This is a genomic window from Albirhodobacter sp. R86504 (genome assembly GCF_042466415.1).
Classification (GTDB): domain Bacteria; phylum Pseudomonadota; class Alphaproteobacteria; order Rhodobacterales; family Rhodobacteraceae; genus Albirhodobacter.
The window spans coordinates 2224857-2281861 of the sequence record NZ_JAXHCH010000002.1 but is presented as its reverse complement, the minus strand read 5'-3'; the positions used below and the strand labels follow the sequence as shown (position 1 = coordinate 2281861).

Annotated in this window: 56 protein-coding genes and 2 tRNA genes (2 of these 58 cut by a window edge); 24 read left to right on the top strand and 34 right to left on the bottom strand. The window is 57.0% G+C overall.

The window, feature by feature from the left end; all coding sequences use genetic code 11:
* The 4 genes in view from mnmG to SJY32_RS13025 are tightly spaced (at most 1 nt apart) and all read left to right on the top strand, a layout consistent with a single transcriptional unit that may run on beyond the window.
* Window positions 1–975, top strand: the 3' portion of a protein-coding gene (mnmG, locus tag SJY32_RS13040; RefSeq protein ID WP_376876063.1) for a tRNA uridine-5-carboxymethylaminomethyl(34) synthesis enzyme MnmG. It extends 888 nt beyond the left edge of the window; only the last 975 of its 1863 coding nucleotides appear in the window; its start codon lies beyond the left edge, outside the window; its stop codon occupies window positions 973–975.
* Window positions 972–1598: a 16S rRNA (guanine(527)-N(7))-methyltransferase RsmG gene (gene rsmG / locus SJY32_RS13035; protein ID WP_376876060.1), complete on the top strand. Its 627-nt coding sequence runs from the start codon at window positions 972–974 to the stop codon at window positions 1596–1598. The genes mnmG and rsmG overlap by 4 nt, the downstream gene beginning before the upstream one ends.
* The gene (locus tag SJY32_RS13030; RefSeq protein ID WP_376876057.1) at window positions 1591–2409 is read left to right on the top strand and encodes a ParA family protein; all 819 of its coding nucleotides are present in this window, start codon (window positions 1591–1593) and stop codon (window positions 2407–2409) included. Before rsmG ends, SJY32_RS13030 begins: the two co-directional genes overlap by 8 nt.
* A gap of 1 nt (window position 2410) precedes the next feature.
* Window positions 2411–3313, top strand: coding sequence for a ParB/RepB/Spo0J family partition protein (locus SJY32_RS13025; RefSeq protein WP_376876054.1), 903 nt, complete (start codon window positions 2411–2413; stop codon window positions 3311–3313).
* Here the strand turns inward: SJY32_RS13025 and SJY32_RS13020 are convergent, their stop codons facing one another.
* From SJY32_RS13020 to rph, 5 genes are read right to left on the bottom strand one after another with little or no spacing between them, the layout of a single operon-like run.
* Window positions 3314–3667 (bottom strand): YbaN family protein, encoded by a 354-nt coding sequence (locus SJY32_RS13020; RefSeq protein ID WP_376877735.1) that lies wholly within the window; start codon window positions 3665–3667, stop codon window positions 3314–3316. It abuts the gene before it with no gap.
* Window positions 3667–4824: a radical SAM family heme chaperone HemW gene (gene hemW / locus SJY32_RS13015; protein WP_376876052.1), complete on the bottom strand. Its 1158-nt coding sequence runs from the start codon at window positions 4822–4824 to the stop codon at window positions 3667–3669. The genes SJY32_RS13020 and hemW overlap by 1 nt, the downstream gene beginning before the upstream one ends.
* Complete coding sequence (locus tag SJY32_RS13010) at window positions 4821–5192, bottom strand: RidA family protein (RefSeq protein WP_376876049.1); 372 nt, start codon at window positions 5190–5192, stop codon at window positions 4821–4823. The genes hemW and SJY32_RS13010 overlap by 4 nt, the downstream gene beginning before the upstream one ends.
* Before the next feature lies 1 nt (window position 5193).
* Window positions 5194–5802, bottom strand: coding sequence for an RdgB/HAM1 family non-canonical purine NTP pyrophosphatase (gene rdgB / locus SJY32_RS13005; protein ID WP_376876047.1), 609 nt, complete (start codon window positions 5800–5802; stop codon window positions 5194–5196).
* Complete coding sequence (gene rph / locus SJY32_RS13000; protein WP_376876044.1) at window positions 5799–6512, bottom strand: ribonuclease PH; 714 nt, start codon at window positions 6510–6512, stop codon at window positions 5799–5801. Before rph ends, rdgB begins: the two co-directional genes overlap by 4 nt.
* A 150-nt stretch (window positions 6513–6662) precedes the next feature.
* Between rph and hrcA the strand changes: the two genes are divergently transcribed.
* Both hrcA and SJY32_RS12990 read left to right on the top strand, forming a co-directional pair.
* The gene (gene hrcA / locus SJY32_RS12995) at window positions 6663–7724 is read left to right on the top strand and encodes a heat-inducible transcriptional repressor HrcA (protein ID WP_376876041.1); all 1062 of its coding nucleotides are present in this window, start codon (window positions 6663–6665) and stop codon (window positions 7722–7724) included.
* A 47-nt stretch (window positions 7725–7771) separates the two neighbouring features.
* Complete coding sequence (locus SJY32_RS12990) at window positions 7772–8293, top strand: nucleotide exchange factor GrpE (RefSeq protein WP_376877732.1); 522 nt, start codon at window positions 7772–7774, stop codon at window positions 8291–8293.
* Between the two features lie 59 nt (window positions 8294–8352).
* On the opposite strand, the gene mutS is transcribed toward SJY32_RS12990, so the two are convergent.
* On the bottom strand, window positions 8353–11001 hold the full coding sequence (mutS, locus tag SJY32_RS12985) for a DNA mismatch repair protein MutS (RefSeq protein ID WP_376876038.1): 2649 nt from the start codon (window positions 10999–11001) through the stop codon (window positions 8353–8355).
* Between the two features lie 120 nt (window positions 11002–11121).
* On the opposite strand from mutS, the gene SJY32_RS12980 reads away from it, so the two are divergent.
* Together SJY32_RS12980 and SJY32_RS12975 are read left to right on the top strand one after the other, a co-directional pair.
* Complete coding sequence (locus SJY32_RS12980; RefSeq protein ID WP_376876035.1) at window positions 11122–13389, top strand: NADP-dependent malic enzyme; 2268 nt, start codon at window positions 11122–11124, stop codon at window positions 13387–13389.
* A 68-nt stretch (window positions 13390–13457) separates the two neighbouring features.
* Window positions 13458–14348, top strand: coding sequence for a ribokinase (locus tag SJY32_RS12975; RefSeq protein WP_376876032.1), 891 nt, complete (start codon window positions 13458–13460; stop codon window positions 14346–14348).
* Here the strand turns inward: SJY32_RS12975 and phoB are convergent.
* The 11 genes from phoB to tsaD all read right to left on the bottom strand — a co-directional run bounded on the left by phoB (window position 14333) and on the right by tsaD (window position 24382).
* On the bottom strand, window positions 14333–15025 hold the full coding sequence (phoB, locus tag SJY32_RS12970; RefSeq protein ID WP_376876029.1) for a phosphate regulon transcriptional regulator PhoB: 693 nt from the start codon (window positions 15023–15025) through the stop codon (window positions 14333–14335). The genes SJY32_RS12975 and phoB overlap by 16 nt on opposite strands.
* A 2-nt stretch (window positions 15026–15027) precedes the next feature.
* Window positions 15028–15729, bottom strand: coding sequence for a phosphate signaling complex protein PhoU (phoU, locus tag SJY32_RS12965; protein WP_376876026.1), 702 nt, complete (start codon window positions 15727–15729; stop codon window positions 15028–15030).
* An 11-nt stretch (window positions 15730–15740) separates the two neighbouring features.
* Window positions 15741–16538, bottom strand: coding sequence for a phosphate ABC transporter ATP-binding protein PstB (gene pstB, locus SJY32_RS12960; RefSeq protein ID WP_376876023.1), 798 nt, complete (start codon window positions 16536–16538; stop codon window positions 15741–15743).
* A 13-nt stretch (window positions 16539–16551) separates the two neighbouring features.
* On the bottom strand, window positions 16552–17895 hold the full coding sequence (gene pstA / locus SJY32_RS12955; RefSeq protein WP_376876020.1) for a phosphate ABC transporter permease PstA: 1344 nt from the start codon (window positions 17893–17895) through the stop codon (window positions 16552–16554).
* Window positions 17892–19352, bottom strand: a complete 1461-nt coding sequence (pstC, locus tag SJY32_RS12950) for a phosphate ABC transporter permease subunit PstC (protein WP_376876017.1) — start codon at window positions 19350–19352, stop codon at window positions 17892–17894. The genes pstA and pstC overlap by 4 nt, the downstream gene beginning before the upstream one ends.
* A gap of 112 nt (window positions 19353–19464) precedes the next feature.
* Window positions 19465–20496: a substrate-binding domain-containing protein gene (locus SJY32_RS12945; protein WP_376876014.1), complete on the bottom strand. Its 1032-nt coding sequence runs from the start codon at window positions 20494–20496 to the stop codon at window positions 19465–19467.
* A 156-nt stretch (window positions 20497–20652) separates the two neighbouring features.
* Window positions 20653–21348, bottom strand: coding sequence for a CbiX/SirB N-terminal domain-containing protein (locus SJY32_RS12940; protein WP_376876011.1), 696 nt, complete (start codon window positions 21346–21348; stop codon window positions 20653–20655).
* 288 nt (window positions 21349–21636) lie between these two features.
* Window positions 21637–22056 carry an EVE domain-containing protein gene (locus SJY32_RS12935; protein WP_376876008.1) on the bottom strand — a complete coding sequence of 140 codons (420 nt, stop codon included), beginning with the start codon at window positions 22054–22056 and terminating at the stop codon, window positions 21637–21639.
* Entirely contained in the window at window positions 22056–22325 is a 270-nt protein-coding gene (locus tag SJY32_RS12930; RefSeq protein ID WP_376876005.1) for a YciI family protein, read from the bottom strand. The genes SJY32_RS12935 and SJY32_RS12930 overlap by 1 nt, the downstream gene beginning before the upstream one ends.
* A gap of 3 nt (window positions 22326–22328) precedes the next feature.
* Window positions 22329–23291, bottom strand: coding sequence for an NAD(P)H-dependent glycerol-3-phosphate dehydrogenase (locus tag SJY32_RS12925; RefSeq protein ID WP_376876002.1), 963 nt, complete (start codon window positions 23289–23291; stop codon window positions 22329–22331).
* Entirely contained in the window at window positions 23288–24382 is a 1095-nt protein-coding gene (gene tsaD, locus SJY32_RS12920; protein WP_376875999.1) for a tRNA (adenosine(37)-N6)-threonylcarbamoyltransferase complex transferase subunit TsaD, read from the bottom strand. Before tsaD ends, SJY32_RS12925 begins: the two co-directional genes overlap by 4 nt.
* A gap of 71 nt (window positions 24383–24453) precedes the next feature.
* Here tsaD and SJY32_RS12915 point away from each other — a divergent pair, with 71 nt between their 5' ends.
* From SJY32_RS12915 to SJY32_RS12900, 4 genes are all read left to right on the top strand, one after another.
* Complete coding sequence (locus tag SJY32_RS12915) at window positions 24454–25182, top strand: uroporphyrinogen-III synthase (protein WP_376875996.1); 729 nt, start codon at window positions 24454–24456, stop codon at window positions 25180–25182.
* Window positions 25183–25272: 90 nt separating this feature from the next.
* Entirely contained in the window at window positions 25273–26748 is a 1476-nt protein-coding gene (locus SJY32_RS12910; protein WP_376875993.1) for a hypothetical protein, read from the top strand.
* Between the two features lie 10 nt (window positions 26749–26758).
* Window positions 26759–28252: a heme biosynthesis protein HemY gene (locus SJY32_RS12905; protein WP_376875990.1), complete on the top strand. Its 1494-nt coding sequence runs from the start codon at window positions 26759–26761 to the stop codon at window positions 28250–28252.
* A 95-nt stretch (window positions 28253–28347) separates the two neighbouring features.
* A tRNA-Thr gene (locus tag SJY32_RS12900) sits at window positions 28348–28423 on the top strand.
* A 94-nt stretch (window positions 28424–28517) separates the two neighbouring features.
* On the opposite strand, the gene SJY32_RS12895 is transcribed toward SJY32_RS12900, so the two are convergent.
* The 8 genes from SJY32_RS12895 to mutM form a co-directional block, all read right to left on the bottom strand.
* Window positions 28518–28805 (bottom strand): hypothetical protein, encoded by a 288-nt coding sequence (locus SJY32_RS12895; protein WP_376875987.1) that lies wholly within the window; start codon window positions 28803–28805, stop codon window positions 28518–28520.
* Window positions 28806–28904: 99 nt separating this feature from the next.
* Entirely contained in the window at window positions 28905–31355 is a 2451-nt protein-coding gene (gene gyrB / locus SJY32_RS12890; protein ID WP_376875984.1) for a DNA topoisomerase (ATP-hydrolyzing) subunit B, read from the bottom strand.
* 477 nt (window positions 31356–31832) lie between these two features.
* Window positions 31833–32903 carry a DNA replication/repair protein RecF gene (gene recF / locus SJY32_RS12885; protein ID WP_376875981.1) on the bottom strand — a complete coding sequence of 357 codons (1071 nt, stop codon included), beginning with the start codon at window positions 32901–32903 and terminating at the stop codon, window positions 31833–31835.
* A 37-nt stretch (window positions 32904–32940) separates the two neighbouring features.
* Window positions 32941–34059: a DNA polymerase III subunit beta gene (gene dnaN / locus SJY32_RS12880; protein WP_376875978.1), complete on the bottom strand. Its 1119-nt coding sequence runs from the start codon at window positions 34057–34059 to the stop codon at window positions 32941–32943.
* 135 nt (window positions 34060–34194) lie between these two features.
* On the bottom strand, window positions 34195–35538 hold the full coding sequence (dnaA, locus tag SJY32_RS12875) for a chromosomal replication initiator protein DnaA (RefSeq protein ID WP_376875976.1): 1344 nt from the start codon (window positions 35536–35538) through the stop codon (window positions 34195–34197).
* Between the two features lie 509 nt (window positions 35539–36047).
* Entirely contained in the window at window positions 36048–36314 is a 267-nt protein-coding gene (gene rpsT / locus SJY32_RS12870; RefSeq protein WP_376875973.1) for a 30S ribosomal protein S20, read from the bottom strand.
* 184 nt (window positions 36315–36498) lie between these two features.
* Window positions 36499–37275 (bottom strand): enoyl-CoA hydratase, encoded by a 777-nt coding sequence (locus tag SJY32_RS12865; protein ID WP_376875970.1) that lies wholly within the window; start codon window positions 37273–37275, stop codon window positions 36499–36501.
* Between the two features lie 105 nt (window positions 37276–37380).
* Window positions 37381–38232 carry a bifunctional DNA-formamidopyrimidine glycosylase/DNA-(apurinic or apyrimidinic site) lyase gene (mutM, locus tag SJY32_RS12860; RefSeq protein WP_376875967.1) on the bottom strand — a complete coding sequence of 284 codons (852 nt, stop codon included), beginning with the start codon at window positions 38230–38232 and terminating at the stop codon, window positions 37381–37383.
* Between the two features lie 147 nt (window positions 38233–38379).
* Between mutM and ubiE the strand changes: the two genes are divergently transcribed.
* Together ubiE and ubiB are read left to right on the top strand one after the other, a co-directional pair.
* Window positions 38380–39129, top strand: a complete 750-nt coding sequence (gene ubiE, locus SJY32_RS12855; RefSeq protein WP_376877729.1) for a bifunctional demethylmenaquinone methyltransferase/2-methoxy-6-polyprenyl-1,4-benzoquinol methylase UbiE — start codon at window positions 38380–38382, stop codon at window positions 39127–39129.
* 1 nt (window position 39130) lies between these two features.
* On the top strand, window positions 39131–40657 hold the full coding sequence (gene ubiB / locus SJY32_RS12850; RefSeq protein WP_376875964.1) for a 2-polyprenylphenol 6-hydroxylase: 1527 nt from the start codon (window positions 39131–39133) through the stop codon (window positions 40655–40657).
* 20 nt (window positions 40658–40677) lie between these two features.
* Here ubiB and SJY32_RS12845 read toward each other — a convergent pair whose 3' ends face one another.
* Together SJY32_RS12845 and SJY32_RS12840 are read right to left on the bottom strand one after the other, a co-directional pair.
* Entirely contained in the window at window positions 40678–41349 is a 672-nt protein-coding gene (locus SJY32_RS12845; protein ID WP_376875961.1) for a flagellar hook capping FlgD N-terminal domain-containing protein, read from the bottom strand.
* Between the two features lie 28 nt (window positions 41350–41377).
* Window positions 41378–43456 (bottom strand): flagellar hook-length control protein FliK, encoded by a 2079-nt coding sequence (locus tag SJY32_RS12840; RefSeq protein WP_376875958.1) that lies wholly within the window; start codon window positions 43454–43456, stop codon window positions 41378–41380.
* On the opposite strand from SJY32_RS12840, the gene SJY32_RS12835 reads away from it, so the two are divergent.
* The 6 genes from SJY32_RS12835 (at window position 43441) to SJY32_RS12810 (ending at window position 47425) form a co-directional block, all read left to right on the top strand.
* On the top strand, window positions 43441–43872 hold the full coding sequence (locus SJY32_RS12835; RefSeq protein ID WP_376875955.1) for a rod-binding protein: 432 nt from the start codon (window positions 43441–43443) through the stop codon (window positions 43870–43872). The genes SJY32_RS12840 and SJY32_RS12835 overlap by 16 nt on opposite strands.
* Complete coding sequence (locus tag SJY32_RS12830) at window positions 43862–44224, top strand: hypothetical protein (protein ID WP_376875952.1); 363 nt, start codon at window positions 43862–43864, stop codon at window positions 44222–44224. Before SJY32_RS12835 ends, SJY32_RS12830 begins: the two co-directional genes overlap by 11 nt.
* A gap of 243 nt (window positions 44225–44467) precedes the next feature.
* The gene (locus SJY32_RS12825; protein ID WP_376875949.1) at window positions 44468–45721 is read left to right on the top strand and encodes a flagellin; all 1254 of its coding nucleotides are present in this window, start codon (window positions 44468–44470) and stop codon (window positions 45719–45721) included.
* 95 nt (window positions 45722–45816) lie between these two features.
* Window positions 45817–46200 (top strand): flagellar biosynthesis regulator FlaF, encoded by a 384-nt coding sequence (gene flaF, locus SJY32_RS12820; protein ID WP_376875946.1) that lies wholly within the window; start codon window positions 45817–45819, stop codon window positions 46198–46200.
* A complete protein-coding gene (gene flbT, locus SJY32_RS12815; protein ID WP_376875943.1) occupies window positions 46197–46601 on the top strand; it encodes a flagellar biosynthesis repressor FlbT in 405 nt (134 codons plus the stop codon). The genes flaF and flbT overlap by 4 nt, the downstream gene beginning before the upstream one ends.
* A complete protein-coding gene (locus SJY32_RS12810; RefSeq protein ID WP_376875940.1) occupies window positions 46598–47425 on the top strand; it encodes a DUF1217 domain-containing protein in 828 nt (275 codons plus the stop codon). The genes flbT and SJY32_RS12810 overlap by 4 nt, the downstream gene beginning before the upstream one ends.
* Window positions 47426–47505: 80 nt before the next feature.
* Here SJY32_RS12810 and SJY32_RS12805 read toward each other — a convergent pair.
* The 7 genes from SJY32_RS12805 to leuC all read right to left on the bottom strand — a co-directional run bounded on the left by SJY32_RS12805 (window position 47506) and on the right by leuC (window position 54325).
* Window positions 47506–47582, bottom strand: a tRNA-Pro gene (locus SJY32_RS12805).
* Window positions 47583–47646: 64 nt separating this feature from the next.
* Entirely contained in the window at window positions 47647–48627 is a 981-nt protein-coding gene (locus SJY32_RS12800) for a DMT family transporter (RefSeq protein WP_376875937.1), read from the bottom strand.
* A 220-nt stretch (window positions 48628–48847) separates the two neighbouring features.
* Window positions 48848–49954, bottom strand: coding sequence for a 3-isopropylmalate dehydrogenase (gene leuB, locus SJY32_RS12795; protein ID WP_376875934.1), 1107 nt, complete (start codon window positions 49952–49954; stop codon window positions 48848–48850).
* A 104-nt stretch (window positions 49955–50058) separates the two neighbouring features.
* Complete coding sequence (locus tag SJY32_RS12790; RefSeq protein WP_376875931.1) at window positions 50059–51129, bottom strand: endonuclease/exonuclease/phosphatase family protein; 1071 nt, start codon at window positions 51127–51129, stop codon at window positions 50059–50061.
* A gap of 3 nt (window positions 51130–51132) precedes the next feature.
* Window positions 51133–51993 (bottom strand): hypothetical protein, encoded by an 861-nt coding sequence (locus SJY32_RS12785; RefSeq protein ID WP_376875928.1) that lies wholly within the window; start codon window positions 51991–51993, stop codon window positions 51133–51135.
* Between the two features lie 304 nt (window positions 51994–52297).
* Window positions 52298–52903 (bottom strand): 3-isopropylmalate dehydratase small subunit, encoded by a 606-nt coding sequence (gene leuD / locus SJY32_RS12780; protein ID WP_376875925.1) that lies wholly within the window; start codon window positions 52901–52903, stop codon window positions 52298–52300.
* Window positions 52904–52915: 12 nt separating this feature from the next.
* On the bottom strand, window positions 52916–54325 hold the full coding sequence (gene leuC, locus SJY32_RS12775; protein ID WP_376875922.1) for a 3-isopropylmalate dehydratase large subunit: 1410 nt from the start codon (window positions 54323–54325) through the stop codon (window positions 52916–52918).
* 32 nt (window positions 54326–54357) lie between these two features.
* Between leuC and SJY32_RS12770 the strand changes: the two genes are divergently transcribed.
* The 4 genes from SJY32_RS12770 to gpmI form a co-directional block, all read left to right on the top strand.
* Entirely contained in the window at window positions 54358–54582 is a 225-nt protein-coding gene (locus SJY32_RS12770; protein WP_376875919.1) for a hypothetical protein, read from the top strand.
* A gap of 195 nt (window positions 54583–54777) precedes the next feature.
* Complete coding sequence (gene rsfS, locus SJY32_RS12765; protein ID WP_376875916.1) at window positions 54778–55158, top strand: ribosome silencing factor; 381 nt, start codon at window positions 54778–54780, stop codon at window positions 55156–55158.
* A 17-nt stretch (window positions 55159–55175) separates the two neighbouring features.
* The gene (gene rlmH, locus SJY32_RS12760; protein WP_376875913.1) at window positions 55176–55646 is read left to right on the top strand and encodes a 23S rRNA (pseudouridine(1915)-N(3))-methyltransferase RlmH; all 471 of its coding nucleotides are present in this window, start codon (window positions 55176–55178) and stop codon (window positions 55644–55646) included.
* Between the two features lie 80 nt (window positions 55647–55726).
* Window positions 55727–57005: the 5' portion of a 2,3-bisphosphoglycerate-independent phosphoglycerate mutase gene (gpmI, locus tag SJY32_RS12755; RefSeq protein WP_376875910.1), read on the top strand. 242 nt of this gene lie beyond the right edge of the window; 1279 of the gene's 1521 nt are visible here — the first part of the coding sequence; its start codon is at window positions 55727–55729; the stop codon falls past the right edge of the window.

The following is a 57005-nucleotide window of genomic DNA, read 5'->3' as shown; positions in this document are numbered from 1 at the left end:
GGATTGGATGACCATACAATTTATCCGAACGGGATTTCGTCATCATTGCCTGTCGACGTTCAAAGCGCTTACGTTCACTCCATTCGTGGTTTGGAAAACGCAGTTATCCTGCAACCGGCATATGCGATTGAGTATGATTATGTTGACCCCCGTGCGCTAACGTCATCGTTAGAGCTGCGCGATCTTACCGGGCTATATCTCGCTGGGCAAATCAACGGAACAACAGGATACGAGGAGGCTGCTGCGCAGGGGATGGTAGCGGGCCTGAATGCCGCTGCACGATCAAAGAATCGCGCGCCAATCCATTTCGCTCGATCATCTAGCTACATCGGCGTGATGGTTGATGATCTGACAACGCGCGGAGTTACCGAGCCGTACCGTATGTTTACTTCGCGCGCCGAGTTCCGCCTTTCGTTGCGGGCCGATAATGCTGATCAGCGCCTAACGCCGCTTGGTATCGAAGTTGGTTGTGTCTCGGATCTTCGCACAGAAGCATTCAGTAAAAAGGCGGAGGCGCTGGCATCAGGCAAGGAACTCCTTGATTCAATTCAGTTCACGCCAAAACAGGCGCGCGAGGCGGGAATTCAGGTTAACCTCGATGGCGCTAAACGCTCGGCATTTACTCTCTTGTCTTTCCCTGACGTGACAATGGTTCAATTGGCGCATGCCGTTCCCGATCTAAGTGTGTTGGATGTTGATGTCGCGGAGCAACTCGGGCGCGACGCGCTTTACGCGACCTATATCGAGCGGCAAGCCATCGACATCGCGAAGCTTGAACGCGACGAAAACTGGAAAATCCCAGAAGATTTTGACTACGCGCCGCTGTCAGGCCTTTCAAATGAACTCAAGCTAAAGCTCTCGCGGGCACGCCCAAATGACTTAGGGCAGGCGCGCCGGATCGATGGGATGACTCCCGCCGCGTTGACCCTAATCTTGAGCCGCTTACGCCATCTTTTAAAGGAAAAATCAGCGTGACATCAGATTCAGAGCGTGAGTTCGAGCTGGCTCTCAATGTTTCACGTGAAACAATCGAGCGACTGAAAGTCTATGAAACACTTCTGAAAAAGTGGAATCCGCGTATAAACTTGGTTTCATCGTCCACATTGGATACAATTTGGTCGCGTCACTTCCTTGATTCCGCGCAGATCTTTGGTTTGGTCCCAGACTTTAATCACTGGGCCGATTTAGGAAGTGGTGGGGGTTTCCCGGGCTTGGTTATCGCAATTTTGGCGGCTGATAGGCCATCGCCGCCTAAAGTTACTTTGGTGGAGTCAGATCTTCGGAAATCGGCATTCTTGTCGACGGTCGCGCGCGAAATTGGGCTAAATGTCGACGTCCGCGCGGAAAGGATCGAAACTATTTATCCGCTTCGGGCGTGCGTCTTGAGCGCGAGAGCTTTAGCGCCCTTGGACAAATTGCTTGAGTTTACGGATCTGCATCTGAAAGCAGACGGTGTCGCGGTGTTCCCCAAGGGGGGGCAATGGCGTGCCGAACTTGCAGAGGCCCAGACTCATTGGGAATTCGAACTTGCGACGCACAATAGCAAAACTGAAAGTGCGGCAGCCATTCTTACGATTAAGGGAGTAAAGCGTGTCTGACCTGACTCGCCCTGCGGCGCCACGAGTTATCGCGATCGCAAACCAAAAAGGAGGGGTCGGCAAAACGACGACCGCTATTAATCTCGCTGCTGCGCTCGCGGAGATTGGCAAGCGTGTGTTGTTGGTAGACCTCGACCCGCAGGGGAATGCGTCAACAGGTCTTGGCATTGAGCCAACTAACCGCCACAAGACGACATATGACCTGCTGTTAGAGGACGCCGCGCCTGTTGATGTTATCCAGCAAACTGCGGTTGATGGCTTGTTTATTAGTCCCGCAACGATCGATCTCTCGTCGGCTGATATGGAGCTCGTCTCCAACGAAAAGCGCAGCTTCCTTTTGCATGACGCCCTGCGCCAGGTCGCTATGGACGGCTTCGCCCTCGATTATATTTTGATCGATTGCCCGCCATCTCTCAATCTGCTGACCGTAAATGCTATGATTGCGTCGGATTCGGTGCTCGTTCCGCTGCAGGCAGAGTTTTTTGCACTTGAGGGTCTGTCGCAACTTATGCTGACAATTCGGGAGGTACGGCAATCGGCCAACCGTCACTTGCGGATCGAAGGTGTTGTTCTGACAATGTATGACGTCCGCAACAACCTTTCGCAGCAGGTTGAAGCAGACGCGCGCGCGACATTGGGGGAGGTTGTGTTCCGCACGATGATTCCACGAAATGTCCGGGTTTCAGAAGCGCCATCTTATGCTATGCCAGTGCTGACGTACGACACTGCGTCTCGTGGCGCTGAATCGTACCGTGCGTTGGCTGCGGAATTGATTTCGCGCCGAGAGGCTCAACTTCGCAAGGGAGCATAAAATGTCTGACAAGAGAAACGATCGTCGCGGGTTGGGTCGAGGCCTATCCGCACTTATGGCAGATGTCGCGCTTCCTGAATCCAATGAGGCAGCCTCGGCCGAGCGCCGTGCGGATATGCGTGTTCCAATCGAACGGATCGAACCGAACCCCAATCAGCCGCGCCGCGATTTTTCGCGCGAGGCGATTCAAGAGCTTTCGGAGTCCATTCGCGAAAAGGGGGTTATTCAGCCACTGATCGTTCGCACGCACCCGACGAAGGCCGATCATTTTGAGATTGTCGCCGGCGAGCGTCGTTGGCGGGCGTCTCAAATCGCCCAGCTTCACGAATTGCCCGTTATTTTGCGTGAATTTGACGACACTGAAGTGCTCGAAATCGCAATTATCGAGAATATTCAGCGGGCGGATCTCAACGCTGTTGAGGAGGCGTTGGGGTACCGTCAGTTGATGGAGCGGTTCGGTCATACCCAAGAAAAGCTCGCGCAGGCTTTGTCCAAAAGCCGGAGCCATATCGCCAATTTGATGCGCTTGCTTCAGTTACCGGACGATGTACAGCTTATGCTTCGCGAAGGCAAAATCTCGGCCGGTCACGCTCGCGCGCTCATTACGGCTGAGAATCCACTTAAGCTTGCGCACGAAGTGATTGATCGTGGGCTATCGGTTCGTGAGACTGAGAAGCTTGCTCGTGATGCTCAAGAGGGTGGCGTTAAGCCGAAATCAAGTAAGGCGACGTCGCGTTTGCCAGAAAAGGACGCTGACACGCGAGCATTGGAGGGCGATATTTCTGCAGCGCTCGGGATGAAAGTGGCAATCGACCACGCCGGAGAGGGCGGGAAGCTATCCATCTCCTACAATTCTCTGGATGACTTGGACGGACTTTGCCAGCTTCTCAGCCGCGGTATTTGATTAAGATTCTGGCCGTGTCCAGATGAAAGCTGTCACCAGCCCAAGCGTAACAGCTTGGGCTGCAATTATTTTTAGGGGCAGGTCGAGAAAGATCGAAATACTGAAGGTCGCCATAATTGATAGGCTGGCCAATCCCTTGGCTTGTCGTGAAATTGCGCCTCTCTCGTTCCAATCGACAATTGATTTACCGAATTTTGGATGCGAAAGGAGCCAGTGATGCAGCCTTTCCGAAGACCGAGCGAAGCAGAATGCCGCCAGCAGCAAGAAGGGAACTGTGGGTAGGAGTGGTAAAAAAGCGCCAATCACGCCGAGGGCGAATGCAATCAGGCCACCACAGAGCCACAGCGCGCGAATCACGGCATCAACTCACGGATCACGGCATTCAGGACTGCTCTACCTGAATCTGTTGCGGTGACGCGATCATTCATGAGGGTTAAAAGCTCCATGCGCTCTAGGTCGAGCAGGGTGTCCCGTTTCAATGGCTGCCCTGCGAGCGCCGCGTAGCGCGCTGGATCCAGACCTTCCGTCAGGCGTAGGTTGAACAAAAGAAACTCTGTTGCCTGCTCATCCAAGGGCAATGCGCTCCGATCAATCTCGCCGCTGCCGTGACGCTCTACTCTCGTGAGCCACGCATCAGGTGACTTTTCCGTATCGGTTGCGATCCGTTGCCCCGCCAAAGTTAATCGACCATGTGCCCCCGGACCGATGCCCGCATAGTCTCCATAGCGCCAATAGACTAGGTTGTGGCGGCTCTCACACCCATTTCGGGCGTGGTTGGAGACTTCATAGGCGGGGAGGCCGGCTGCGGCACAGATGTCTTGTGTCACCAGATACATATCTGCGGCGGTGTCATCTGTCGGTAAGCCGCGTAATTTTCCGGATGCATGACGCGTTCCAAACGCCGTGCCGTCCTCAATGGTAAGCTGGTAGAGTGAAAAGTGGTCGACGGCCATTGCTAAAGCTTCGTTCAACTCACGCCGCCAATCGCTCAGGGTCTGATCTTGGCGCGCGTAGATCAGATCGAAGCTGACACGGTCGAAATTGTTGCGCGCGATATCGAAGGCTTTGCGGCCCTCTTCGACACTATGCATGCGGCCTAGAGCCTTTAAATCCCGATCATTCAGGGCCTGCATTCCCATCGAAATGCGGTTAACGCCCGCCTCGGAATATGCCCTAAACCGCCCCGCTTCGATACTTGTGGGGTTCGCTTCAAGCGTGATTTCGACGTCATTCGCCAACACCCAAGTATCGCGGATGCGTGCGTTGAGAACTGCGACGAGATCAGGCGACATTAACGAGGGCGTTCCGCCACCGAAAAAGACCGAATTCAGCAAACGGCCTTCCGTTAACCTACCGACGCGGTCAATTTCAGACAGGAGCGCCGCCTGCCAGCGTTGTTCGTCAACCGTTGCAGAAACGTGACTGTTGAAATCGCAATAGGGGCATTTGGCGGCGCAGAACGGCCAGTGAATATACAGGCCGAAGCCCCCGTTTTTCCAATCGTCGCTCATTTCATGGCCGTCACTTCGATTTCGATGAGCATCTCGGGACGAATAAGCCCTGCGATTACCATCGTAGCAGAGGGCCGAATGTCTCCCAATGTTTCTGATAGCACGGGGGCCAGCTCGTCCAAGAGCGTCGCGTCGGTGAGAGTATACTGAGCCCGAACGATGTCTGTCATTTCAAAGCCGGCCTGTGATAGTGTCGTTTCGATCGTTACGAAAGCATTCCTAGCCTGTGCCGCAATCCCCTCTGGCATCTGCATGGATGCGTAGTCGTAGCCGGTAGTGCCAGACAAGAAACACCACGATCCCTTAACCACAGCGCGGGAGTATCCCATCGTTGCTTCGAATGGCGACCCAGAGGAAATGCGGCGCATATTATACCTCGAAACAGGTGATGAGTTTACGGAACGCGTCGGCGCGGTGGCTGATTTCGTTTTTCTTCACGGGGTCCATTTCCGCGAAGGTGATGTCAAAGCCCTCGGGCTGAAACATCGGGTCATAGCCATGCCCCAACGCGCCCCGCATGGGCCAAACCAGTTGGCCTTCAACCTTGCCCGCGAAAACCTCATCATGCCCGTCGGGCCATGCCAGCACCAATGTCGAACGGAAGCGCGCCGTGCGTGGTAGCGGGGCCTCAAGCGCCTCGCAGGCGTTCCACGTTTTGGTCATCGCCATGGTAAAATCCCGACCGTTCGGCGTTTCCGCCCAATCGGCGGTGTACACACCGGGGGCGCCATCAATGCAATCAACCTCGATACCGCTATCGTCTGATAGGGCGGGGAGGCCGGTCGCCTTAGACGCGGCATGCGCCTTAATCCGTGCGTTCCCGACGAATGTTGTTTCCGTCTCCTCCGGCTCAGGTAGGTTCATTTGCGCGGCACCGACGCATTCGATCCCGAATGGGGAAAGCAAGGCCCGCATTTCATCCAGTTTCCCTGCGTTATGCGTCGCGACGAGAAGACGCTTCTCAGAGAACTTTCTCATGCTGTGGCCGCCTTTTGTGCGGCGACGAGTTGCGCGACGCCCGCTTCCGCGAGATCCAGCAAGGCGTTCATTTGATCACGCGAGAACGTGGAGCCTTCAGCGGACATCTGAACCTCGATCAGCTTTCCGGAACCGGTCATCACGAAATTTCCATCGGTGCCTGCCTCAGAATCCTCGAGATAATCCAGATCACAGATCGCTTGTCCGCCATAGATCCCGCAAGACACCGCGGCAACCGGATCGACGAGGGGATCGGAGACGACAATGCCCGCCTTCATCAGCTTGTTCACCGCCAAGCGAAGCGCGACCCAGCCGCCGGTGATTGCTGCGCAACGTGTACCGCCATCGGCCTGAAGCACGTCGCAATCGACGACGATCTGACGCTCACCAAGTGCGACACGGTCCACACCGGCGCGGAGTGCGCGGCCGATTAAGCGCTGAATTTCCTGGGTACGGCCCGATTGCTTGCCCATCGCGGCCTCGCGGCGATTGCGCGAATGGGTGGAGCGCGGCAGCATCCCGTATTCTGCAGTCACCCAACCAAGCCCAGTGCCTTTCAGGAACGAAGGCGGGCGATCCTCAATGGTTGCCGTGCACAACACATGCGTTCCGCCGATTTTGATCAGGCAGGATCCTTCGGCATGTTTTGTCACGCCGGTCTCGATTGAAATCGTCCGCATCTCGTTGAGGGTCCGGCCGGAGGGGCGCATGGCAAATCCTTTCACAGGGTAAAATCAGGTGTATCCGGGCCAATTAGAGGTCGTCCCCTCAATGATGCAACCCTGAATGCCAGTTTACCTCGCAGCTGTGATTGACCTTCGCTGCCTTCCCCCGTTAACTCGCACCGAAGGGAACCTATGATGATGGACCAGAGCCGTATCCTGTGTGAGTTGAATGACCGCTCTCGCGAGGTCTTCCGCCTTGTTGTTGAGGGATATCTCGACAGCGGTGATCCCGTGGGGTCGCGGACACTTGCGCGATCGATGGCGGAAAAGCTTTCTGCCGCGACGATCCGCAACGTTATGAATGATCTTGAATATCTCGGGTTGCTCGGCTCGCCGCATGTGTCGGCGGGCAGGGTTCCCACACAGCTTGGTTTGCGGATGTTTGTTGACGGGTTGATGGAGGTGTCCGAACTCGGCGCACAAGACCGCGAACGCATTGACGCAACGATGGGCACGCCCGATCCGAATGTCGGCTCGCTACTGGATCGCGTCGGATCCGCGCTTTCAAACATGACACACGGCGCAAGCCTCGTTTTAACGCCCAAGATCGAAGCGCCGATTCGCCATATTGAATTTGTTTCGCTTGGCGTAGATCGCGCCTTGGTGGTTCTCGTCTTTGCGGATGGCCGCGTGGAGAACCGTGTGTTTTCGCCGCCCTTGGGACAGACGCCGTCGTCGATGCGCGAGGCTGCGAATTTTCTGAACGCACTCGCTGAGGGACGCACCCTGTCCGAGCTGCGCGATGAAATCACCATTCAGATCCGTGAGAGACGGCGGGAGCTCGACACGCTCGCGGCTGATCTTGTGGATAGCGGCCTTGCGCTTTGGCAAGACGAAGGAGAACGCCACGAGCGACTGATTGTCCGTGGACGGGCGAATCTAATCGGGCAAGAGATCGATCTTGAGCGAATTCGGTCGCTGTTTGACGATCTCGAACGAAAACGTGATATCGCAGAATTCCTTGATCTCGCCGAAGAAGGCGACGGGGTGCGCATTTTTATTGGGTCGGAGAACAAGCTTTTTTCACTTTCGGGTTCCTCTCTGGTGGTGTCTCCCTATATGAACGCAGATCGAAAGATCATCGGTGCGGTCGGTGTGATTGGCCCAACGCGGCTGAACTACGGGCGCATCGTTCCGATCGTGGATTATACAGCGCAGCTGGTCGGACGGATGGTGTCCGGTCGCGGCAAAGGATGAGACGCATGAGCGACAAGAAAGATGAGACTTTGAACGATCCAATGGATATGAACGACCCACTCTCGGAAGCTTACGATGCGGATGTGGATACGGGCGCGGAAGGCGAGCTTGAGGCGTTGCGCGCCGAGCGCGACGATTACCGCGACCGGTTCATGCGCGCTTTGGCGGACGCCGAGAACTCGCGCAAGCGCTCCGAGCGTGATCGCCGTGAGGCTGAAAACTACGGCGGCTCGAAACTTGCCCGCGATATGTTGCCAGTGTTTGACGCGTTGAAGCGCGCGCTGGATGCGGCTGGCGAAGAAGTTCGCGGTGCTGCACCGGCGTTGATTGAGGGCGTTGAACTCACCCAGCGCGAGATCCTCAATGTTTTCTCACGTCACGGGGTGAAAGCAATTGCGCCGCAGGTCGGTGATCGTTTCGATCCGCAGTCGCACGAGGCTATGTTCGAAGCGCCTGTTCCAGGAACGGTTGCGGGCGATATCATTCAGGTCATGGACGATGGCTTCATGCTTCATGATCGCCTTTTGCGTCCCGCCAAGGTCGGCGTCTCGTCAACGCCGAAATCCTGATCTGAAATCTCAGTTTCGCGCGGAGATCTTCGCGCGAAACTGATCTCGAGTTGAGGGACTTACCGATCCCCCAGCAGTGATTTCAACTCATAGAGCGCGGCGAGCGCCTCTCGCGGGGTCATTTCATCCGGCGCGATATCTTGCAGGCGCGTTTCGAGCGGCGATGGCCCTACAGCCACTGGCGCGCTGACGGCAGCAGCGGGAATGGAAAACAGCGGAAGATCATCAATGATCGTTTGCTTCTTCACACCGCCTTCGCGTTCGCCCTTCTCAAGCGCCTCCAGAACAACCTTGGCGCGGCGCACCACGCTGTCGGGCAGGCCTGCGAGCCGCGCAACTTGCACCCCGTAAGAACGATCTGCCGCGCCCTTCTTTACCTCGTGCAGAAAAATCACGTCTCCTTGCCATTCACGCACCGATACCGTTGCATTTTCAACGCCGTCGAGCTTCGCAGATAGCGCGGTCATCTCGTGATAATGCGTAGCGAATAGCGCACGACAGCGGTTTGTTTCGTGCAAGTGTTCCATCACGGCCCATGCAATGGACAATCCATCATAGGTGGCGGTACCGCGTCCGATTTCATCTAGAATAACCAATGCGCGGTCATCAGCCTGATTTAGGATCGCGGCTGTTTCAACCATTTCGACCATGAATGTCGATCGTCCGCGTGCGAGATCGTCCGCGGCACCGACCCGCGAGAATAGCTGACTGACGAGGCCAATATGGGCTGACGCCGCGGGAACAAAGGCACCAGCCTGTGCCAAGAGCGCAATAATCGCGTTTTGCCGCAAGAATGTTGACTTACCCGCCATGTTCGGACCGGTCAGCAGCCAAATTGCCGGCGTGCTGTCTTGCGTGAGCCCACAATCATTCGCGATGAAGCTTTCGCCTGCACGTTTAAGCGCGAGCTCGACCACGGGATGACGCCCTGCCTCCACGTGAAACGCGCGGCTCTCGTCGATGACAGGCTCAACCCAGTTCTCACCTGCCGCGAGATCCGCAAATGCCGCGGCAAGGTCCAGCTCTGCCAAGGCGCGCGCGGCTTCGGCAATCGGGCCTGCTTCGGCGAGAATAGCCTTGCGCAGATCCTCGAAAATGGCCTTTTCAAGCTGTAGCGCATGATTGCCGGCGTTGAGAATTTTGGTCTCTATTTCGGACAGTGGTACGGTCGTGAAACGAACCTGATTTGCGGTTGTCTGCCTGTGGATAAATGTCTCGTTCAGCGGCGCAGAGAGCATCTTTTCGGCATGTGTCGCAGTGACCTCGATGAAATACCCCAAGACGTTGTTGTGTTTAATCTTGAGGCTCGGGATGTCGGCTTGCGTCGCGTAATCTTGCTGCATCTTGGCGATAACGGATCGCCCCTCGTCACGCAGTTGGCGTGTCTCGTCCAATTCGACGTCAAATCCCGCGCTGACAAATCCTCCGTCACGCGCAAGCATGGGCGGTTCTGCGATAAGCGCGGCGTTCAGGAATAGCAAAAGCGAGTCGTGACCCGTTAAGGAGTTTCTCGCCAACGCGAGCAGAGGCGGCGCATCTGAGGCATCGAAGCGCTCCGCGATTTGTGCGGCCTGTTCGAGAGAGTTGCGGATCGCCGCCATATCACGCGGCCCGCCACGTTCCAGCGCGAGACGTGACAATGCCCGATCCATATCGGGACAGCGTTTTAAATCCTCCCGCAGGTCTGCACGGAATCGACCCTGTTCCACCAAAAAACGCACAGAATCGTGTCGTTCTCGGATGTGTTGCAGGTTGCGAGAGGGCGCGGAAATTCGGCGCTCCAACAGGCGTGCGCCGCCCGCTGTCGCAGTGCGGTCGATCGCATGAAGTAACGAGCCTTCTCGCCCGCCCGAGAGCGCTTGCGTTAGTTCTAAATTCCGCCGCGTCGCCGCGTCGATCTGCATCGCGGCGCCGGCTTCTTCGCGCAGCGGACGGCGCAGCAGGGGGAGCTTCCCGCGTTGCGTCATATCCAGATAATCAATCAGCGCGCCCATCGCGGCAATTTCGCCGCGCGAAAATGAACCAAACGCATCAAGAGATCCAACGGCAAAGAGCTCACAAAGTCTCTTTTCCGCGCTCTGGCTATCGAAGCTTGATCGGGCAAGTGGTGTCAGCGCCGCGCGCGTATCAGAGACTATTTCCGCCAAATCAGTCTCTTTTGCCTCGCTCACGAGGATCTCGCGGGGCGCAAGACGTGCAAGTTCCGGCGCGAGGCGAACGAGCGGGCAGGGCATCACGCGAAACTCACCTGTCGAAATATCAACCCACGCGAGCGCCGCATCGTCACGCACCTCACCCCAAGCCGCCAGGAAGTTGTGACGGCGCGCTTCGAGCAAGCTTTCCTCGGTAAGCGTCCCCGGTGTGACAAGGCGCACGACATCGCGTTTCACGACAGATTTCGCCCCGCGCTTTTTAGCCTCGGCAGGATTTTCCATTTGCTCTGCGATGGCAACGCGGAACCCTTTTCGGATCAGCGTCAGAAGATACCCTTCTGCTGCGTGAACGGGTACGCCGCACATCGGGATCGGCTCGCCGTCATGTGTTCCCCGCTTTGTCAGTGCGATATCGAGCGCCGCCGCCGCCGCGACGGCATCCTCAAAGAACATTTCGTAGAAATCGCCCATCCGGTAGAACAGCAGCGCGCCCGCGTTTTGCTCTTTAATTCCGAGATATTGCGCCATCATTGGCGTGACAGTTTGATCCGACATCAGGCCCCCAAAAGGTTTGGGAGACCCTACAAAAGCCCGCTCACCTGTTAAAGCGCCAATTCGATTGAGCGCTGTGCCGCTGGACGTTAGAAGGGGACAACTTGCAAAGAGGAATGGCCCATGTCCCCGAAGAACCGCATCACGCCCGAGGAAGCCCTCGCGTATCATATCGACCCGCGCCCGGGTAAATACGAGATCGTCGCGACCAAGCCGATGACGACACAGCGCGATCTTTCGCTCGCGTATTCTCCCGGTGTTGCGGTGCCGGTTGAGGCCATCGCCGCAAACCCCGAGACCGCGTATGATTACACGGTGAAGGGCAACATGGTGGCCGTGATCTCAAATGGAACGGCGATCTTGGGGTTGGGCAATCTCGGGGCACTTGCGTCCAAACCGGTGATGGAAGGCAAAGCGGTCCTGTTTAAGCGTTTCGCTGATGTGAACGCGATTGATATCGAATTGGATACCGAGGATCCGGAGGAGATCATCAAGGCAGTGTCCCTGATGGGGCCGACTTTCGGCGGGATCAATCTGGAGGACATCAAGGCGCCGGAATGCTTCATCATTGAGCAGCGACTCAAAGAGATGATGGATATTCCGGTCTTCCACGACGACCAGCACGGCACAGCCGTCATTTGCGCCGCTGGCCTGATGAACGCATTGGAACTCTCGGGAAAGAAAATCGAAGATTGCCGCATCGTGCTGAATGGGGCTGGTGCGGCGGGCATCGCGTGCCTTGAGTTGATCAAGGCCATGGGCGCCAAGCATGATAATTGCATCATGTGCGACACCAAAGGTGTGATCTATCAAGGCCGCACAGAAGGCATGAACCAGTGGAAGTCAGCTCATGCCGCGAGGACGGATGCTCGCACCCTTGAGGACGCGATGCTTGGCGCAGATGTGTTCCTTGGCGTTTCTGCGAAAGGGGCAGTGACACAAGAGATGGTCGCAGGGATGGCGGATAATCCGGTGATCTTCGCGATGGCCAATCCTGATCCCGAGATTACGCCCGAGGAAGCACACGCTGTGCGCCCTGACGCGATTGTGGCGACGGGACGGTCCGATTATCCGAACCAGGTGAATAATGTTCTGGGCTTCCCTTACCTGTTCCGCGGGGCGTTGGATATTCACGCGCGGGCGATCAACGACGAGATGAAGATCGCTTGTGCCCAAGCTCTGGCAGCCTTGGCGCGCGAAGATGTCCCCGACGAGGTCGCAATGGCTTACGGGCGCAAACTGGCTTTTGGACGTGATTACATCATCCCGACGCCGTTTGACCCGCGCCTGATCCATGTGATTCCGCCCGCCGTTGCGAAAGCGGGGATGGATACAGGCGTCGCGCGTCGTCCGATCATCGATATGCCGGCCTATACGCACTCACTGAAAGCGCGGATGGATCCGACAGCCTCGATTTTGCAGGGCATCCATGCCCGTGCGCGTCAGGCGCAAGCCACGATGATTTTCGCAGAGGGTGACGATCCCCGCGTTTTGCGCGCCGCCGTCGCCTATCAGCGCGCGGGAATGGGCCGTGCGTTGGTTGTCGGCCGTGAGACGGAAGTGAAGGAGCAATTGGAGCAAGCGGGTCTAGGCGATGCGTACCGCGAGATCCAAGTGGTGAACGCGGCCAATTCCAAGCACATCGATACGTATAAGGATTTTCTCTACAAACGGCTTCAACGCCAAGGCGTCGACCGCGAGGAAGTCCACAAGCTTGCCACACGTGATCGCCATGTCTTTGCTGCATTGATGTTGGTTCATGGGCATGGTGACGGTCTTGTCACGGGAACTACCCGAAAATCTGCCCATGTGCTCGAATTGATCAACAAGGTGATTGACGCGAAACCCACCGATGGCGCGGTTGGGATCACGGCTATTTTGCATAAGGGACGCATCGTTATGATGGGCGATACCCTCGTACATGAGTGGCCGAACGAAGAAGATCTGGCGGATATCGCCTCACGCGGCGCGCAAGTGGCGCGGGGGCTCGGTTTGGACCCGCGCGTCGCGTTCTTGTCGTTCTCGACCTTCGGCTATCCTGTTTCCGAACGCGCGACCAAAATGCACGATGCTGCAAAGGTTCTCGATAAGCGCGGTGTTGATTTCGAGTATGAGGGCGAAATGACCGTCGACGTGGCGCTCAATGCCGATCAGATGGCACATTATCCGTTCTGCCGTCTGTCAGGCCCTGCGAATGTGTTGGTTGTACCAGCGCGCCATTCGGCGTCTATCTCCGTGAAACTCATGCAGGAGATGGCCGGCGCGACCGTTATCGGGCCGATCCTCACGGGTATCGCGCATCCCGTGCAGATTTGTTCCACAGTTTCGACCGTGAACGACATCCTGAATATGGCTGCGATTGCTGCCTGCCGTTTGGGACAAGGTAAATAAGCGTCGGAGCGGGGGTTTCACACCCCCGCACCCCCCGTGGGATATTTAGAGCAACCGGAGGCCATATTTTGGCGACGATTTATAATTTGGGTTCGATCAACACAGATCATTTTTACCGGATGGAGAGCTTCCCACGTGCGGGCGAGACCTTGGCGGCGACGGCCTATTCGCGCGGGCTCGGCGGGAAGGGGGCGAATCAATCCGTTGCAATGGCGCGTGCAGGTGCCGATGTGCGGCACCTCGGCGCCGTTGGGGGAGATGGGCTGTGGATGATCGACCGGATGAAGGCCATGGGTGTCGATTGCACGCATGTACAGCAGGGCGATACGCCTTCGGGCCATGCAATCATCAATATTGACCATCACGGAGAGAACACGATCGTTTTATTTTCGGGCGCAAATCTGGCGATCTCGCCTGGTCCTCTGCGGTCGGTGCTTGCTTCGGCGCAGGAGGGCGACTTTCTTGTTCTACAAAACGAGGCTGGCTGCCAAGTTGAAATGGCCCGTCTTGCGCATGAGACTGGCCTGAAACTGGTCTATTCGGCAGCGCCATTTGAGAGCAAGGCCGTGCGGGAGGTATTGCCCTATGTTTGGCTGCTATTGTTGAACGAGGTTGAGGCGGATCAACTTTGTGCGGCACTGGGGAGTGCGATCGATAAAATTCCCGTCTCACATGTCGTTGTGACCCGCGGCGCACAGGGCGCAGTTTGGTATGATAACGAAGGCCAGACGCAGACGCCTTCTAAGGCGATTAAGGTCGAAGCGATTGATACAACCGGCGCTGGGGATACGTTTGCGGGATTTTTGATATCAGGGCTAGCAGAGGGACTTACCAAGGAGGAGGCGATGCGCCTCGCCTCAGCGGCGGCATCCCTCAAAGTGACGCGGGCCGGAACCGCCGATGCGATCCCGACCCGTGACGAGGTTGATAACTTTCTTGCGGATCAGCCGAGCGAATAGCCCGTCCCGCGCACTGTGCGGATCGGATCGGCGCCGCCATTTTGCATCAGGACTTTGCGTAACCGTCCGACATGGACGTCGATTGTTCGTGTGTCGACGTAGATATCACGACCCCATACGCGGTCGAGGAGCTGGTCACGCGTCCAGACGCGGCCTGGTTTTTCCATCAACGTTGATAGGAGACGGAACTCCGTTGGCCCGAGATGCAGCATATCTCCGCTGCGGAACACACGGTGTTCGCCAGCGTCGAGAATGATGTCGTCATAGGTCAGGCGCTCGCCCATTGTGGCAGGGCGGGTACGACGCAACTGGGTGCGCAGCCGTGCCATGAGTTCGACGACGGAATAGGGTTTCACGACGTAATCGTCAGCCCCTGTTTCCAAGCCGCGGACGCGATCTGTTTCTTCGGAGCGCGCGGACAGCATAATGATGGGGATCTGCCGCGTGTCGGGATTTGCCTTCACTTGGCGGCAGATCTCGATGCCTGAAACATTCGGGAGCATCCAATCCAGCACCATCAAATCTGGCTTTTCCTCGCGCACCATCAAAAGCGCCTCATCCCCGTTAACCGCAATGGCGACGCGGAAACCTTCTGCTTCGAGATTGTATTTCAACACTTCGCGCTGGGCGCTTTCATCCTCGACAACCAAGACACAAGGGGTTTGAGCTGCTGCCATTGTTACCCCTCCACGGATTGGACGCTGTTATCTTTTTGGCGCGGTTCGTCGGGAAGCTCACCTGTCACAAGGTAGATCACCTGTTCGGAAATCGACGTTGCATGGTCGCCCATGCGCTCGATGTTCTTCGCGATGAAATGCAGATGCATGCAGGATGTAATGTTACGCGGGTCTTCCAGCATATAGGTCAAGAACTCGCGGAACAGGGCATTATACATCTGATCGACTTCAATGTCGCGGGCGCGAACATCTGCTGCGAGGGCTGCATCGCGCTGGATATAGGCATCGATCGCGTCGCGCATCATCCCTTCAACGGCCTTCGCCATGCGGCGGATCGCGCCGCCCGAGCCCGCGATCGCGGGAGCCTGCATCAAGACGTCGGAGCGCTTCGCGATGTTCTTGGCATAATCGCCCACCCGTTCTAACGAGCCGGCGATTTTCATCACCGTCAACGCCGTGCGCAGATCGCTTGCGGCGGGTGCGCGCAGCGCGATGAGGCGAGCGGCTTCCTCATTGATCTTTTCTTCAAGTGCGTCGATGGCCTTATCACGCAGCCGAACAGCGCTCGCGAGTTCGGCGTCGCGCGTATCGAGCGCTTGGGCAGCGTCAAGGATCTGCGCTTCGACCATGCCACCCATCTTAACGACGAGAGCTTGGACAGCCTCCAGATCACGGTCGAAGGCCGAAAGGATATGTTGGGACATTGGAGCCTCCGTTAGCCGATACGGCCAGTGATGTAGCTTTCCGTGCGCGGATCGCGTGGATTGGTGAAGATATTGCCGGTTTCGCCGTATTCCACGAGGTTGCCGAGGTGGAAGAATGCGGTTCGCTGGGAAACACGCGCGGCTTGTTGCATTGAGTGCGTTACGATCACGACAGAAAAGTTCTCGCGCAACTCGTCGATCAGTTCTTCGACTTGTGCCGTTGCGATCGGGTCGAGGGCGGAGCAGGGTTCGTCCATCAAAAGCACTTCTGGCGATGTTGCCACGGCGCGCGCGATGCAAAGACGTTGCTGCTGACCGCCGGAAAGGCCCGTGCCAGGCGAATGGAGGCGGTCTTTAACCTCGTTCCAGAGTGCGGCCTTGCGCAAAGAGCTTTCGACGATTTCCTCAAGCTCGGCCTTGTTACGTGTAAGGCCGTGAATTTTCGGACCGTAAGCCACGTTATCGAAGATCGATTTCGGGAACGGGTTCGGCTTTTGGAAAACCATCCCGACTTTCGCACGCAGTTGCACCGGATCGACACGCTTGTCGTAGATATCCTCGCCGTCCAGCGTGATGTTACCTTCCACGCGGCAGATATCGATCGTGTCGTTCATCCGGTTCAGGGTCCGCAGGAACGTTGACTTCCCGCAACCCGAAGGCCCGATGAAAGCCGTTACGGTCCGATCCAGGATTTCCACATCCACGTCTTTGATGGCATGTGTGTCACCGTAATAGACCTGCACCTTGCGGGCCGCGATTTTGATCTCTTTACTGTCCACAGCACGCTCCGTCAGTCGCATATCGTTCATGGGATATCCCCCTTTACCACCGGCGCTCGAAGCGGCGGCGAAGAATAATTGCAATCGTATTCATAATAACCAAGAAGGCCAACAACACGATGATTGCGCCGGAAGCCCGTTCCACGAAGGCCGGATCGGCGCGTTGAGTCCAGTTGTAGACCTGCACCGGCAGAGCCGAAGCGGGGTCGAAGAGCCCGTCGAGCGGCGCATCAGGATACTCGCGCACAAAAGCAACCATCCCGATGAGAAGCAAAGGTGCGGTCTCGCCCAAAGCTTGCGCGAGGCCGATGATCGCACCGGTCATAATCCCTGGCGCCGCGAGTGGCAGCACGTGGTGGAATACCGATTGCATCTTTGATGCCCCAACACCAAGCGCCGCATCGCGGATTGACGGCGGAACCGCCTTGAGCGCGGCGCGCGTAGAGATGATGATCGTCGGGAGTGTCATCAGCGTTAGGACCAAACCACCGACAATAGGCGCGGATTGAGGAAGGCCGGCGAAGTTAATGAAGATCGCCAAGCCCAAAATCCCGAAGACAATCGAGGGCACAGCCGCCAGATTGGAAATGTTCACTTCGATCAGATCAGTAAAGCGGTTCTGCGGCGCAAATTCTTCGAGATAGATCGACGCGGCCACGCCGATTAACGGCGCGAGGCACAACACCACCAGCATCATATATGCCGAACCGAGGATCGCAACGCCAAGGCCCGCGGCTTCCGGCCGTTGATCCGAGGCGTCTGGCGCGGTGATAAAATCGAGGTTGAACTCTTTGCGCAGGATACCACGATCATTCAGAGCCACAGCAAGTTGGAGTTGCGATGGGGTGATATTGCTATCGAGTTCGGCGCTTTCCATCGTCACGCGGCCTTTAAAGAAGCCATCAATCCGACCATGTGCAAGCACGTGAAGGTCAATGGTTTGTCCGATCAACTTCGGATCTGCGAGCACCATATTGCGCAACGTTGCGGGCGCTTCTTTCGAGATGATTTCTTTCGCGTCCTTGTCAGACAGGCCTTCAATCACGATCCCTTCCGCCTCGATCTGTGCGATCAATGCATTTCCGATAAGGGTGCCGTAACCGATCGTGCTGACCTTCTTCATCACTTCAAGGTCGCGCGTCCCTGATTTGTCCAGTGTGGCTTCCATAAGCTCGACCGGAATCACGATTTTGGTTTGGCTGAAGGCCGAAAGCCCATTGCTGAAGATCGAGAACAACAAGAGCGCGAGTGATAGCAGCGCCGTCAAGACGGCCGCGAGACCGTAGCTCTTGAAGCGGCTCTCCGCGCGATTGCGGGCCTTGGTGCGCGCATCAGCTTGGAGCAGCGAGCGGTGAGCGGGTGTCGCTGGTGTGGCGAGATCGGTCATTCGTATTGCTCCCGATATTTGCGCACAATGACGAGTGCGAGAACGTTAAGGCCAAGAGTGATGACGAACAGCGTCAGGCCCAAGGCGAAGGCGACGAGCGTTTCTGGTGCGGCGAAGTCGGTATCACCCGTCAGCTGGCTGACGATTTTAACGGTGATAGTGGTCATGGCCTCAAAGGGGTTGAGGCCCATCCGTGCCGCAGCGCCCGCGCCAAGGACAACAATCATTGTTTCACCGATCGCACGCGACGCGGCGAGAAGAACCGCGCCGACGATCCCGGGAAGAGCAGCGGGCAGAACGACCTGACGAATGGTTTCCGATTGGGTCGATCCAAGCCCGAGCGAGCCATCCCGCAACGATTGGGGAACTGCGTTGATAATATCGTCCGAAAGGGAGGATACGAAGGGGATGATCATGATCCCCATGACCAGACCTGCGGTCATCACGGAAGATCCGCTTTCACCCAGCCCCAGTGGCTGCGCGAAATAATCCCGAAGCATCGGCCCGACGGTGATTAGGGCGAACAGGCCGTAAACGATTGTCGGGATACCTGCGAGCACCTCAATCAGCGGCTTGGCGATGGCGCGGAATTTCGGGCCGGCGTATTCCGACATATAGATCGCGGCGAACAAACCGATCGGAACGGCAACGATCAACGCGATGAGCGAGATATAGAGCGTGCCCCAGAGCAGTGGCAGCATCCCGAGAGATGAATTGCCACGGAAGTTCGGCGCCCATTCCGTGCCGAAGAAGAATTCCGTCCACGAGTACTGTCGGAAGAAGTTGCTCGTTTCGAACAGCATCGAAAAGACGATGCCTGCCGTGGTGGCGATTGCGATCACGGAGGCGAAAATCAATAAGGCTTTGACGCCCGCTTCAACCGTGTTGCGCGCGCGGAAGTCGACCGTGGTCGAGCGAATGGAATAAGCAAGCCCGCAAAGGGCAAGGACGATCGCTATGAGCCCCATCACAATTATGCCGCGAGCGCTACTGTTGCGGTAATCTTGGGCTGCTTGCAAAAGCTCGGGAGAGACATCGTTGCCCAAGGCTACCCCTACAGCAGCGAGCGCCCCGCGGATATCGGTGGACCCCTGACCGAACTGCTCGGCCTCTTGCGCGGTCATCACGCCTGTTTCGACGGCGGTGCTAAGCCCTTCCGAAACACGGCGCAAATCGCTCATGACAAGAGATTGGCTGGACCCTTCCGGGATCATATCACTGGTGATCATCGCGCTGATATTGCGTTCAATGACAACAGGCTGCACGAGCAGCCAGACCAGCATGATTGCCAGAGCGGGGATCACGGTGAACATTGCGGCGTTCCAGCCGTAATATCCGGGAAGGGAATGCAAAAGGCGCGCGTCATCGCCGGACACTGCGCGGGCGCGAAGGCGGCCTGCGACATAGCCCAAAGCTCCGAGTATCAAGACGATAAGAAGGATATTCGCGACAGTCATGGAGTCCTCGAGCTTCAAGGGAAATGAAAGGCTTGGAACCAAAAAATCGGGCTCCGGTAGGGGCCCGACTGGAATGGCGACGCCTTCATGCGGAAGGCGTCGCCGATCGTGATTATTTCGCCATTACGGTTTCGTCAGCGACGGTCGCCTGAACCGCTGCCAGCTCAGGATCCGACACGAGGCCGTATGCTGCGAGCGGGCCATCAGGACCTGCGAGATCGTCGGATACGAAGAATTCAGCAAACTCTTTCACGCCAGGAACAACGCCGATGTGCGCTTTCTTGATGTAGAAGTAGAGCGGGCGCGAAACTGGGTAGTCGCCCGATGCGATGGTTTCCGTCGAAGGAACCACATCCGACATCGTTGCAACTTTCAGCTTGTCGGTGTTGTTTTCGTAGAACGAAAGACCGAACACACCGATACCAGCCTTGTTGCTGTCGATCCGCGAGAGGGTTTCGGTGTAATCGCCATCGATATCAACCGCGCGGCCGTCCGTGCGCAGCGCCATGCAGGCTTCTTCGGCTTTGTCTTCATCGCCTTTTGCCGCGATGAGTGCTTCCATCGCACCGGCTTCTTCACAGCCAGCGAGGATCACTTTTTCTTCGAACACTTCACGTGTGCCGTGCTTCGTGCCTGGAACGAAAGCCATGATCTCTTGCTTCGGCAGAGCAGGGTTTACCTGATCCCAAGTGGTGTTCGGGTTTGCAACAACTTCGCCATCGACGACGATCTCTGCCGCAACGGCCTTGTACCAGTCAGCAGGGGTGAACGCGAACGTCTCACCGTTGATGTCGGATGCGAATACGATGCCATCATAGCCGATGCGAACTTCGATGATGTCCGTCACGCCAGCTGCTGCGCAGGCTTCGATTTCGCTGCTTTTGATTGCGCGCGACGCGTTGGCGATATCGATGGTGTTTTCGCCAACGCCTTCGCAGAACTTTTTCAGGCCAGCCGAGGAGCCGCCCGATTCAACGACCGGTGTCGGGAAATCTGTGTTCTCGCCAAAGGCTTCCGCAACGATCGTTGCATATGGCAGAACGGTCGACGAGCCTGCAACTTGAACTTGGTCACGTGCAGTTGCGACGGTTGCCGAAGCGGCGATGATCGCCAGAACCGAAGCGGAAAGTTTAACGGTGTTCATGGATCTCTCCTGAAAATTTCACTGGCCAACCAGTAGGCCTGCCGACCGTCTAGGCCGCCAACGTGACGCTTATGCAAACGAAATGTAACAGTAACATGACAATCGGCATTCGTGCAAAATTCACGCTGAAATATTCATGGAGTGGTCGCGATAAGCTTACGGCCCCGCGCGCTTCAAAGCCGCCGCGATGAGATGCGGGATCTGGGGATGCTCCCCGATTGGATCAAGGCATGGGCCGGCAAACTCGGCTTCCTCCAACGCTTCGGGCAAATCCCCTACGACATGACCAGCCCGCAGAGCAAAAAACGGCACGCAGACTGCCTGGCCCAAATTTGCGGCAGCTTCTGCCAAAAAGGGCGCCTCCTCAATCAGGCCCACCGAGACGTCACGAAAACCTCCCCACCGTTTGAGGATGTCAGCCATTGCGTAGCTCGCATCTTTGGACTTGCTTGATACCTTTGACCCATGCGCCGCCAACAGGAGGTGCGCCTCCGACGAGGTAATACCGGCATCCTCGGCGGCTTGCAGGGCAGCTTTCGCGATCAAATCTGGAAGATCTGGGTCAACGCCGAGGGGATCAAGATGAGTTAACCCCTCAAACCCCAACTCTGCAAGGCGTCGCGGAAGCTCACGCTTCGTGAACCAGCCCTCTGCCATGAAAAACGGGTAGATAAGCGGATCTTGGAGGCCCGATAGCGCGCAGTCCAGCGAGCCCTCGCGTGCCAAAGTCGCGCCGCGAATATCCCAATCCGGCATCACCTCTCCGACGCGCCGCGCGAGATCATGCAGCACGAGATCCTGCGGATCGGGATCGGCGGGCGCGCCATGGGCGACAATAATAGCGGCTGGCATGGGGGATCTCCTGCTCTTTCGGGCTTCATGACGGAAAGGATAGGGCGATGCCAAGTGATGGCAATAGCCGATCAAACAGCGGAAAGCGCGCTTTTGGTTAATCAACTTTTTAGATTAAAGAATTGATTTAAATAGAATTATCTGGGTTTTAAAATTGCGATTCGGGCCGGCGTGGAGTAGACATAAACTTAGGCTAGGACGGCCAGAACCAGATAGTTTCACGTGTGGTGCTTTAGGGGAGCACGTGGGGTGGGAGGGTTCTGGTAGGGGTGCCAGAACCCTCCATTTTTATGGCTCGATCCCGCCAAGCTCACACACGATTTTCCATTCGTCTTCCGTAACCGGTTGAACCGACAGACGCATCGACGTCACCAAGGCCATCTCTTGCAGCCGGTGATCGTTTTTCACCTGCGCCAGTGTCACAGGGGTCTTCAGGGGCCTAATCGCGCGGATATCGACGCAATCCCACCGCGGATCGTCCGTTGTGGGGTCTTGGTGGCTTAAGGCGCAGACCTCGACAATGCCGACAACTTCTTTGCCGATGTTGGAGTGGTAGAAGAACCCTTGATCCCCAATCTTCATCGATCTCATGTTGTTGCGAGCAAGGTAGTTTCGCACGCCGTCCCAGATCTCACCCTCATGGCCCTTGGCGACTTGCTGGTCCCAAGACCATTTGTTGGGTTCTGATTTAAAAAGCCATTTAGCCATCAGCCGATTACCTTTTTCCATTCCGTAACGGAAACAGATTCAAACAACCCGGCGATCGCGTAGGGATCCTTTGCGGCCCACTCCTGCGCTGCCTCGAGGCTGTCGGTATCGAGAACGGCCAATGTTCCGCACATTTCGCCGTTTTCGATGAAGGGCCCAGCCTGCAGCACGATCCCAGTGGAGCGAATATGCTCCAAGTGGCGCTCGCGCGTATCGATCCGGAGTTGCAGATGGCCAGGTTTGTCGCGGCAGATAACAGCATAGAGCATGGATTATTCCTCTTTAAGCGGACGGGACATAAGCGCCGAGACAGCGGCCTCGACGGTGATCTTCTGGTCAACCAGCGCTGCGACCATCGTCGCGATCGGCAGGTCAATCTGGTGCGTTTCGGCGAGATTAGAGACTGCTTTCGCGGTTGCGGCACCTTCCACGGTGAGCGATGGATCGAAATCTTCGCCACGGCCAAGCGCGTGGCCGAAACGGAAGTTACGTGATTGTTGCGAGGTGCATGTAAGCACAAGATCGCCCAAACCTGAAAGCCCGTTAAGCGTTTCGACCCGCGCACCACGGAGCAACGCAACGCGGCGCATTTCGCTGAACCCCCGTGTCATGATGGCTGCGCGCGCGCTATCGCCTAGCCCTGCGCCAATGACGACCCCTGCGGCAATTGCGATGACATTCTTGAGTGCTCCGCCGAGTTCCGCGCCGATAACATCTTCGGATCGATAGAGCCGCAAGACCGGCGTGGAGAGCGCGCGTTGCAGGCCCTCGCCCGCGTTCACGTCCTCGCAGGCAAGCGTGAGCGCGGTGGGAAGTCCCCGCGCAATATCGGCGGCAAAGCTGGGGCCTGTTAAAATCGCCGGAACCGCCTTCGGGCATTTGCTGCGGATGATCCCCGTTGGCCCTTGGCCGCTCGCGATGTCGATCCCCTTGGAGCAAGCAATGAGGCGTTTCGTGAGAAACAAGTCGCGGTGGATTTCGAGGAAGCCGGACATCTGTTGCATCGGCATTGCGAGAAGGACCGTCTCGCGCCCCTCAAGATCGTGTAAATCGGCTGTAACAGTGACGTTTTGGGGGATGGTGATCCCTTCCAAACGCGCGCTGTTTTCGCGTGTGCGCTGCATGCGATCCGCCGCTTGTGCGTCGCGTGCCCAGAGCGCGACAGGGCCGTTGGCGGATAGGGCCACCGCGAGAGCGGTGCCGAAGGCGCCCGCGCCGATAACCGCAACCGTCATGCTTTTGCTCCCTTTTTCCCGGAGCCGAGCATCGCGGGCGCTCGTGCATCCAAGGGCCATCTCGGCCGGGCGGAAAGATCCATGCCATCACGTGCGCCAGAACGATATCGCTCAATCCCTGCCCATGCGATCATCGCGGCATTGTCAGTGCAAAGCGCGAGAGGCGGCGCGAGGAAACGCGCGCCAAATTCGTCTGAAACAGTCTCTAACGCATGGCGAATAGCCTTGTTTGCGGCGACCCCGCCCGCAACGGCAATCACGGGATTGGCAGGATTAAGCGTCATGTAAATCCGCAATGCACGCCGTGTTTTCTCCGCCAATACCGCGCAGACGGAGGCTTGGAAGCTTGCACACAAATCGGAGCGGAGAGATGCGGGCAATCCGCCATGCTCGGCAATCACGGCGTCGCGAGCGCGAAGCAATGCCGTTTTGAGACCCGAGAAGGACATATCGCAATCAGGGCGCTCTAGAAGCGGGCGTGGCATCGGAAACCGCTTCGCATCGCCTGACAGGGCTTCGCGCTCGACGGACGGGCCACCTGGTTGCGACAGCGCGAGAAGCTTTGCCGTCTTGTCAAAGGCCTCGCCAGGGGCATCATCAATCGTGCCGCCCAGACGCTCGAACCGGTCGACGCCATGCGCGATCAGGAACTGGCAATGCCCTCCCGAAACCAAAAGCATAAGGTAGGGAAAAGAGATTCCGTCTGTCAGGCGAGGTGTCAGCGCGTGACCTGCGAGATGGTTGACGCCGACGAGCGGGAGCCCTGCGCCCGCGGCAATGCCCTTCGCGCACATGACGCCCGACATAACGCCACCGATAAGCCCTGGCCCCGCCGTGACGGCGACGGCATCGATGTCGCGTAGCGTCAGATTCGCCGCGCTAAGCGCCTCTTCGACACAGATATCCAATTTTTCCGCATGGGCACGCGCGGCAATCTCGGGCACCACGCCGCCGAAATCGGCATGTAGCTCGGTTTGCCCGGCAACCACGGTGGCCAAAACCTCGCCGCGATCGCCGGAAAGTCGCACGATGGCGGCGGCAGTGTCGTCGCAGCTTGATTCTATTCCTAGAAAGGTGAGCGTGTCGGTCATGTCGTTCCGGTTGCGTGAAAGTCTCTCCCGAGGTAACACCGAGGTGCAGCGCGCACAATCCCGAGGGAACATTGCCCGATCCGCGTCCGACCCTTCTTCTGACAAGACCCGAGGCGCAATCGCGCCGATTTGCGCATTTGTTCGCGGCGAGATTTGGCGAGGATTGGCCGACGATTGTGGCGCCATTGATGGAGACCGTCCCGTTGATGCCGCCGGTCCCCGATGCAGAGGCCCTCATTTTTACGTCCGAGACAGGTGTGTCGAGCTTCGCGCATATCCAGCCCGCGCGGGGGCGAACGGCGTATTGTGTCGGTGCGCGCACGGCAAAAGCTGCGCAGGAAGCGGGCTTTGAAACCGTTGTGGGCCCCGGTGACGGCAGCGGGCTGGCCGACCTGATTGAAGGCTTGCATCGCCAAGGCGCTTTGGGGGCGGGGCCGCTCCTACATGCGCACGGCGCGAAAGTTGCCTTCAATCTCGCGAAACATCTCACCGCGGCTGGTATCGAGACGCATGAAGCCATAGTCTATGAGCAGATGCCTCTGGGCTTGCCGCGGAATGTGCGCGCTCTGTTACAGGTACCTATTCCGCTTTTGGTTCCGGTATTCTCGCCGCTCACAGCAGATTTCTTCATGTTGCAGGCGCGGGACGCAGAGGCCCAACTTTTACTTTGCCCGATATCGCAGGCAACAGCGGATCGCCTGCAAGGATTGTCATGGGCACGATTCGAGGTTGCAAAAACGCCCGATTCTGGGGCGATTTTGGATGCGTTGGAACGGCAGATCCGTGCATCCGGTCTGTAAGATGCGGAACGGGTTGAGGACTGCAGCTTGCAGCACTAGATTGAATTTGCGGGCTGGTCGTCCGCTCATGGTATAATCGAGGAGAGTAGCGTGGCGAAACCGAGAACCCGCAAGACGAGTAGTGATGCGACCAGCGAAGCCGTGGATGAAACCATCAACGTCACCGTGACTGATCCCACCGATCCGCAACCTGAAATGGAAACGCAAGGTGACGCCCCGATCGAAGGCTCGACTGAGGCAGCCGTCTCAGGCGAGGACACCCTTATGGCGAGTCAGTTTGAGAATTCCGATCCGGTTGTGACGGATGTTGTGACGGATACGGCGGCGGACACCCCAGTGGATGTGAAATCGGAAGCAGACGCCATGGCCGAAGATACCGTCCAAGATGATCTTGCCGAGCCTGCGGAGAGCCCCTTCAACGATGCCGAAGCCGTGGCGCAGAGCGACGAAGCCCCTGTCGAGCCCGTTTTGGAAGATCAGCGTGAGACGGATAAACCGTTAGATACCGCGCCGACGGCTGCGCCAGCCGTCACGCAAACAGTTCAAAAAGTAGGCTTCTTCCCTGTTGTGATTGGCGGCGTTATTGCTGCGGGCTTGGGCGCGGCGGCAATGCTTTATGCACTGCCCAAGCTTCCACCCGAGTATTTGCCGCAATCGATGCAGGCAACTCCGGTCGATGACACGGCATTTACGACGGCAATTGCGGCACAAGATCGCAAGGTTGCTGATCTGGAGGCCAAAATCGCGGCACTTCCAACACCTGCGCAAACGCCGGAGATGGGGCCGCTGACTGAGGCGCTGGAATCAGCAAACGCGAAAATCGCTGCACTCGAAGGCCAAGTTGCAACGGTTGAAAGCCAGATGGCCGCGCTGGGCGACCGCGCTCTCCAAAGCGATCCCGCAGCGGCAGCCGCGATGGAGCAGGTTCAGGCCGAAATCAGTCAAATGAAGGCTTTGATTGAGGAAGGCCGCGATACCACGACAGCAGCCAAGGCCCAGATCGAAGCGGCTGCGGAGGAGGCAGCAGCGCGCATCTCTGGCGCAGAAGCCGAGGCCGGTAAACTGCGGGCCGAAGCTGAGGCCGACGCCGCCAAATCGCGGGGTCGCGCTGCCGTGGCGCAGCTCGGCGTTGCGATTGCATCCGGCATCGGAAAAGCTGAGGCCGTGGCGAGCGTTCGCGAAGCGGGGATCGATGTCCCCGAGGCCATTTCGGCTGATGTTGCCTCGATTGATCGGCTGATCGAAGATTTCGATCCCGCTGCGCGCAAGGCCCTTTCGGCATCGCGTAAGGCGACCGCCGGCGCGGGTGTGATGGATAAAATCGGAGCTTTCTTGATTGCGCAGACGGGCGTTCGATCGCTTGAAGCGCAGGACGGGGATGGCCCGGATGCAGTGCTGTCACGGGCCGGTGACGCCGTAGAGGGCGGCGATCTGGCAGGCGCCTTGGCAGAGCTCGAAAAGCTCCCGCCGGAAGGGCAGGAAGCGATGGCGGATTGGATCGCCAACGCGCAGGCGCACATCGCGGCAACCGATGCCTTGGGCGCACTCGCCCAATCGCTGAACTGAGGAGAGCACCATGATCTGGTCGTTTATCAAGATTGCTATTTTTCTGGTGCTGGTCGCGGCGATTACCTACGGCGCGACACTTCTGTCTGACAGCGGCGAAGGAATTATCATTCAAGGGCTAGGCTACGAGTTAAACTTGCAGCCCCTTCAGGCGGTAATCCTCGCGGTCCTGTTGTTCCTCGCGATATGGCTCGTTATCCGCGTCGTCGGGTTCATCATGGCGTTCTTGCGATTCCTGAACGGCGACGAGACGGCGATTTCGCGCTATTTTGATCGGAACCGCGAGCGCAAAGGCTATGAGGCGCTCTCGGAAGGGATGATGGCGCTTGCCTCGGGTGAGGGGAAAGTTGCGATGGCCAAAGCGGCAAAGGCTGAGAAATATCTCGGTCGCCCGCAACTGACCAACTTGCTGACCGCGCAGGCCGCCGAGATGACCGGTGATACGCGCAAGGCGGCGGCCGTTTACAAAAAGCTTCTCGCGCATGATCGCAGCCGGTTTGTCGGCGTGCGGGGCTTGATGAAGCAAAAGCTCGCAGAGGGAGATACGGAGACGGCTCTCAAACTCGCGGAAAAGGCCTTCTCGATGAAGCCAAAGCATGTTGAGACGCAAGACACGCTACTCAAGCTTCAAGCGGGGGTCGGGGATTGGAAAGGCGCGCGCGAGGTGCTTTCTGCTAAGGCGAGCCAAGGGCAGTTGCCCAAAGAGGTTCACCGTCGCCGTGATGCCGTGCTTGCGCTGCAAGAGGCCAAGGGCATTCTCGATGAGACCGCCTCTGTAGAGGCGCGTGAGGCCGCGATTGCTGCGAATAAAGCATCACCTGACCTTATACCGGCGGCAGCGATGGCCGCGCGCGGGTATATCGCGAATGGGAAGGGCAAAAACGCCGCCCGTGTCCTTGAAAAGGCTTGGGGGGCACAACCGCATCCCGACCTTGCGTCCGCCTACGCCGAAATCGTCCCTGACGAGGCCCCTGCGGCGCGTCTTAAGCGGTTTGCGGGTCTCATCAAACAAGCACCTGACGCCGAAGAAAGCCGCTTGCTGCAAGCGGAGCTGTTGATTGCGACGGAAGACTTCCCCGCTGCACGTCGCGCGCTGGGCGACTTGGTGAGCACCGCGCCGACTGTCCGCGCGTTGACGATCATGGCGGCGGTTGAACGTGGCGAAGGGGCGGATGATACTGTTGTTCGCGGTTGGCTGACCCGCGCTCTGACTGCGCCGCGTGGTAAGCAATGGGTGTGTGATACGTGCCAGTCCGTCCACGAGGACTGGGCACCGGTGTGTAGCACATGCGGCGGCTTCGACACGCTCTCATGGCGTGACGCACCGCATAGCGCATCGACAACCTTGCCGCATGGTGCAGAGATGCTGCCGTTGATCGTCGGCAAACCTAGCAAGGCTGACGTCGACGCGCAGGACGACAACGTCGAGGACGCGCAAGAGGTCGAAGATGCGGAGGTCTTGCCAATGGATGACGCGGTGGAGGCAGCTCGGCAAACCCGCTAACTCAATGCGCGCGCCGGAAAATTCTGGAAAATGCCATCTTTGGAAAAAAGGGGCTACACATTCTCCAGATTAGGTGTTATCCGGCGCGCCAACACGCCGCTGTAGCTCAGATGGTAGAGCACGTCATTCGTAATGATGGGGTCGGGGGTTCGAGTCCCTTCAGCGGCACCAGTTTCTTACAAAACTTATGCGCCCTTTGAGCGCCCCAACAGTTTGGGGCGTATTTGGCGTTGAGCGCCATCAAATCGGGCCAACACATTCTGGTTTACGGTTTTTGAGACGCGATTAGATCAGCCGCAAATTTGGCGAGTAATGGCTTTGGCAGCAATGCGCTGTCTGAGATCACGAATTTGAGGTCTGGCCCGCGGCGTATCCCGTGATCGAGCCGCGCCTTGATCGAACGCTGCGTGGCCTCCTCGACCACCAAGGTGTAGCCATAGTTCCCCGGCGCAGCTTCCAACCCCGATCGCACGGCGGCGCATAGCGCGACGGCAATCTCACTGGTGGGGATTTCACATTGGAGGGATGCGCGTTCTTCCGCGGAGGCTGTCATCGGGACCCCAAGAGATAGCAAAACGCAGAGCCCCCCGAAAAGGAGCCCTGCGTAGTTTTGGGTTCGAGACAGGTTCATATTGTCTCCGATTCCGATCGTTTAGAAATCGAGGTTCTCTACATTGAGGGCGTTTTGCTGGATGAACTCGCGACGTGGCTCAACGACATCGCCCATCAGCTTCGTGAACAGATCGTCAGCCTCGGCCATGTCTTCGACCTTCACCTGCAGCAAGGTCCGCGCGGATGGATCGAGTGTCGTCTCCCAAAGCTGTTCGGGATTTATTTCCCCCAAACCCTTGTAACGCTGAAGCGAAAGACCCTTCTCACCCTCTTGCAAGATCGCAGCGAGCAACTCCATCGGGCCGTGGATCAATTGCTCGCGGTCTTTGCGAACCAGTCGTGCAGGGGCCGCGTAGGCCTCTTGCAGCGAGGCCGTATGGGTCGACAGGCGTCGTGCCTCGCCAGACCTCAGAACCGGCCCATCCAATACGCGCGCTTCTTCCACGCCTCGCAACACGCGGGTAAAACGAAGGCCGTGATCTTGGGTCGGGCGCCCTTGCCAGCCGCGTTCATATTCAAGCGCGACAAGATCAAGGCGGCGCGCAACCTCATCTGCAACGCCCTGCGCGTCCGAATCCACACGGCCAGGCACCAGAGCGCCCGCGATGGCGGCCTGTTCCAAAATCCGTTGCGGATAATGCGTTGGGAACGCTTGCAAAATACGACGCACGATGCGGGCTTCTTCGACAAGGCGGATCAAATCCTGCCCGACGATTTCCTCACCGCTTCCTAATTTCAGGTTGGCGCCTTCAACACCTTGGTGAATCAGGTATTCCTCCAGCGCCGCTTGGTCTTTGAGGTAAACTTCCGACTTCCCGCGCGCCACTTTGTAGAGCGGTGGCTCCGCGATGTAGAGATAGCCGGCTTCGATCAACTCCGGCATCTGGCGGAAGAAGAACGTCAGCAAGAGAGTGCGAATATGCGCGCCATCTACGTCAGCATCGGTCATGATGATGATCCTGTGATAGCGGATTTTCTCGAGTTTGAATTCGTCGCGCCCGATCCCTGTGCCAAGCGCGGTGATCAGCGTTCCGATTTGATCTGATCCGAGCATCCTATCAAATCGCGCGCGCTCAACGTTCAAAATCTTACCGCGCAATGGCAGGACGGCTTGGTTTTTGCGCTCACGACCCTGCTTCGCAGAACCGCCTGCCGAATCCCCCTCGACGAGGAAGACTTCGGAAAGGGCAGGGTCTTTTTCCTGACAATCGGCAAGCTTACCGGGGAGCGATGCAATATCCATCGCTGTCTTGCGGCGTGTCAATTCCCGTGCCTTGCGGGCAGCTTCCCGCGCCAATGCGGCCTCGACGATTTTACCCACGATGATCTTTGCCTGCTGCGGGTTTTCTTCAAACCACTCGGACAATTTCTCGTTCACGAGGTTCTCAACCGCTGGCCGGACCTCCGACGACACGAGCTTGTCTTTGGTTTGCGAGGAGAATTTCGGATCGGGAACTTTGACGGACAGAACGCAGGTTAGACCTTCACGCGCGTCATCGCCGGTAAAATCGACCTTTTCCTTCTTCGCGATCCCTGAGCTTTGGGCATAGCTGTTGATCGTCCGTGTGAGCGCGCCGCGCAGCCCTGCGAGATGGGTGCCGCCATCGCGTTGCGGGATGTTGTTGGTAAAGGGAAGCACGTTCTCGTGGTAGCTATCGTTCCACCACATCGCAACTTCGACGCCGATGCCGCGCACTTCGCCCGTCATATAAATAGGTTCGGGCATCACCGCGGATTTGGAACGATCAAGATACTTTACGAACTCTTTGACGCCGCCGTCGTAATACAACTCAGTCTTCAAGGCTTCGGCGGGGCGTTCATCCTCGATGATGATCCGCACACCGGAATTGAGGAACGCCAACTCGCGAAGGCGGTTTTCAAGCGTCTTGAAGCTGAACTCGAGGTTGGAGAATGTCCCTTCCGGGTCCGTCCCCTTGTTGGACGCCATGAAGCGCACTTCGGTGCCTTTTTCGCCAGGCGCATCGCCCTCTTCGCGAACATGCACAGTGCATTCACCTTTCTCGAAACGGGCGTAATAAACCTTGTCGTTGCGCCAGACGCGCAACTCCAGCCAGTCAGAAAGCGCGTTCACAACCGAAACGCCGACGCCATGAAGGCCGCCGGACACTTTGTAGGCGTTTCCGCCCTCATCGGTGTTGTTGAACTTCCCGCCCGCGTGCAGCTGCGTCATGATCACTTCAGCAGCTGAGACGCCTTCTTCTGCGTGGATATCAACAGGTATCCCGCGGCCGTTATCCCGCACGGATACGGAACTATCGGCGTGGATTTTGACCATGACATAATTCGCATGGCCCGCGAGGGCCTCGTCAATGCCGTTATCTACGACTTCATACACCATGTGATGCAACCCAGAGCCGTCATCGGTATCCCCGATATACATGCCTGGGCGCTTGCGCACAGCTTCTAGGCCCTTGAGAACCTTAATGGATTCTGCGCCGTAAACTGCGCTGTTCGGGGTATTTTCGGTCATGCCTGCCGGTCCTCTTATTCGTTGAGGATTTATAAGGCTTAAGCCCAGCAATGTCACGCTAAAGACACGATATTTAAGGGGGTTACCCCGCATCCGTCAAGGTTAAGCCGCCATTGGCATACAATGGGCGGAATAGGTCTATTGCAGCGACCGTAACCAGCTGATCCTGTGTTGCGAAACCACCGACATACCCCTCCCAAAACGTGGTTTCAGAGGCTTTCTTGCCTGTCGAAGCTTTTGGGTGGGGAAAGGGGATGGATGAGGCAACGGTTTCGCTCCGCGCCAAACTTTACGTTAAAGTTGTCGCGCCGATGCCGAAACCTGCCTCCGGTCGGGCTCGGCCCGCCGCTAGCTTTGTCGAGCTGATCAATCCCTCGGTATTGTCTCAACTCTAAAGGCAGAGGGGCATGGGAAGCCCTGCGCAGCTCGGTAGCCTTAAGCGGGATATACCCTCTTTAGCGTACAGTATGAAACGCGCTAACTCGCACCTTCAATGATGTGGGACGTTCCGTCGGTTTCCTGAACTTCCCAATATTGCGCACGATCCCCTAGCGTGTCGAACAGTTCCGCGCCAGTGCCGGTCATAAATGCTTGCAACTTGAGGGCGCAAATTTCGTCATAGAGGGCGGCGCGTCGTTTCGCATCAAGATGTGCGGCAACCTCGTCCAGCAAGACGATCGGCGTATCACCGGTTTCCGCGCGCAGGGCCCGCGCATTCGCAAGGATAAGTGAGATTAGCAAAGCCTTTTGCTCGCCTGTCGAGCATTGCGCTGCGGGTTGCCCCTTCACGGCGTAGCGCGCCTCCAAATCGGCGCGATGCGGCCCTGTTAAGCTTCGGCCCGCCCGCATATCGGCTGCGCGCCCCTCGGCGAGCGCCTGCCTCAAATCTTCAGGGCCTTGCGCGATCAGCGTTAGATCCGCCGCGGGGAAGGCTGTTTGCGCGCCGTTTTGCGCAGCCTTCAAACGCGTTAGCGCCAAGGCCCGATTGGCGCGAATATCGATCGCTGCATTTGCCATGCGATCTTCAAGCGCGAGATACCACGATGGGTCGCGCACCATATCCTTAAGCAGTCGATTCCGCTCTCGCATCGCTTTCTCATAAAGCATGACAGCATCGGCGTGATCGGGCGCGAAAGAAAGCGTCAAGCGATCCAAAAACCGCCTCCGACCCTCGGCGCCCTCAATCCAGAGACGATCCATCGCCGGAACCAACCAAACGACGCGCAAAACGCGCCCTAGTGCCAATTGCGGCGTGGATTTCCCGTCAATCCGAACATCACGCGACGCGGAAGGCTGTGCGGATGTCTCGATCTCTTGCCCGTTTTGAAGCGTGGCCCGGATCTTCCAGCCGACAGCCTCATCACGACGCATCAACTCCTCGGCGCCCGCCCGCCGCAAACCACGACCAGGGGACAGAAGGGAAATAGCCTCAATAATGTTTGTTTTGCCAGCGCCATTCGGCCCGTGGATCGCTACGGGGCGACCATCAAGCGCCATAGACGCACGACGATGAGACCGAAACTGGAGCAATGTCAGTTCGGTCAGCATCCGTCAGCACTCAAAATCAGGTCGGTTAAGATAGGCGTCAAACGCGCATCGGCATAACGACATAAACAGCGGAGCTATCATTGCCCTCGCGCATCAATGTCGGATCGCCGGATGAGTTGAACATGAACACGGCATTTTCACGGTCTACCTGGCTCGCGATTTCGAGGAGGTACTTCGCGTTAAAGCCAATCTCCAAACGCTCATCCGAATAAGCGACTGCTAGTTCTTCTTCCGCCGCGCCCGCATCGGGAGCGTTCACGGATAGCACGAGGCGATCCTCGTCTAGCGACAGTTTCACAGCCCGCGAACGTTCCGATGAGACTGTTGCAACACGGTCAACAGCCTTCGCGAATTCCGAAGCGTCCACTTCCAAGCGGCGTGTGTTCCCCATGGGAATAACGCGCGTGTAATCAGGGAAGGTTCCGTCAATAACCTTCGACGTCAATGTCAGAACTGGGGTCGCGAAACGAACTTTCGTTTCAGACACCGACACTGCGATTTGAACGTCGTCATCGTCCAGCAGCTTACGCAATTCGTTCACAGTCTTGCGGGGCACGATCACGCCGGGCATATCTTGAGCGTTCTCAGGAAGCGGCGCATCGATCCGTGCGAGGCGGTGCCCATCGGTCGCGACACAGCGCAAAACCGGACCATCTTCGCCTGTAGAGACGTGCATATAAACGCCGTTCAAATAGTAACGCGTTTCCTCGGTCGAAATCGCAAACTTCGACTTATCAAACAGGCGCCGCAAGACCGATGCGGGCGCTGTGAAATTCGCGGCGTATTCAGACGAGGCCATGACCGGGAAGTCTTCGCGCGGCAAAGTCGCGAGATTAAAGCTCGAACGCCCTGCCTGAACCGAAAGCCGTCCTGATGCCGGATCGTCAGACAGTTGCACCAACGCACCATCCGGCAGCTTGCGTACGATTTCGTGGAGCGTAACGGCGGGGACAGTGGTCGCGCCAGAGCGTTCAACCACGCAATTTGCCTTGTCCACAACCTCGATATCAAGGTCTGTGGCACGGAAATGCACGGTATCGCCCTCGGCCTCAATCAAGACGTTTGCAAGGATCGGGATCGTATTGCGGCGCTCCACAACCGATTGCGCCTGCGCGACTGCTTTGAGAAGGGCTGCGCGTTCGATGCTGATCTTCATATCAATCCCTCGTTTCAACGGGAAAAGAAACCTAGCAGGTTTCGCTTCAACCGCAATCTTTTTGGCGAATGTCCGCCGAATGGCCCAGATCGTCAAGGGCGGAAGCGGCGTTCCAACCCTCGTTTTAGTCTTTGTTTAACCGTCGAGAAGGCGGCAGAGCAGATCGACATCCTCAACCATTTGCGGATCGGATTCGAGCAATTCCTCGATCTTGCGAATGCCGTGCATAATTGTTGTGTGATCGCGACCACCAAAGCGACGCCCGATTTCCGGCAGCGAGCGCGTGGTTTTGCGCTTTGCGATATACATCGCAACCTGACGAGGGCGCGCGATCGTGCGGACCCTTTTGGGCCCGATCATATCGGACAGCCGGACGTTGTAATGCTCGGCAACCTTGCGTTGGATTTCTTCGATCGTGATCTTGCGATCGGAGGTCCTAAGAATATCGACGAGACATTCCTGAACAAGGTCAAGCGTAATTTCGCGTCCGACTAGCGACGCAAAAGCGAATAAACGTGTCAATGCGCCCTCAAGCACGCGGACGTTCGACGTGATGCGATGCGCCAAAAATTCAAGAACGCCATCTGCGATCTGCAAGCCCGCGTATTGGGCGCGGTAGGCATCGACTTTATTTTGCAAAATTCCGAGCCGTAACTCGTAATCGGTCGCGTGCAGGTCAACGACGAGGCCGCATTGCAGGCGCGATTTAATCCGGTCTTCCAGATCCTTGATCTCACCCGGCGCGCGATCCGCCGAAATCACAATCTGCTTGCCTTGGTCAACCAAGGCATTGAACGTATGGAAGAATTCCTCTTGGGTAGAATCTTTGCCCGCGATGAATTGAACGTCGTCCACCATCAGGACGTCGACCGACCGAAAGAGCCCTTTGAAATCCATGATCTGACGTTCGCGCAGTGCTTGCACGAAGCGATACATGAACTGCTCCGCCGAGAGGTAAAGCACGCGCAGCTCGGGGCGGCGGATCTGCAATTCATGGGCAATTGCATGCATGAGGTGGGTCTTACCAAGGCCGACCCCACCGTAGAGGAAGAGCGGGTTGAAACTTACCGGCCCACCTTCCGCGACGCGGCGCGCCGCAGCATGGGCAAGCTCGTTGGGTTTTCCGACGACGAACGTATCAAACGTAAAGCGCTGATCGAGCGGCGCACCTGGAAGTTCCTCGGATTGCGCGCGGCGACGTGCTGGCTCGGGAGCCGCGACTGGCGCAGCGCGCTGCTCTGTCGAAACGGCGATTTCCACGCGCGAGACCGATGCTCCGGCGCGGCTTAGTTCCGTTGCGATCTTATCGAGATAGTTGCGCGACACCCAGTCGCGCATGAATTTCGTTGGCGCGTCGAATGTCGCCACGCCCTCATCGAGCCCTGAAAGGCGCAGAGGTTCAATCCAGCTTTGGAAGTTATTTTTACCCAGCGCCTTGAGTAATTCCTCACGCGCTAGCCCCCAACTCTCTTCCGTCATCCTCACGCCTCAATTCAAAGTGCCAGACGCGATGCGTCATAAAAATAGCGCAACGCGCCCCCAAACACAGCCTTCGACGCGGGTTAAGCCCCGCGCGAAGATCCTCAAACATTTCACAAAAGGACAACCAAGACCGCAGCCGAGCAGATCGGCAGGCAGTCCAGCCTGAGCCTGAGAGTAAACCCTCGGCACCGGAAACGTATCTTCTGCCGTTGCAGCGCGGCCTATAGTCCTGTCAATCGAGCGCGTTTTACGGCACCTGATTCCACCGGAAGATACGGTTTGTCCCCCAAGGCGACGTGAATCGCTCGGTGAAGCTAGCAAGTTGGGGGATGCCTTTTCAACCGATCTTCGCTCTTGACGCCGGATTCCGTGAATCGAATCTCTTAGCGCGCGAATGAGGTCACACTCCGCCATTAAGTTGTTGTTTTTAAACACCTAATGGAAAATAGAAAAAGGGCACAACCAAACTGGTTGCGCCCTTAAAATAGGCTTGATCGCGGATAGAATTACGCCGAAAGGGCGTTAACGCGCGCTGCGAGGCGCGAGATTTTGCGCGAGACGGTGTTCTTGTGCAGAACGCCTTTGGTAACGCCACGAGCAAGCTCTGGCTGAGCGGCGCGGAGTGCAGCAGCTGCTGTTTCTGCGTTGCCTGTCAGGATTGCTTCTTCGACTTTACGGACGAAGGTCCGGATGCGCGAACGGCGTGCTTTGTTGATATCTTCGCGGCGCTCGTTCTGGCGTGCGCGCTTTTTCGACTGGGGCGTATTTGCCATGGTGATTTCCCACTTTTCGGGTCAGTTGCAATTGCTATCGCACAACAAAACCCGGTCCCCAGAGCACCGGAACGTATCCGGATGATTCTAGCCTGAGCGGGCTTCACGCGCATGTAAGCCGCTTCCTTAAGGCAAATGCTGCGATGAGGGAAGCCGGAAAACACGGTCTTTCCGGCTTCCTGCGTTATTTATCGCGGAATTGTGGCTCACGCTTCTCTAGAAACGCGTTCATTCCTTCTTTTTGGTCTTCTGTCGCGAACAGGGCGTGGAACATCCGACGTTCAAACAAGATGCCTTCGCGCAGGGTTGTCTCATACGACCGATCAACGGCTTCCTTCACGACCATCGTCGTTAGCTGTGATTTCTCGGCGATCTTGCGTGCGGCGGACAAAGCCTCGGAGATCAGCTTCGCGACGGGCACAACGCGGCTCACAAGGCCCGACCGTTCTGCTTCGGCGGCTTCCATGAAACGACCTGTGAGGTGCATATCCATGGCTTTCGATTTTCCAACGAACCGTGTCAGGCGCTGCGTCCCGCCGATTCCCGCGACGACGCCGAGGTTAATCTCAGGTTGACCGAATTTGGCGTTTTCAGCGCAGATGATGAAATCGCACATCATCGCCAATTCGCACCCGCCGCCCAACGCATATCCTGCCACGGCCGCGATGACCGGCTTGCGGGTGCGGCAAATGGCTTCGGATTCGGGGGCGAAATAATCTGAGCCGAACATATCGACGAAGCTTTTATCAGACATTTCCTTAATGTCTGCGCCTGCGGCGAACGCCTTTTCGGAGCCGGTGATGACGATGCAGCGCACCTTATCATTCGCATCCGCTGCCTTTAACGCATCCGCAAGCTCTGACAGCAATTGCGAATTCAATGCGTTGAGCGCTTCGGGACGGTTCAGGCGGATAAGTGAGACGTAATCTTCGATTTCGACGATCAGGGTCTGGTAGGCCATGCGGCTATGCCTTTCCTTATACTTGAAGGCGAGTCCTATCAGGACGGAGCTATTTATCAAGCCTGCAATCGCTTCTGCTTCGCGGGTGGCGGCTATAGCGTCACGTCATCGCTGGCATTTAGGGCAAAAGAATGTTGATCGCCCCGATTGAACGATCCTTTGAATCTCTCCGCCACAGTCCGCTGTTCGACAGGGCTCGCCTTCGCGGTCGTAGGCCCTGAACGTGTGCTGGAAGTATCCAAGTTCACCATCAGCTTGACGATGGTCTCGAAGACTGGAGCCCCCGGCCTCGATCGCCTCGGCGAGCACATCGCGAATGATCGGAACCAAGGATGTGATCCGCGCTTGCGACAGCCGCCCTGCTTGACGTCGTGGGTCGATGCCCGCGCGGTGCAGCACCTCACAGACGTAAATGTTGCCAAGGCCAGCCACGATTCGTTGATCCAGAAGCGCGGTTTTGATCGGGGTTGCCCGTCCCTTTAGGCGGCCGATCAGATATTCCTCATGAAACGCATTCCCAAACGGTTCCGGCCCTAGGCCTGCGATTAGCCAATGCGCGGCTTCGCGATCAGTTCGCACCAGATCCATGGCCCCAAAGCGGCGCGCATCGTTAAACGTGACACGCGCGCCTTGATCCATGTGGAAGACAACGTGATCGTGCTTGAGGGGCAGCGGATGATCATGGTGAAATCCGCCGAGCATCACGCCAGAGACCGTCATTCGCCCCGACATCCCAAGATGCACGAGCAGGCTTTCGCCCGTGTCGAGATCGGCAAGGATGTATTTCGATCTGCGTCGCAAACGTTCGATACGTGCGCCAGTGAGCCTCTCTGCCATTCGCTCGGGGAGCGGCCAGCGAAGATCCGGCCGGTTCACCTCTGCGCGCGTTATTACATAGCCCTCCATCGCGGGGACCAGCCCACGGCGCACGGTTTCCACTTCGGGCAGTTCGGGCATTTTAATCCTTTTCTCTCGCCGCGTGTTGTGGCCGAGTGTCGCGCCAAGGGGCGTATCGCGGCCTGCCGCATTGTCATGGCGGCGTAGCGCCCTATAAGGAAGGTGTAATTCAGCGGATCGCAAGGCCCCAAAATGACCCATGACGCCATGAACGAACATCAGAACACGACCCATTTTGGCTATCAGACCGTCAATGAGACGGAGAAAGCCGGCATGGTGCACGGCGTGTTCTCCAAGGTGGCGTCGAAATACGATATCATGAATGATCTGATGAGCATGGGCATCCACCGTGTGTGGAAAGATGCGATGATGGACTGGCTCGCGCCCCGTCCGAACCAACGGCTTTTGGATGTCGCGGGCGGAACTGGGGATGTTGCTTTCCGGTTTTTGGGGCGTGCGCAGGGGGCCACTGCGACAGTTTGTGACATGACGGAATCGATGCTAATCGAGGGTCAAAAGCGCGCCGAGGCGGAAGATATGGCCGGGCGGCTAGACTGGGTCGTTGGCGATGCGATGAACCTGCCGTTTGATGACAACACATTCGATGTCTATACGATCTCGTTCGGCATCAGAAACGTCACGCGGATCCCCGATGCATTGCGCGAAGCCTACCGCGTTTTGAAGCCCGGCGGGCGTTTGATGGTTTTGGAATTTAACCAGATCCCGAATGAGATGCTCCAAAAGGCGTATGATGCCTATTCTTTCAATGTCATTCCGGTAATGGGCCAAATCGTCGCGAATGATCGCGACAGTTATCAGTATCTTGTCGAGTCGATCCGGAAATTCCCCAATCAGGAACTGTTCGCCTCAATGATCCGCGAGGCGGGGTTTGATCAAGTGAAATATCGCAACCTGTCGCTGGGCATTGCGGCGTTGCATTCGGGATGGAAAATCTGAGATGCGCGGACCGCACAATATCTGGCGGCTAATCCGCACGGGAGCCACCTTCGAACGTACCGGCGCGATGAGCGTGGCGCTCGAGGCCGTCGATGCGCCTGCGTCGCTGCGACTCGTTGCGCGAATTCTGGGGTGGCCGTTCAAATGGCTGGGGATCAAAGGAGATAGCTCGCTTCCGCCGGTAACTCGCGCGATTACGGCGCTTGGCCCTGCATACATTAAATTTGGCCAAATTCTCTCGACACGGCCTGACGTCGTTGGTGACGAACTCGCGACCCAATTGCGTATGTTGCAAGACAAGCTTCCGCCGTTTTCGATCGATGTCGCGAGACAGACGATCGAGGAGGAGCTTGGCCGACCGCTCAATGCGGTGTTTTCGCAATTTTCCCCTCCCGTTGCGGCTGCTTCAATCGCACAGGTTCACTCGGCCATTCGGGCAGATACCGGCGAGCAGGTGGCTGTGAAGGTTCTACGCCCGGGAATTGAGCGGGCATTCCGCAAGGATCTCGACGCATTCCATTTCGCGGCGGCATTGATTGAGCTGGTCTCGCCTGCGTCGCGTCGCCTTCGACCTTCGGATGTTGTCGCGCATTTTGAAAGCGTCGTTATCGGAGAGCTTGATCTACGCCTTGAGGCGTCGGCCGCGTCCGAATTTGCCGCAAATACGAAGGATGATAGCGGATTTTCCGTACCCAAGCCTGTGTGGGCCCTGTCTGGCAAGCGGATTATGACGCTCGATTGGGTGAACGGAACCGCGCTTGGAGATCGGGAAGCCCTTAAGGCAGCAGGGCATGACCCGAATGCATTAGGCGAGCGCGTCTTGCAGCTATTCCTCAGTCACGCTTTGCGGGATGGGTACTTTCACGCCGATATGCATCACGGCAATCTCAAGGTCGCGCCCAATGGTGACATCGTCGCGTTTGATTTCGGGATCATGGGGCAGATCGATGAATACACTCGGCGCGTCTACGCAGAAATCCTGTACGGGTTTATTTCCAAAGATTACCGCCGCGTAGCAGAGGTGCATTTTGAGGCGGGTTACGTCCCGCGTGATCGGGATGTCAATGAATTCGCCCGCGCGCTTCGCGCTGTGGGTGAGCCTATCTTCGGTATGGATGCGACACAAATTTCTATGGCGCGTTTGCTCGCCTATCTCTTTGACGTCACAGAGCGTTTCGGGATGGAGACACGCACCGAACTGATTTTGTTGCAGCGCACAATGGTCGTGGTGGAAGGTGTCGCCAGGTCGTTGAACCCCTCGATCAATATGTGGGAGGTCGCGCATCCCGTTGTTGAAAGCTACATACGCCAAAATCTTGGCCCACGCGCAGCTGCGAGGGATTTGTTGAGAGCGGCTTCCGTTTTGGGGCGTTACGGCCCGCGATTGCCGGGCATCGTCGAGGGGTTGTTGACCACCTCTACTCAGGAAACGGCGAAGCCCAAACAGGGCGGTATGCGCTGGGCGACGATTGCCTTAGGGGCATCGGCATTCACCGCACTCGGTGCGGTATTAGGCCATATCTTGTAAGCAGATTAGCATTGCGGCCTTCATTCCGGTTGCCGCAATGCCGTCGCATCGCTGGTGCCAATCTCTGAACCACCGCGCAGCACAAGCACTGTGCCAGTACCTGCGATACGTGCCTCAGTGATTTCCGAATAAGATTCGACGGGGTCCGTCCGCGCGATAACACCGTTTTGGTAGCTCTCCATCTCGAAGGTATAAAGACCCGGAGACGCTGTCGCCCCGTCTGCTCCCGTGCCGCTCCAGGTTAACGTACCTCCGCTGATATCAACGTCTCCGCGTTGCACCACGGCGCCTGTGGAATCGCGCACCACGAGCACACTTCGGTCTGATCCGGTGACGGCCTGCGGCGCGAGCGTGACGCTGTTCGACCCATCAAAATAAGCTGGCGCGTCCGATCGCGCCTCCATCCCCACCCAACCGGCCAATTGTGACATTCCGATTGAGGACAGTTGCGTCGCAAGATCTTTGAGCAAATCATTGGTCTGAACCGCTTGTTCCACGCCGGAAAATGTAGCGAGCTGCGTCGCGTACTCTGTGCTCTCAATAGGATTCAGTGGATCTTGATTCTGCATCTGGGTGGTCAGCATCACGAGAAACGTTTGAAAATCGCTGCTGATCACGCTGCCTGTGCTGCTCGAAGAACTGGTGGCAGAGGTGGTCGCGGTGGTGGCCGCGGAGGTAATGGAGGTGACCATTTACTATCCTTTCTGGATCGGTTTGTACTTAAATCCGTAGATCGAGCCCTTGCGCCGTCGGACCAAGATTTATCCTGATGGGGGACCGAGATAGCGCATCGCTTTGCGATTTGGCGTAAGGGGTGTCTGTTGCGGCATCGGCTTTTGTGCCAGTGCGAGGGGCATCGTTTTGATCTTTGTGAGACTGCTGCGAAAAGCTGAAAGAAACGTTAGAAAATCCCATCTCTCGGAAGTCTTTTGTGAGCGAATCGATATGTCGGCGCATGAGGTCTATCGTGTCTTGGCGTTCAGCCTGTACCGAAACCACCATGGCTTGATCTGCGGATTGTAGCGTCAGCTTCACGCGTCCGAGTTCTTCGGGAGATAAGGTCAATTCGACAGGGCGATCGGGTTGCGAGGCGATGCTAGCTGCAAGTTGATGCCCGATCGAATAAGGGGTCTCAGAGCGCGTGGGAGGGGCTTGATGAACGCTCGACACCTCTGAAGCGCTCCGCCTCTGGTCAACCGCCATCGTTGCGAATTCCAGCGGCGCATCTTGTTTGTCTGGGACAACGAGTGGCGGAGTATTCGCGTGTTCCTTAGGCGATAGAGCACCGCCCTCAATTTGCGATCGGGTCGTTTCTTTGAGGTCGCTCGATTGCGCGGAGCGAAGTGGGGCCTCCTGTGGCACCAACTCTCTCAAATCATTTGTCTTTTGTGACGATTTTTCATTCGGTATCAGCACCCGCTCGATTGATTGCTCGGTTGCGGGGGCCACTGATTGCGTGATGAAGGGGTCAATTGGAGTTTCGGGATTGGGAATGCGAGCGGGATTGCCGTTACCGATTGGTGGGTGCGAAGTGTTTTCATTCGTGTCAACGGTCGGCTCGCGCGACGGCGCGGTTTCCCGAGCGGACGAGGCATCATGTGTCGCCTTCACATCATGGATGTGAGGGGAAAGAGTTTCTGACTGCTCCGGCGGAATAAAGCTCATCCGAAACGAGCTTTCTTGCGAGAACCTATCGCCCAAGGATGGCTCTGACGGCTCCAATGCAGTCAAAACGGAAGTCTCAGCTGGCTCGACCAGCTTGCGATACGCTGTTTGTGTCGTGGCATCCGGCGTCAAATCGTCGTTCGGTGTGAAACCTGGACGGCCCGCGTCTATTGCCTCAGGACCTTCTTGTTGCCGCGGCTGTGGAAGTGCTGCTCGGTCGTTAGTAACACCTTGCATGGTGTCGTGGGGCGAGGCGGAACGCGGTTGAACCAACGCAGCCGTGTTGCTGGTTGGTGCCTCTGCATCGGAGATCTCGGCTTGATGATAACGCGTATGGCTCACGCTCGGCTGCGCGGGTGTATCGGGGCGTTGGACTTGTTCAGGTCCAACGGGGGAACTTTCTATCGCGTTCGAGAGCAGCAAGCTTTGCACCGCGTGCTCGCCCGCATCCGCCCCTGTGCCATCGGCGCGCGTGTTGCTGGCCTTGGCCTGGGTGGCAGTAACTTGGGTTTCCGGTGCCGCAACGACGGTCACATTGGCCCGTGGCTCAAGTTGAAGCGCCATGCCGTATGCGCCGTTTGACCATGCCGAGACTTGCGTGTCTTTGGAAGGCAGGCGCACTTCCGGCGGACTAGTCTCCTGGATAAATGCATCTTCGATTTCCGCATCCGGCGTCAGATCCCGCGCAACAAACTCTCTTTGATCCTGCTCTCCGACTGGCAAAGCGGGCTGAAGCGGTTGCATGTCCGGCGCGAGATGCGCTTTCGGCATTTTTTGTTCGATCAAGTTTTCGGTGGTGGTGGTGTCAGGTTCAGGGCGATGTTTTGGCCCAGTATCTTCTTCAACCGATGAACTCTCGGGCGCGGTGGAAAGGGCAATCGCATCTACGATTGCTGGGTATGGTATGTTCGGTGATGGCTTTGCAAAACTATCGGCCGAGGGCGGCAATCGTGGCGCATGTGACGGAAGAAAAGTTTGAAACACTGGCGCGGGCGTTGCTGTCGAGGGCGACTCCTTAAAAAGGACGTCAAAGTCCGACAGGCTGGTCGCGCCCTCATTGGAGGCATCGTTCATCGGCGGGTACGATGAAAATGCCTGTGCAGGCTTCGCGAGGAAAGATGCGTAGTCATCCATGGCGCTTTGCTCCCTATCACGTGACGCCATTCGCAGCGTGGGGCAAATATGCGGCCAATAAATTACCGATTGTTTACCTAAATCGGTGCATCCTCCAAAAAATCCTCTCAATTGGAGATAATGCGATGACTGACATACGGGTCGCTACCCAACCCTCGTTATCCTCTCGACCCGTCAAACCAGACGCGGCGCTGCGAGAGGCCGCCACCCAGCTAGAGGCTGAGTTCCTGACTGAAATGCTGAAGCACACAGGCCTCGGAAAGCCGCGTGATAGCATGGGTGGGGGCGTGGGCGAGGAGCAATTCTCATCATTTCTCGTGAGAGAGCAGGCCACTGCGATGGCAAATCAGGGCGGAATCGGTTTGTCGGAATCATTGTTTGAGGCGCTCAAAAAAGGACAAACGCATGGACAGTGAAATTTTGGCCGCCCTTGAGCGGTTAGAGGGGCTTCTTCAAGTCGAACGGCATCTAATCAAAGGTGGGAATTTTGACGAGCTGGATACTCTTGCGCGGGAGAAAGATATCGCGATGGCGGCCGTGCTGAATGATCCAGCCTCGACGCGCCTTCATTTCGACCGCTTAATGCAATTGCGTGAGGTCGCTGAGCGGAATCAGCGGTTGATCGGCGCTGCCCTAAAGGGGATTCGCGCAGCTCAGCGCCGGCTCGAAATGATCCAGCGCGCCAGCAAGTCGATCGATAGCTATGATCAACTCGGACGCGCAAAAACGATTGGCTCAACAGCACATCATATCGAGCGCAAGGCTTAGCGGCCCGCTTGCCTCAGTCATGCTATATTAACCATGTAGATGAAAAGGCCTGACTAAACTCATTCGGCGGAACGGATCTTAGGCCTTATTTAGCGAATCCCCTTCAGATTGATCCTTGCATCCCGCATCGGGGTGGCGCGACCGGAAGCCTCTGGATCGTATCGGACAGAACGCCACAATCTCTGCCTGTAGGGCAGGAAGTGAAACCGAGGCGCAAAGCGTCAAAGCATTTAAGGATCTGTCATGTCGAGTATTCTCACTAACACGAGCGCAATGGTTGCCCTTCAAACTTTGAAGGGGATCAATTCAAGCTTGTCGATGACCCAGTCGGAAATTTCGACAGGTAAATCGGTCTCCTCTGCAAAGGACAACGCCGCTGTCTGGTCGATTTCCAAAGTGATGGAATCGGATGTTCAGGGCTTCGAAGGTATCTCCAGTTCGCTCTCCTTGGGTGAATCGACCGTTGCTGTGGCGCGGCAGGCCGCGGAAACCGTGACCGACCTGCTGACCGAAATGAAAGGGAAAATTGTCGCTGCCCAAGAAGAAAATGTCGATACGGCAAAGATTCAGACGGACATCGCAGCGCTGCGCGATCAGATTGAATCTGTGGTTGGCGCGGCACAATTCAACGGCTTGAACCTTGTTGACGGTTCGAGCGCCGCGGACGTAAAAATCTTGTCGTCGCTAGACCGTGATTCCTCAGGCAACGTTTCGGCGCGGACGATCGATGTTCAGCGCCAGAATCTTTCGATCGGTGGCTATACCGCCAAAGCCGCTTTTACCGGGACAACTGGCACGTCAACTGATGCTGACAGTGCTGCGCTTTCGCTCAGTAAGGCGGATACCACGGGCGTCGAGCTCGTGTTGGATTCTTCGATCACCTATGCTGAGGGTGACAAGGTTTCGATCAAACTTGGCGATAAAAGTATTAGCTATACGGTGACCGCTGAAGATGCCGCGCAAAGCGCTGCTGGCGTTACGAACATCATCGGCGCTGGGCTGAAATCAGCGGCGGATGCACTCGGGATCACCGACTTGCGGGTTGATTTTGCGGCAAACGACGGAACCGATGAGACGACGTTGACCTTCAAGGTTGCGGATACTGACGGCGACTCAACGACATCTCTCACCCAAGATATGAATATTACGGCGCAGTTTGAGAATGTCGGATCAGGTGGCCTGGGTAAACTCGCAGGCATCGACGTTTCAACCACGGCGAACGCGCAAGCGTCGCTGAGTGCGATTGAGGATCTGATCCAAACTGCGACAGTGGCAGCCGCATCGTTCGGTTCGGCTGAATCGCGTATCGAAACGCAGTCGGACTTTATTTCTAACCTTACCGACTCGATGAAGGCGGGTATCGGTTCCTTGGTGGATGCAGATATGGAGGAAACCTCGGCACGCCTACAAGCCCTCCAAACGCAGCAGCAGTTGGGTATCCAGTCGCTGTCGATCGCGAACCAGTCGCCGCAAAACGTCCTTTCGCTCTTCAAGTAATAGGCCACATTCAGGGCGTGCAATTCCGTGCGCCCTGATCTCCCTGCGCGGCAAAGCCGCGTTAGTACTGAATTAGCCACAGGAAGGGCTTTTCCGTGAACGCACAAACACTGGCCAAAATGGCTTACTCGGCTCCAGGTCAGCCGACACAAACGATGCGGTCGACTGAATACGAACTTTTTTCACGCGTAACTTTCCGGATGCGTCGAGCAAATGCTCAGGGGGCTGCGGGGTTTGCCGCGCTCGCGAGTGCAATGCACGATAATCGCCAACTCTGGACCGCGCTAGCGATTGATGTCGCGGATAAAGACAACCAACTTTCGCCAGCGGTCCGTGCACGCATATTTTATCTTGCGGAATTCACCACACACCATACTCGCAAGGTGTTGGCAGGAAAGGCTTCCGCCGACGCGCTTGTCGAAATCAACACAACGATCATGCGTGGCCTTAAGGGCAATGGCACAGGGGGCGCGGTATGAGTGGCCTTGTCCTAAAACTGGCGCCCAAAGAGCGAGTGTTGATCAATGGAGCGGTGATCGAGAATGGTGATCGTCGCACTCGACTGGCGATCATGACGCCGAATGCGCATATCTTGCGCTTGCGTGACGCTATACACCCCGAGGAGGTAAATACACCCGTGAGGCGCGTGTGCTATATTGCACAGCTTATCCTCTCAGGCGATGCCGACCCAGCTGAGGCGAAGCTACAACTCCTGCGCGGGATCGAACAGCTCTCTCAAGTCCTGACCGATCACGATAGCCGGAGCCAGCTAAACGCGGCCTCTGCGGCCGTTCTGAGTGAACAACATTATCAAGTTCTCAAGGCACTTCGATGCTTGCTGCCGCGCGAGGAACGATTGCTTGCGGCGGGCAGAGTATGACTTACATTCCAGTCGTACCCCTTTCCGGTTACGCCGGTTGGCAAGTTCTGAACCGTACGATGGAACGTCAGCAAGCCGCCTTCGTTGCTTCCTCCTCCGTCCAGAGCACAGAGGAGTATTTTCGCTCCAAGATCGGCGGGATCGAAACCGCTGAGGATCTCGTTAACGATCGCCGCTTGTTGGAGGTCGCGCTGGGCGCTTTCGGCTTGGGCGAGGACATCGACAACAAGTATTTCATACGCAAGGTTCTTTCGGAAGGGACGCTTTCCGATGATTCACTCGCGAATAAACTGTCAGATAAAACCTATCTTGCATTGTCGAAAGCCTTTGGTTTTGGGGACTATGATACCCCGAGAACCAAGCTCTCGGACTTCGCTGACACAATCCTCACCAAGTATGAGGCGCGAGAGTTCGAGGCTGCGGTTGGCGAGAGCAACGAGACCTATCGGTTAGCGCTCTATACGCAGAGGGAATTGCCGGAAATTGCGGCAAAGTCTTCGTCTGAGGTGACGAAGTGGTACAACATTCTTGCTTCTGAGCCGCTCAGAAGTGTTATGGAAACTGCCTTTGGATTGCCCGAGAGTATCGGGGCATTGGATCTCGACCAGCAAGTTGGCATCTTTAAGGAAAAGGCCGAGAGTGTTCTTGGTTCGAGCGACCCAGCTGATTTTGGAACAGATGAAGTGCTTGATAAGCTCGTAAAACAATACATCTTGCGGGATTCAATCGTGAATGGGCTTACATCTACAAGTTCAGGCTCAGTTGCTCTGCAGCTTTTAACGGCATCGCAATCGACCGGGACAACGCTTTCGCTCCTGCTTTGAGCGCGCCGAGAAATAACCTACACACGGACGGGCATGACGAATTTCGTCGCATTCGGTGGTGATAGATTAGATTTCGGGATTGGTCGGAGCGAGAGGATTCGAACCTCCGACCCCCTGCTCCCGAAGCAGGTGCGCTACCAGGCTGCGCTACGCTCCGACCGTGCGCCGGAATTACCCAACCAAGATTTCATTTGCAAGAGGGAATTGCGCAGTTGGCGCCGTCAATGGCTCCCGCTTTTCTTGCTGTTCCTATTCGGCGAAAGAACCCTCTGGAGCAGGGAAGATCGCGGTGTAACGGGTGTCTCGTTGCGCCCTCGCGTTCGCAAGACCGGTTGGTTTTCCGAGGCGTCCGAGCTGCTCTCGCGAAAGACGATATAGAGACCTGAGGAAATAACGATCGCGGCTCCGACCATCGTGGGAAGATCGACAGACTCATTGAAGAACAGGTATCCGAAAATAACGGCCCAAATGATTTGGCTATATTGCATAGGGGCCACGATAACCGCCTCCCCCGCGCGGTAGGCTTGAATTTGCAAAAATGATGCGGTCAGCCCGAAGAGGGCAACGATGGCCAAGGCGCCAAGATCGGGAAGTTGCATGGGTACGTATACAAAAGGGAGCGCCATTGCCATCACGATGAAATTGCCCATCATCGGATACAGTAGAAGGACAACCGGCCGTTCATCTTGGCCAATTTTGCGCACGATCACGGACGCGAAAGCCCCGCAAATCGACGATAGCAACGCAGCAATATGACCCAGCGTAAGATCCGCTTGGCCTGGCCGAACAACCACGATCACCCCGATTAGGCCTACAACGACCGCCGCCCAACGCCGCAAACGCACCGTTTCCCCAAGGATCGGAATTGAGAGAACTGTGATCAGCAGGGGTGTTGCAAACAAGATCGGGTAAACCTGAGCCAGTGGCAGCTTCGAGAAGGCGTAAAAGGCCGAAACGCCGGTAACAACCGTGCAGACCGTCCGCGCGAGAACCCACCAAGGGTGAAGAGGGCGAAGATGACCCTCGCGTTTATCTTTCAGCAAAATAACGGTGACGATCGGGAAGCTGAGAAGCGCAGCAAAGAAAACAATTTGAAACGCCGTGAAGGTCTCGCCAAGGCTTTTGATGACGGCATCATGAGTGGCGAAAATCGCCATCGAGGTAAGCCCGAGAAGGGCACCTTTGAAGTTATTTGTTGCCATGATTGCGTCCTTCCTTGAGGCAGGCCGCATCACATCGGCGGCCAGCCCTTCGTCGTCGTATAACCGATGTGTCAGATTTATCGAATACGCTCAAGTCTCGGCAGCGCTGTGCGATGCCCCGGCCTCGTAAATTCGCCCCAATTAACAGGACAGGTTTTGGGCAGAGTTTGACTGCCTCGAGATTGAAAAAGGGCCGGATCGTATGATCCGGCCCTTGATATTAAAGCGACGCAGTCAACGCTTCGAGGATTTTGTCGCCCATCTGCGAGGTTGTCACCGGCGTGCCGCCATCTGGCCCCATCAAATCTGCGGTGCGCACACCGTCCGCGAGCACTTTTTCAATCGCTTGCTCAAGCCGAGTCGCCTCATCACCTAGATCGAACGAATAGCGCAGCGCCATTGCGAAGGAGAGAACGCAGGCGATCGGGTTTGCCTTGCCCTGCCCAGCGATATCAGGCGCAGATCCATGCACGGGCTCATAAAGTGCCTTAGGCCGACCGTTCGCCATAGGCAGGCCGAGCGACGCGGACGGCAACATGCCAAGCGAGCCCGTCAGCATCGCAGCCGCATCCGACAGCAGATCGCCAAACAGGTTATCCGTTACGATGACGTCGAATTGCTTCGGATTGCGGACGAGCTGCATCGCGCCATTATCGGCGTACATATGCGACAGTTCGACCTCCGGATACTCCTTGTCGTGCACCTCTTGTACGACTTCACGCCACAGGATGCCGGATTCCATGACGTTGGCTTTTTCCATCGAGCAAACTTTGTTGCCGCGGCGTTTCGCCAGTTCGAACGCCGAGCGAGCGACGCGTGCGATCTCGGATTCAGTGTATCGTTGGGTGTTGATCCCCACGCGCTCGTTGCCTTCTTGGAAAATCCCGCGCGGCTCACCAAAGTATACACCTGACGTCAATTCGCGGACGATCATGATGTCGAGGCCTGCGACAATATCCTTCTTGAGCGATGAGAAATCCGCAAGGGCATCGAAGCACTGTGCTGGGCGCAAGTTTGAGAACAGATCCATCTCTTTGCGCAGCCGAAGCAGGCCGCGTTCCGGTTTGACGGAGAAATCGAGCACGTCGTATTTCGGGCCGCCAACAGCGCCCAGAAGAACCGCATCTACCTCTTGCGCCTTGGCCATCGTGTCGTCGTGGAGCGGGGTGCCGTGCTTGTCATAGGCGCAGCCGCCGACAAGATCTTCGGAGACGTCGAATTGGATTCCACGCTTTTCACCGAACCATCCGATGACTTTCTTGACCTCGGTCATCACTTCGGGGCCGATGCCGTCACCGGCAAGGATAAGAATGGACGGGTTTGCCATGGTCTGCTCCAGTAAAAAAGGGTTGCAAGCGGGGTAAACAATGGCGCGCGCAGGGTCAAGCGCGGTAACGAAACCACGTGACAGATGCACGCCCCGAAGGGCTTTCAGCGAAGCTCTACATCAACATAAACAAGGCGGTGTCGAGAGGCCTCCAAGACCGTCTGCGCCATCGGGTCGGGCAGAGCGGGCCAATATACGCCGCTGCCGGTGACGGTGAAATCCCGCGAAGGCAAAACATAATCGACGCGTAGATTGCCGGCTTCGCCGCCGAACTCGGCCGTGTCCATCGCGTCGCCATTGGTCTTTGTCTGTTCGGTGTTGTGCTGACCTGTGTTGTTGGGGCGGGGGTCTTGCACGCGCGGGTCTGAAAGCAGTGCGGTGAGTGCCTCTTTACGGCCCTCGCCATCTGCCGGGTCCAAATTGACTTGTCCTAAGATAATGAACGGGGCAGCGGGAGGCTTTCGGGGAAGCTCACCGTCGAGATATGCCATCCAGAACGCGGTTTCGTCGTGGTTCCTGCGGCCGTTGCGATCTTCCGGCCCGTCGAACACAGGAGGGGTCGCGCTGAACGCAAAGAGGTGAACCCGATCACCCGACGGCAGTTTCAGCGCCACATCCCAGTGGTTCGTTGAAGCCAGACGTTGGACCGTCGCCGCCTCTGGCGAGAGGGACGCTCCGCCGATCAAGCTGTCGGGCAGGTCCTTCCAAAGAAACAACGAAAAATCCTCGACAGCCTCAATCGGGATTTTTGACAATAAAGCCATGCCGTTATCGCCGGTGAAATACCCGAATCCTTGTGCATCGCGCGCCTCGAAGCGGCGGCCATTGCCATCGATGTCGAAACCGGTTGGCAGGCCGCTATTGGGCATCGTGGTGAATTGGTAGGGATAATCGGCCCCCATCTCGACCAGCCGTGACGTGAGCATTTTCAGCAAGGCCTCGCCCGCATCGAAATCCGTCCCCGTGAGCAAAATCACGTCAGGACTGACCTTTGCAACGACGCGTAAGGCCGCGAGAATCTGTGGATCGTTCTTGCGCAACGCGTCCAGCGTGAGGCCGGGACCTTTACGCGATAGGCCGGCGTCATAGGTCGCTACCCGCATCGTGTTTGCATATGTGACCGAACAGCCGAGTGAGGCAATCAGGCCAAGACCGATGCTGGAAATTCCGCGCAATGGTTACACTCGACTAAGGTTTGGTCTGGCGGGCGCGGTGTATTCGGCGGCGTCGGAGGCTGTGTTCACGCGCCGTCTCTCGTCGATCATCGCGGCGATCCGGTTCATCGCGATGCCGCGCATAAACAAGGACGCCGGTAGGAACGCCCACGCTGTCACCGTCCAGATCATCGTCTGCGGCGAGGTCAATGCGACGGGGGTAAACAGCGTCGAAATCAGTTTTAGCGCCGGCGGAATCAGGAACGGCAGGAACACTCCAAGCGCCGCATTCAGCCACGCATCGCGGCGCAAACGATCAACAACATCGCCGCCCGCAGTCGGATCGAAGGTGGGAAGGTTGACCCACACATTAAAGCCACTGTTCGAGTTCGGCCACCCCATCGTGCGTAGGATCACAATGAAGAACCCGAGAGTGAGAAGAGAAATGAGGTAGGCAATTCCGGCCGCTGTGCGGACCTGTTCGATATGATGTGCGGAGCTGTCATTTGGGAGCATCAGGACCAAAAACCGCACCGGCGAATACGGGAAATCGATTGATCTCGCCAGCGCGCTGCCAAGAACTTGTACGAACTGGGTGAGGGTGGTCTCAGTCGTATCCGCCAAAATCACCACCGATATCAGAAGCACGGTCGCGAAAAGTGAAACAAACCTGATCCGGTTAAAGGGCGGCGCATCCCGAAACTCTACGAGGCCAGGATAGACCGAGGCATATTCGAAAAAGGTCAACACAGCGGCAAACACGGCGACCAAAGCCACGATTTGGGTGGCATCATTCGACACGCCCGGCAACAAAAGCGCCGGTGTCGTGATCATCAAAACCACTAAAATGGCGCGCACGAACGCCCCTGTCAGTCGTTGAAACACTGACTCTATCCTCTGCCTCGAATGGTTCCGATACGATGCCGGAGCCTTATTCATTGTGTCCCGCCTCGTTGGACGGCCTGCCTTATTCTTGCCATGATTTTGCCCGCTTCGGCATCCGCTGGCAATATATCCTTAAGAGAGACAGCAAAATTCGGGCATTTTCTCGATAGAACTGGTGCGAGATTGCATCAAAACTCGGCAAAAAAAGTGCCACCGCGAAGTTTTCTTCGCGGTGGCACCATATCTTGTAGCGCTGCGTCTGATGGGGCCTAAGGCCCCTCACGCGGCGGTTTCACGCCTGTCTTTAAACCCAAGGGCGAGCTTGACCGAGCGTCGCCTCAAACGTGTCGATCTGGGAAGCTTTCGCCATCGTGAGGCCAATATCGTCGAGGCCTTCGATGAGGCAATGCTTTTTGAAGCTGTCCACCTCAAACGGGAATTCCTGCCCGTCGGAGGTCGTCACAACTTGTGCGACGAGGTCAACTGTCATGCGCGCGTTTGCCCCTTTGCGTGCATCTTCCATCAACGTATCAACCACGTCTTGTGGCATCACGATCGGCAGAATGCCGTTCTTGAAGCAGTTGTTGAAGAAGATGTCCGCGAAGGATGTCGAGATGACACAACGAATGCCGAAATCCTTGATCGCCCAAGGCGCATGTTCGCGCGACGAGCCACAACCGAAGTTGTCGCCCGCGATAAGGATCTCCGCGCCGCGATAGGCGGCTTGGTTCAGAACGAAATCGGGGATCTCGTTTCCTTGGCGATCGTAGCGCATCTCGTCAAACAGGTTCACGCCGAGACCCGACCGCTTGATCGTTTTTAGGAACACTTTCGGGATGATCATATCCGTATCGATGTTCACGAGCGGCATTGGCGCCGCGACACCGGTGATTTTCTCAAACTTTTCCATCACTGGCTCTCCTTACATCAAATCGCGAACATCGGTCAGATGACCGGTGATCGCCGCTGCCGCGGCCATGCCGGGGGATACGAGGTGGGTGCGGCCTTTGTAGCCCTGACGACCCTCAAAGTTGCGGTTCGAGGTAGAGGCGCAACGCTCGCCCTCGGCCAACTGATCGGGGTTCATCGCGAGACACATCGAGCACCCCGCCAGACGCCATTCAAAACCGGCATCCTTGAAGATCTGCGCGAGGCCTTCTTCTTCTGCCTGCGCGCGCACAAGGCCGGAGCCCGGCACAACCATCGCCCGCATCCCGTCCTTGATCTTCTTACCTTTGAGAATCGCGGCGGCTGCGCGCAGATCCTCGATCCGACCATTGGTGCACGATCCGATAAACACGGTATCGATTTTGATGTCGGTCAGCTTCTGGCCAACTTCGAGGCCCATGTATTCGATCGCGCGCTTAACGGCCTCTACTTTGCCGCCTTTGAACGACTCGGGCGATGGAACGACGGAATTGATCGGCAGGACGTCCTCGGGCGAGGTGCCCCAGGTCACAACCGGTTCAATCTCTTCGCCTTTCAGCGTCACAACCTTATCGAAATGCGCGCCCTCATCGGTGAACAGGGTTTTCCACCAGCTCAAAGCGGCCTCAAATTGCGCGCCTTTCGGGGCGTGCGGGCGGCCTTTAACATAGGCAAACGTGGTTTCATCCGGCGCGATCAGGCCCGCGCGCGCGCCGCCTTCAATCGCCATGTTGCAAACCGTCATCCGGCCTTCCATCGACAGATCGCGGATCGCTTCACCGCAATATTCAATGACATAGCCGGTGCCGCCAGCGGTGCCGGTCTCGCCGATCACCGCCATGGTGATATCTTTCGCGGTCACACCCGGGCGCAGCTTGCCGGTGATTTCCACTTTCATGTTCTTCGATTTCTTCTGGATCAGCGTTTGCGTTGCCAGAACATGTTCCACTTCCGACGTGCCGATCCCATGCGCCAGCGCGCCGAATGCGCCGTGGGTTGCGGTGTGGCTATCGCCGCAAACGACGGTCATGCCCGGAAGGGTCCAACCCTGCTCGGGGCCGACGATATGCACGATGCCTTGGCGAACATCCGACACGGGGTAGTAATGAATACCGAAATCTTTGGCGTTCTTGTCGAGGGCTTCGACTTGAATGCGGCTTTCCTCATTCGCGATGACGCCAGACACGCGGTCAAGCGTGGTCGGGACGTTATGATCGGGAACAGCGATGGTGCGCTCGGGCGCGCGGACTTTGCGGCCGGACATCCGAAGCCCCTCAAACGCTTGCGGCGAGGTCACTTCATGCACAAGGTGGCGATCGATGTAGAGCAGGCTGGTGCCGTCGGCATCTTCGGAAACGAGATGGGCATCCCAAATTTTGTCGTACAGTGTCTTTGGAGCGGACATGGCTCTCTCTCTTTATAAGATAGCTGATGATGTTGATCGACAAAAAGGCGCAAAAATGCGCCCGCGCATCAAAGTCGCGCCAGAACCGAAAGGCTCTCGCCGTAAAAGCGCTCGCGGAGGCGCGCGCGGTCACCGATGTTCATAAAGTTGATCATGGCGGTGATATAAGCCTTTCTCCCCTTACAGGCAAGGGCGCAGTCAGGCGCGGGCGCTCGGCAACAGAACGCGACGAATATTGCCTGATCAAGGTCGTTTAAGTATGCTGGCCTTGACATTTGGGCCAATCTCAACGACCGGAGGGGATAAATCCGCAACCCGGTCGTTGAGATTCGACGACTCGGGTGTTAGCTTATTGGTAAGCCCAGCGTCGGGGCGGATGCGACGTGCAACTCTTGGAGGACAATGTCCTGTCTCATCCCACTCCCGCAGCATCTGCTGCAAAGGCGGCCGACATGAACGATTCTGATGTCATGCAGCCCACAAGCGACGAAGTGCTCGCCCGTGTTCTCGCCTCTCTCGAAGATGACAAAGCCGAGGAGATCGTTTCGATCGATCTACGCGGCCGCTCTGCTATTGCCGATCACATGGTGATCTGTTCGGGGCGCTCGTCTCGTCAGGTTGGCGCGATCGCTGAAAAGCTCATGGAGCGCGTTAAGGAAGACTTCGGCCGCTTTTGCCGCGTCGAAGGTAAAGAACAAGGCGATTGGGTCTTGGTCGATACGAATGATGTCATCGTTCACATTTTCCGCCCTGAAGTGCGCGAGTTCTATCAACTCGAAAAGATGTGGATGCCCAATTCCAGTGAAATCTTCGGCGCACCGCGCGAAGATTGATCGGATAGGTTCGGACAATGCGTGTGACGATCTGCGCCGTGGGGCGTTTGCGCAAAAGTCCCGAGCTTGAATTGGTCAACGACTATCTAGACCGTTTCGGGAAAGCCGGGCGAGGCATAGGCCTTGGCCCGGCTTCGATCGTTGAGGTCGAGGATAAAAAGAATCTCGGGATGGAGGCAGAGGCCGCCCTGATCGAGCGCGCCCTGCCATCTGGCGCTGTTGTGGTGACGCTGGATGAGCGCGGAAGCGTGATGTCTTCACCCGAGTTCGCAGATAAAATCGCAAGTTGGCGTGATACAGGGCGATCTGAACTCGCCTTTATTATCGGCGGCGCGGATGGGATTGCCCCCTCCTTGCGGGCAAAAGCGGATTTCTCGATCTCGTTCGGGCGTATGGTCTGGCCGCATATGCTGGTGCGGGTGATGTTGTCTGAGCAAATTTACCGCGCGGGGCAAATTCTCGCCGGTACGCCCTATCACCGCGTCTGAACGGGGCGATCCTGTCTCTGCAGGTTGCCGTTGCACAGCGCGCGGCGTAAGACAGGGGCAACGCATTGCAGGAGGCTTTGATGACCCGTCCGAAACCCGTTGTTCTGTGCATTCTTGATGGTTGGGGCGAGCGCTCCGAGCGCGAGGGTAATGCGCCCTTGCTAGCGCATACGCCAAACCTCGATAAGATTTGGTCAACCTGCCCTAAAGCAACCTTGATCACGCATGGGCCGGATGTTGGCCTGCCGACAGGGCAAATGGGTAACTCTGAGGTCGGTCACACCAATATCGGCGCGGGCCGCGTCGTTGCTATGGATCTCGGGGCGATCGATCTTGCCATTGAGAACGGCTCGTTCTTCGAGAACGAAGCGTTGCAAGGTTTCATTGCGAGATTAAAGGCATCGGGCGGCACGGCCCATTTGATGGGGGTCGCGTCGGATGGCGGCGTTCATGGGCATATCGCGCATGTTCTGGCGGCGTGCAAGGCGGTCGCTGATGCTGGTGTGCCTGTTGTTTTGCACGCGATCACAGACGGTCGCGATGTCGCTCCCGATAGCGCCAAGGGGTTTGTGTCGGAACTCGCGGCGAAGTTACCTGCGGGATGCGCCATCGGAACGGTGATCGGTCGCTACTGGGCGATGGACCGCGATAACCGTTGGGAACGTGTGTCGCGTGCTTTCAATGCGATGGTGAATGCGCAAGGCGAACATGCGCCGGACGCGGTTCTTGCTGTTGAGACCTCGTACAACAAGAATGAGATGGACGAATTTATCGCTCCGACGGTTATCGGCGGGTATAAGGGCGCGAAGGACGGCGACGGTTTCTTCTGCTTGAATTTCCGTGCCGACCGCGCGCGGGAAATCCTCGCCGCGCTTGGCCAGCCAGGCTTCGAGGGTTTCGAGACAGGCGCCCGCCCGCATTGGGCCGCAATGCTGGGTATGGTCGAATATTCGAAATCCCATAGTGATTACATGATGACGGCATATCCCAAGCGCGAATTGAAAAATACGCTCGGAGAATGGGTTGCCAAACAAGGACTGACGCAATTCCGATTGGCTGAGACCGAAAAGTATCCGCATGTGACCTTCTTCTTGAACGGCGGCAAAGAGGTTCCGGAGGCGGGCGAAGATCGCTTTATGCCATTGTCCCCCAAGGTTGCGACCTATGATCTACAGCCGGAGATGTCCGCGCCCGAGGTCACGCAAAAATTCGTCGAGGCGATCGAGCATGGCTACGATCTAATCGTGGTGAACTTCGCGAACCCCGACATGGTGGGCCACACCGGGTCCCTGCCTGCGGCGATCGCCGCTTGTGAGGAAATTGATCGCGATATGGGGATGGTTCTGGCCGCGCTCGAAA

Excerpts from the sequence above, each read along its gene's own strand:
- SJY32_RS13025 (WP_376876054.1), top strand. The coding sequence starts at position 2,411 with ATGTCTGACAAGAGAAACGATCGTCGCGGGTTGGGTCGAGGCCTATCC.
- hemW (WP_376876052.1), bottom strand. The coding sequence starts at position 4,824 with ATGAGCGACGATTGGAAAAACGGGGGCTTCGGCCTGTATATTCACTGG.
- SJY32_RS13010 (WP_376876049.1), bottom strand. The coding sequence starts at position 5,192 with ATGCGCCGCATTTCCTCTGGGTCGCCATTCGAAGCAACGATGGGATAC.
- rdgB (WP_376876047.1), bottom strand. The coding sequence starts at position 5,802 with ATGAGAAAGTTCTCTGAGAAGCGTCTTCTCGTCGCGACGCATAACGCA.
- rph (WP_376876044.1), bottom strand. The coding sequence starts at position 6,512 with ATGCGCCCCTCCGGCCGGACCCTCAACGAGATGCGGACGATTTCAATC.
- hrcA (WP_376876041.1), top strand. The coding sequence starts at position 6,663 with ATGATGGACCAGAGCCGTATCCTGTGTGAGTTGAATGACCGCTCTCGC.
- SJY32_RS12990 (WP_376877732.1), top strand. The coding sequence starts at position 7,772 with ATGAACGACCCACTCTCGGAAGCTTACGATGCGGATGTGGATACGGGC.
- mutS (WP_376876038.1), bottom strand. The coding sequence starts at position 11,001 with ATGTCGGATCAAACTGTCACGCCAATGATGGCGCAATATCTCGGAATT.
- SJY32_RS12980 (WP_376876035.1), top strand. The coding sequence starts at position 11,122 with ATGTCCCCGAAGAACCGCATCACGCCCGAGGAAGCCCTCGCGTATCAT.
- phoB (WP_376876029.1), bottom strand. The coding sequence starts at position 15,025 with ATGGCAGCAGCTCAAACCCCTTGTGTCTTGGTTGTCGAGGATGAAAGC.
- phoU (WP_376876026.1), bottom strand. The coding sequence starts at position 15,729 with ATGTCCCAACATATCCTTTCGGCCTTCGACCGTGATCTGGAGGCTGTC.
- pstB (WP_376876023.1), bottom strand. The coding sequence starts at position 16,538 with ATGAACGATATGCGACTGACGGAGCGTGCTGTGGACAGTAAAGAGATC.
- pstA (WP_376876020.1), bottom strand. The coding sequence starts at position 17,895 with ATGACCGATCTCGCCACACCAGCGACACCCGCTCACCGCTCGCTGCTC.
- pstC (WP_376876017.1), bottom strand. The coding sequence starts at position 19,352 with ATGACTGTCGCGAATATCCTTCTTATCGTCTTGATACTCGGAGCTTTG.
- SJY32_RS12945 (WP_376876014.1), bottom strand. The coding sequence starts at position 20,496 with ATGAACACCGTTAAACTTTCCGCTTCGGTTCTGGCGATCATCGCCGCT.
- SJY32_RS12940 (WP_376876011.1), bottom strand. The coding sequence starts at position 21,348 with ATGCCAGCCGCTATTATTGTCGCCCATGGCGCGCCCGCCGATCCCGAT.
- SJY32_RS12935 (WP_376876008.1), bottom strand. The coding sequence starts at position 22,056 with ATGGCTAAATGGCTTTTTAAATCAGAACCCAACAAATGGTCTTGGGAC.
- SJY32_RS12930 (WP_376876005.1), bottom strand. The coding sequence starts at position 22,325 with ATGCTCTATGCTGTTATCTGCCGCGACAAACCTGGCCATCTGCAACTC.
- SJY32_RS12925 (WP_376876002.1), bottom strand. The coding sequence starts at position 23,291 with ATGACGGTTGCGGTTATCGGCGCGGGCGCCTTCGGCACCGCTCTCGCG.
- tsaD (WP_376875999.1), bottom strand. The coding sequence starts at position 24,382 with ATGACCGACACGCTCACCTTTCTAGGAATAGAATCAAGCTGCGACGAC.
- SJY32_RS12905 (WP_376875990.1), top strand. The coding sequence starts at position 26,759 with ATGATCTGGTCGTTTATCAAGATTGCTATTTTTCTGGTGCTGGTCGCG.
- SJY32_RS12895 (WP_376875987.1), bottom strand. The coding sequence starts at position 28,805 with ATGACAGCCTCCGCGGAAGAACGCGCATCCCTCCAATGTGAAATCCCC.
- gyrB (WP_376875984.1), bottom strand. The coding sequence starts at position 31,355 with ATGACCGAAAATACCCCGAACAGCGCAGTTTACGGCGCAGAATCCATT.
- recF (WP_376875981.1), bottom strand. The coding sequence starts at position 32,903 with ATGCTGACCGAACTGACATTGCTCCAGTTTCGGTCTCATCGTCGTGCG.
- dnaN (WP_376875978.1), bottom strand. The coding sequence starts at position 34,059 with ATGAAGATCAGCATCGAACGCGCAGCCCTTCTCAAAGCAGTCGCGCAG.
- dnaA (WP_376875976.1), bottom strand. The coding sequence starts at position 35,538 with ATGACGGAAGAGAGTTGGGGGCTAGCGCGTGAGGAATTACTCAAGGCG.
- rpsT (WP_376875973.1), bottom strand. The coding sequence starts at position 36,314 with ATGGCAAATACGCCCCAGTCGAAAAAGCGCGCACGCCAGAACGAGCGC.
- SJY32_RS12865 (WP_376875970.1), bottom strand. The coding sequence starts at position 37,275 with ATGGCCTACCAGACCCTGATCGTCGAAATCGAAGATTACGTCTCACTT.
- mutM (WP_376875967.1), bottom strand. The coding sequence starts at position 38,232 with ATGCCCGAACTGCCCGAAGTGGAAACCGTGCGCCGTGGGCTGGTCCCC.
- ubiE (WP_376877729.1), top strand. The coding sequence starts at position 38,380 with ATGAACGAACATCAGAACACGACCCATTTTGGCTATCAGACCGTCAAT.
- ubiB (WP_376875964.1), top strand. The coding sequence starts at position 39,131 with ATGCGCGGACCGCACAATATCTGGCGGCTAATCCGCACGGGAGCCACC.
- SJY32_RS12845 (WP_376875961.1), bottom strand. The coding sequence starts at position 41,349 with ATGGTCACCTCCATTACCTCCGCGGCCACCACCGCGACCACCTCTGCC.
- SJY32_RS12835 (WP_376875955.1), top strand. The coding sequence starts at position 43,441 with ATGCGTAGTCATCCATGGCGCTTTGCTCCCTATCACGTGACGCCATTC.
- SJY32_RS12840 (WP_376875958.1), bottom strand. The coding sequence starts at position 43,456 with ATGGATGACTACGCATCTTTCCTCGCGAAGCCTGCACAGGCATTTTCA.
- SJY32_RS12830 (WP_376875952.1), top strand. The coding sequence starts at position 43,862 with ATGGACAGTGAAATTTTGGCCGCCCTTGAGCGGTTAGAGGGGCTTCTT.
- SJY32_RS12825 (WP_376875949.1), top strand. The coding sequence starts at position 44,468 with ATGTCGAGTATTCTCACTAACACGAGCGCAATGGTTGCCCTTCAAACT.
- flbT (WP_376875943.1), top strand. The coding sequence starts at position 46,197 with ATGAGTGGCCTTGTCCTAAAACTGGCGCCCAAAGAGCGAGTGTTGATC.
- SJY32_RS12810 (WP_376875940.1), top strand. The coding sequence starts at position 46,598 with ATGACTTACATTCCAGTCGTACCCCTTTCCGGTTACGCCGGTTGGCAA.
- SJY32_RS12800 (WP_376875937.1), bottom strand. The coding sequence starts at position 48,627 with ATGGCAACAAATAACTTCAAAGGTGCCCTTCTCGGGCTTACCTCGATG.
- leuB (WP_376875934.1), bottom strand. The coding sequence starts at position 49,954 with ATGGCAAACCCGTCCATTCTTATCCTTGCCGGTGACGGCATCGGCCCC.
- leuD (WP_376875925.1), bottom strand. The coding sequence starts at position 52,903 with ATGGAAAAGTTTGAGAAAATCACCGGTGTCGCGGCGCCAATGCCGCTC.
- leuC (WP_376875922.1), bottom strand. The coding sequence starts at position 54,325 with ATGTCCGCTCCAAAGACACTGTACGACAAAATTTGGGATGCCCATCTC.
- rsfS (WP_376875916.1), top strand. The coding sequence starts at position 54,778 with ATGAACGATTCTGATGTCATGCAGCCCACAAGCGACGAAGTGCTCGCC.
- rlmH (WP_376875913.1), top strand. The coding sequence starts at position 55,176 with ATGCGTGTGACGATCTGCGCCGTGGGGCGTTTGCGCAAAAGTCCCGAG.